The 57,671-nt window shown below is 67.0% G+C and carries 41 protein-coding genes, 1 tRNA gene and 3 pseudogenes (1 of these 45 only partly in view); 24 read left to right on the plus strand and 21 right to left on the minus strand.

Annotation, left to right across the window (positions count from 1 at the left end):
* Together KY49_RS25095 and KY49_RS39340 are read right to left on the minus strand one after the other, a co-directional pair.
* Nucleotides 1-272 carry the beginning of an isoprenylcysteine carboxylmethyltransferase family protein gene (locus KY49_RS25095; protein WP_042587167.1) on the minus strand. It extends 1,012 nt beyond the left edge of the window, so only the first 272 of its 1,284 coding nucleotides appear in the window; it begins with the start codon at nucleotides 270-272; its stop codon lies beyond the left edge, outside the window.
* Between the two features lie 103 nt (nucleotides 273-375).
* Nucleotides 376-1,551 (minus strand): collagen-like triple helix repeat-containing protein, encoded by a 1,176-nt coding sequence (locus KY49_RS39340; RefSeq protein WP_042588716.1) that lies wholly within the window; start codon nucleotides 1,549-1,551, stop codon nucleotides 376-378.
* A gap of 100 nt (nucleotides 1,552-1,651) precedes the next feature.
* Here KY49_RS39340 and KY49_RS39345 point away from each other — a divergent pair, with 100 nt between their 5' ends.
* Together KY49_RS39345 and KY49_RS25110 are read left to right on the plus strand one after the other, a co-directional pair.
* On the plus strand, nucleotides 1,652-2,419 hold the full coding sequence (locus KY49_RS39345) for a hypothetical protein (RefSeq protein ID WP_442854646.1): 768 nt from the start codon (nucleotides 1,652-1,654) through the stop codon (nucleotides 2,417-2,419).
* Nucleotides 2,420-2,628: 209 nt separating this feature from the next.
* Entirely contained in the window at nucleotides 2,629-3,027 is a 399-nt protein-coding gene (locus tag KY49_RS25110) for a carboxymuconolactone decarboxylase family protein (RefSeq protein WP_042587169.1), read from the plus strand.
* A gap of 36 nt (nucleotides 3,028-3,063) precedes the next feature.
* On the opposite strand, the gene KY49_RS25115 is transcribed toward KY49_RS25110, so the two are convergent.
* The 3 genes and pseudogenes from KY49_RS25115 to KY49_RS25125 form a co-directional block, all read right to left on the minus strand.
* Nucleotides 3,064-4,050: an alpha/beta fold hydrolase gene (locus KY49_RS25115; protein ID WP_042587170.1), complete on the minus strand. Its 987-nt coding sequence runs from the start codon at nucleotides 4,048-4,050 to the stop codon at nucleotides 3,064-3,066.
* 28 nt (nucleotides 4,051-4,078) lie between these two features.
* Nucleotides 4,079-5,677, minus strand: coding sequence for a flavin-containing monooxygenase (locus KY49_RS25120; RefSeq protein ID WP_042587171.1), 1,599 nt, complete (start codon nucleotides 5,675-5,677; stop codon nucleotides 4,079-4,081).
* A gap of 74 nt (nucleotides 5,678-5,751) precedes the next feature.
* Nucleotides 5,752-5,985 (minus strand): annotated as a pseudogene (locus KY49_RS25125) (SDR family NAD(P)-dependent oxidoreductase); the annotation flags it as partial.
* An 89-nt stretch (nucleotides 5,986-6,074) separates the two neighbouring features.
* Here KY49_RS25125 and KY49_RS25130 point away from each other — a divergent pair.
* The 3 genes from KY49_RS25130 (at nucleotide 6,075) to KY49_RS25140 (ending at nucleotide 7,449) form a co-directional block, all read left to right on the plus strand.
* Nucleotides 6,075-6,731 carry a TetR/AcrR family transcriptional regulator gene (locus KY49_RS25130; protein WP_042587173.1) on the plus strand — a complete coding sequence of 219 codons (657 nt, stop codon included), beginning with the start codon at nucleotides 6,075-6,077 and terminating at the stop codon, nucleotides 6,729-6,731.
* Nucleotides 6,732-6,850: 119 nt separating this feature from the next.
* A complete protein-coding gene (locus KY49_RS25135; RefSeq protein ID WP_010098346.1) occupies nucleotides 6,851-7,123 on the plus strand; it encodes a type II toxin-antitoxin system Phd/YefM family antitoxin in 273 nt (90 codons plus the stop codon).
* Nucleotides 7,120-7,449, plus strand: a complete 330-nt coding sequence (locus KY49_RS25140; RefSeq protein ID WP_042587174.1) for a type II toxin-antitoxin system RelE/ParE family toxin — start codon at nucleotides 7,120-7,122, stop codon at nucleotides 7,447-7,449. The genes KY49_RS25135 and KY49_RS25140 overlap by 4 nt, the downstream gene beginning before the upstream one ends.
* Nucleotides 7,450-7,472: 23 nt before the next feature.
* Here KY49_RS25140 and KY49_RS25145 read toward each other — a convergent pair whose 3' ends face one another.
* A complete protein-coding gene (locus KY49_RS25145) occupies nucleotides 7,473-8,429 on the minus strand; it encodes a LysR family transcriptional regulator (RefSeq protein WP_042587175.1) in 957 nt (318 codons plus the stop codon).
* 126 nt (nucleotides 8,430-8,555) lie between these two features.
* On the opposite strand from KY49_RS25145, the gene KY49_RS25150 reads away from it, so the two are divergent.
* The 7 genes and pseudogenes from KY49_RS25150 (at nucleotide 8,556) to KY49_RS25180 (ending at nucleotide 16,059) form a co-directional block, all read left to right on the plus strand.
* Complete coding sequence (locus KY49_RS25150; protein WP_042587176.1) at nucleotides 8,556-9,200, plus strand: glutathione S-transferase family protein; 645 nt, start codon at nucleotides 8,556-8,558, stop codon at nucleotides 9,198-9,200.
* Between the two features lie 33 nt (nucleotides 9,201-9,233).
* Nucleotides 9,234-10,199: pseudogene (locus KY49_RS25155) on the plus strand (pyridoxamine 5'-phosphate oxidase family protein); the annotation flags it as partial.
* A 134-nt stretch (nucleotides 10,200-10,333) separates the two neighbouring features.
* Nucleotides 10,334-10,537 (plus strand): DUF2970 domain-containing protein, encoded by a 204-nt coding sequence (locus KY49_RS25160; protein WP_029226088.1) that lies wholly within the window; start codon nucleotides 10,334-10,336, stop codon nucleotides 10,535-10,537.
* 408 nt (nucleotides 10,538-10,945) lie between these two features.
* The gene (locus tag KY49_RS25165) at nucleotides 10,946-13,198 is read left to right on the plus strand and encodes a TonB-dependent siderophore receptor (protein ID WP_042587178.1); all 2,253 of its coding nucleotides are present in this window, start codon (nucleotides 10,946-10,948) and stop codon (nucleotides 13,196-13,198) included.
* 33 nt (nucleotides 13,199-13,231) lie between these two features.
* Nucleotides 13,232-13,843: a nicotinamide riboside transporter PnuC gene (gene pnuC / locus KY49_RS25170; protein ID WP_042587179.1), complete on the plus strand. Its 612-nt coding sequence runs from the start codon at nucleotides 13,232-13,234 to the stop codon at nucleotides 13,841-13,843.
* A gap of 24 nt (nucleotides 13,844-13,867) precedes the next feature.
* Nucleotides 13,868-15,070 (plus strand): phosphotransferase enzyme family protein, encoded by a 1,203-nt coding sequence (locus KY49_RS25175; protein ID WP_042587180.1) that lies wholly within the window; start codon nucleotides 13,868-13,870, stop codon nucleotides 15,068-15,070.
* Nucleotides 15,071-15,390: 320 nt separating this feature from the next.
* On the plus strand, nucleotides 15,391-16,059 hold the full coding sequence (locus tag KY49_RS25180; protein WP_042587181.1) for an O-methyltransferase: 669 nt from the start codon (nucleotides 15,391-15,393) through the stop codon (nucleotides 16,057-16,059).
* A gap of 100 nt (nucleotides 16,060-16,159) precedes the next feature.
* Here KY49_RS25180 and KY49_RS25185 read toward each other — a convergent pair whose 3' ends face one another.
* The 3 genes from KY49_RS25185 to KY49_RS25195 all read right to left on the minus strand — a co-directional run bounded on the left by KY49_RS25185 (nucleotide 16,160) and on the right by KY49_RS25195 (nucleotide 18,918).
* On the minus strand, nucleotides 16,160-17,383 hold the full coding sequence (locus KY49_RS25185) for an RtcB family protein (protein WP_042587182.1): 1,224 nt from the start codon (nucleotides 17,381-17,383) through the stop codon (nucleotides 16,160-16,162).
* Between the two features lie 55 nt (nucleotides 17,384-17,438).
* Nucleotides 17,439-18,581, minus strand: coding sequence for a slipin family protein (locus KY49_RS25190; protein ID WP_042588717.1), 1,143 nt, complete (start codon nucleotides 18,579-18,581; stop codon nucleotides 17,439-17,441).
* 264 nt (nucleotides 18,582-18,845) lie between these two features.
* A tRNA-OTHER gene (locus tag KY49_RS25195) sits at nucleotides 18,846-18,918 on the minus strand.
* A 336-nt stretch (nucleotides 18,919-19,254) separates the two neighbouring features.
* Between KY49_RS25195 and rtcR the strand changes: the two genes are divergently transcribed.
* Complete coding sequence (gene rtcR / locus KY49_RS25200) at nucleotides 19,255-20,877, plus strand: RNA repair transcriptional activator RtcR (RefSeq protein ID WP_042587183.1); 1,623 nt, start codon at nucleotides 19,255-19,257, stop codon at nucleotides 20,875-20,877.
* 3 nt (nucleotides 20,878-20,880) lie between these two features.
* Here the strand turns inward: rtcR and KY49_RS36250 are convergent, their stop codons facing one another.
* From KY49_RS36250 to KY49_RS25220, 6 genes are all read right to left on the minus strand, one after another.
* On the minus strand, nucleotides 20,881-21,036 hold the full coding sequence (locus tag KY49_RS36250; protein WP_231636481.1) for a hypothetical protein: 156 nt from the start codon (nucleotides 21,034-21,036) through the stop codon (nucleotides 20,881-20,883).
* 33 nt (nucleotides 21,037-21,069) lie between these two features.
* Nucleotides 21,070-21,207 carry a hypothetical protein gene (locus KY49_RS37685; RefSeq protein ID WP_156162609.1) on the minus strand — a complete coding sequence of 46 codons (138 nt, stop codon included), beginning with the start codon at nucleotides 21,205-21,207 and terminating at the stop codon, nucleotides 21,070-21,072.
* 56 nt (nucleotides 21,208-21,263) lie between these two features.
* Nucleotides 21,264-22,667 (minus strand): hypothetical protein, encoded by a 1,404-nt coding sequence (locus KY49_RS25205; protein ID WP_042587184.1) that lies wholly within the window; start codon nucleotides 22,665-22,667, stop codon nucleotides 21,264-21,266.
* An 88-nt stretch (nucleotides 22,668-22,755) separates the two neighbouring features.
* Complete coding sequence (locus KY49_RS25210) at nucleotides 22,756-23,382, minus strand: LysE family translocator (RefSeq protein ID WP_042587185.1); 627 nt, start codon at nucleotides 23,380-23,382, stop codon at nucleotides 22,756-22,758.
* 422 nt (nucleotides 23,383-23,804) lie between these two features.
* Nucleotides 23,805-24,317, minus strand: coding sequence for a helix-turn-helix domain-containing protein (locus tag KY49_RS25215; protein ID WP_042587186.1), 513 nt, complete (start codon nucleotides 24,315-24,317; stop codon nucleotides 23,805-23,807).
* A 203-nt stretch (nucleotides 24,318-24,520) separates the two neighbouring features.
* On the minus strand, nucleotides 24,521-25,441 hold the full coding sequence (locus KY49_RS25220) for a LysR substrate-binding domain-containing protein (RefSeq protein ID WP_042587187.1): 921 nt from the start codon (nucleotides 25,439-25,441) through the stop codon (nucleotides 24,521-24,523).
* A gap of 108 nt (nucleotides 25,442-25,549) precedes the next feature.
* Between KY49_RS25220 and KY49_RS25225 the strand changes: the two genes are divergently transcribed.
* Together KY49_RS25225 and KY49_RS25230 are read left to right on the plus strand one after the other, a co-directional pair.
* Nucleotides 25,550-26,632, plus strand: a complete 1,083-nt coding sequence (locus tag KY49_RS25225; RefSeq protein WP_042587188.1) for a tartrate dehydrogenase — start codon at nucleotides 25,550-25,552, stop codon at nucleotides 26,630-26,632.
* A 157-nt stretch (nucleotides 26,633-26,789) separates the two neighbouring features.
* Nucleotides 26,790-28,100, plus strand: a complete 1,311-nt coding sequence (locus tag KY49_RS25230; RefSeq protein WP_042587189.1) for an MFS transporter — start codon at nucleotides 26,790-26,792, stop codon at nucleotides 28,098-28,100.
* Nucleotides 28,101-28,247: 147 nt separating this feature from the next.
* Here KY49_RS25230 and KY49_RS25235 read toward each other — a convergent pair whose 3' ends face one another.
* Complete coding sequence (locus KY49_RS25235) at nucleotides 28,248-30,074, minus strand: alkaline phosphatase D family protein (protein WP_042587190.1); 1,827 nt, start codon at nucleotides 30,072-30,074, stop codon at nucleotides 28,248-28,250.
* 69 nt (nucleotides 30,075-30,143) lie between these two features.
* Complete coding sequence (locus KY49_RS25240) at nucleotides 30,144-30,668, minus strand: shikimate kinase (RefSeq protein ID WP_042587191.1); 525 nt, start codon at nucleotides 30,666-30,668, stop codon at nucleotides 30,144-30,146.
* A 207-nt stretch (nucleotides 30,669-30,875) separates the two neighbouring features.
* Here KY49_RS25240 and KY49_RS25245 point away from each other — a divergent pair, with 207 nt between their 5' ends.
* From KY49_RS25245 to KY49_RS36265, 6 genes and pseudogenes are all read left to right on the plus strand, one after another.
* Nucleotides 30,876-33,032: a filamentous hemagglutinin N-terminal domain-containing protein gene (locus tag KY49_RS25245; protein WP_042587192.1), complete on the plus strand. Its 2,157-nt coding sequence runs from the start codon at nucleotides 30,876-30,878 to the stop codon at nucleotides 33,030-33,032.
* Nucleotides 33,033-33,070: 38 nt separating this feature from the next.
* Complete coding sequence (locus KY49_RS25250; RefSeq protein WP_042588718.1) at nucleotides 33,071-34,858, plus strand: ShlB/FhaC/HecB family hemolysin secretion/activation protein; 1,788 nt, start codon at nucleotides 33,071-33,073, stop codon at nucleotides 34,856-34,858.
* Nucleotides 34,859-34,868: 10 nt separating this feature from the next.
* Nucleotides 34,869-35,801, plus strand: coding sequence for a peptidylprolyl isomerase (locus KY49_RS25255; RefSeq protein WP_177315582.1), 933 nt, complete (start codon nucleotides 34,869-34,871; stop codon nucleotides 35,799-35,801).
* A gap of 137 nt (nucleotides 35,802-35,938) precedes the next feature.
* The gene (locus KY49_RS25260) at nucleotides 35,939-47,566 is read left to right on the plus strand and encodes a two-partner secretion domain-containing protein (protein ID WP_082062440.1); all 11,628 of its coding nucleotides are present in this window, start codon (nucleotides 35,939-35,941) and stop codon (nucleotides 47,564-47,566) included.
* A gap of 5 nt (nucleotides 47,567-47,571) precedes the next feature.
* The gene (locus tag KY49_RS25265) at nucleotides 47,572-47,784 is read left to right on the plus strand and encodes a hypothetical protein (protein WP_231636482.1); all 213 of its coding nucleotides are present in this window, start codon (nucleotides 47,572-47,574) and stop codon (nucleotides 47,782-47,784) included.
* 104 nt (nucleotides 47,785-47,888) lie between these two features.
* A pseudogene (locus KY49_RS36265) lies at nucleotides 47,889-48,041 on the plus strand (transposase); the annotation flags it as partial.
* A 19-nt stretch (nucleotides 48,042-48,060) separates the two neighbouring features.
* Here the strand turns inward: KY49_RS36265 and KY49_RS25270 are convergent.
* A complete protein-coding gene (locus KY49_RS25270; RefSeq protein ID WP_082062441.1) occupies nucleotides 48,061-48,432 on the minus strand; it encodes an SH3 domain-containing protein in 372 nt (123 codons plus the stop codon).
* Nucleotides 48,433-49,197: 765 nt separating this feature from the next.
* On the opposite strand from KY49_RS25270, the gene KY49_RS25275 reads away from it, so the two are divergent.
* Nucleotides 49,198-50,130, plus strand: coding sequence for a hypothetical protein (locus KY49_RS25275; RefSeq protein WP_231636483.1), 933 nt, complete (start codon nucleotides 49,198-49,200; stop codon nucleotides 50,128-50,130).
* Nucleotides 50,131-50,258: 128 nt separating this feature from the next.
* Nucleotides 50,259-51,014, plus strand: a complete 756-nt coding sequence (locus tag KY49_RS25280) for a hypothetical protein (RefSeq protein WP_042587195.1) — start codon at nucleotides 50,259-50,261, stop codon at nucleotides 51,012-51,014.
* A 122-nt stretch (nucleotides 51,015-51,136) separates the two neighbouring features.
* Here the strand turns inward: KY49_RS25280 and argG are convergent, their stop codons facing one another.
* The 3 genes from argG to KY49_RS25295 form a co-directional block, all read right to left on the minus strand.
* Nucleotides 51,137-52,471 (minus strand): argininosuccinate synthase, encoded by a 1,335-nt coding sequence (gene argG / locus KY49_RS25285; RefSeq protein WP_042587196.1) that lies wholly within the window; start codon nucleotides 52,469-52,471, stop codon nucleotides 51,137-51,139.
* A 284-nt stretch (nucleotides 52,472-52,755) separates the two neighbouring features.
* The gene (locus KY49_RS25290) at nucleotides 52,756-53,826 is read right to left on the minus strand and encodes an FUSC family protein (protein ID WP_042587197.1); all 1,071 of its coding nucleotides are present in this window, start codon (nucleotides 53,824-53,826) and stop codon (nucleotides 52,756-52,758) included.
* A gap of 131 nt (nucleotides 53,827-53,957) precedes the next feature.
* Nucleotides 53,958-55,493 (minus strand): sensor domain-containing diguanylate cyclase, encoded by a 1,536-nt coding sequence (locus KY49_RS25295; protein ID WP_042587198.1) that lies wholly within the window; start codon nucleotides 55,491-55,493, stop codon nucleotides 53,958-53,960.
* 513 nt (nucleotides 55,494-56,006) lie between these two features.
* Between KY49_RS25295 and KY49_RS25300 the strand changes: the two genes are divergently transcribed.
* Nucleotides 56,007-57,548 (plus strand): amino acid permease, encoded by a 1,542-nt coding sequence (locus KY49_RS25300; protein ID WP_042587199.1) that lies wholly within the window; start codon nucleotides 56,007-56,009, stop codon nucleotides 57,546-57,548.
* Nucleotides 57,549-57,671 lie beyond the last annotated feature (123 nt).

The following is a 57,671-nucleotide window of genomic DNA, read 5'->3' on the forward strand; positions in this document are numbered from 1 at the left end:
GCGACGCCGAGCGGTCGCACGGCCTGCCGCGACAGGCCGGCGCTCGGCCGCAGATAGACGCGCGAGATGAAGAGTTCGTGCAGCGCGATCGTGCCGATGATCGCGAGACTGGCGATGACCGCGCGCGTGGCGCCGTCGAGGGCGGGCTGGTCGCGCGTGATCCACAGCGCGAAGAGGCCGGCCGTGATGCCGAGCAGGCCGGCGCGCAACGGGGTGGCGGAGCGGGGCGGCCGGTCTTGGACGGCGGAGATGCCTTCGAGCGTCGAGTTCATGTGATCCTCGTATGGATGAGGCCGACGCCGCAACGTGGGCGGCGCCGGCGGGCGGCCGGGGTTTGGAATGTTGTGTGCCCGGCCGCCTGGCGCTGCGGGTCGATTACTTCGGCAAGGCGCCGCCGAGCAGGCCGCCGACCAGGTTCGTCACCGGCGCGAGCAGGCTGGTCGCCCCGGCCGTGCCGCCGCTCGAGCTGCCGCTCAGGCCGCCCGCCGCGGTGCTGGTGGCGCTGACGCCCGGCGTCGTCATCGTCGTGATCACGCCGCCCGGACTCGCCGCGACGCCGGCGCCGGTGGTGCCGGCGGGCGACGTCAGCGAACCGGCGAGCGTGCCGACCGGGCCATTCGTCAGCGCGCCGGTCAGGTTGCCTGTCAACCCGCCGCCAGGCGTGGTGACCGTGCCGGTGAGGCTCGCGCCGAGCGGCGTCAGCGAATTGACGAGGGTCGTGACGGGCGCCAGCAGGTCGCCGGTGCCGCTCGTGCCGCCGGCGCTGCCGGGCGAACCGAGCAGGTTCGTCACGGGTGCGAGCGGGCCGCTGCCGCCGGTTCCGCTCGAACCAGTCGCGCCGCCGCTGCCGCCCAGCGACCCGAGCAGGCCCGTGATCGGCGCGAGGGGGCTGCCGCTGGTCCCGCTCGTGCCGCCCGAACCGCTGCTGGAGCTGCCCGTATTGCCGCCGAGCAGGCCGCCGACGCTCGTGACCGTATTGCCGAGTTGCGTCACGACGTTGCCGAGATCGGTGCCGGCCGGGTTGGTCGTCGCGCCGCCGATCTGCGCGCCGGCCGTGCCGAGGCCGGTGCCGACCGTGGTCAGCAGGTTGCCGACCGGCGTGCCGAGGCCGGTCGTGGCGCCGACGTTCTGCGTGGTGCCGGGCGTCTGGACGCCGCCGGTCAGCGTGTTCGTGATCGGGTTGATGAGGCTGCCGACCTGTGTCTCGAGCTGCTGGATCGGCGTGGTGTTCAGCGTGGTGTTGAGGCCGGACGCGGTGGTGCTGATGACGCTGCCGACCGTGCTGACGAGGCCGCCGACGGTCGACGTGACCGGTGCGAGCGGCGACAGCGGGCCGGCGCCGAGGCTCGTCACCGCATTGCCGACATTGTTGACGGCAGCGCTGGCGCCGCTCAGCAGGCCGGTCGTCGACGTGAGCGTCGGTCCGAGCGGATTCTGCGACACGCCGATCGAGCCGAGGCCGGCCGCGACACCGTTGCCGAGCGACTGGACGCCGTTGCCGAGGCTAGTGACCGCATTGCCGACGCTGGTGGCAGCCGGGTTGTTCGACACGCTGCCCACCTGGGTACCGCCGTTGGCGACGGTCGTGCCGAGCGACGTGACGAGGTTGCCGGTCTGCTGAAAGATGCTGCCGAGCGGAGCGGAGCCTGAGGTGCCCGAGGACGTGCCTGAGGACGTGCCTGAGGACGTGCCTGAGGACGTACCGGAAGACGTACCCGAGGACGTGCCGGAAGATGTGCCGGAAGATGTGCCGGAAGATGTGCCGGAGGATGTACCGGAAGACGTACCCGAAGACGTACCGGAAGACGTACCAGAAGACGTACCAGAAGACGTACCAGAAGACGTACCAGAAGACGTACCCGAGGACGTGCCGGAAGATGTGCCGGAGGATGTACCGGAAGACGTACCCGAGGATGTGCCGGAGGACGTACCTGAAGACGTACCTGAAGACGTACCCGAGGACGTACCCGAGGACGTACCCGAAGACCCCGAACTCCCGCCCGACGTCCCTGAGCTTCCCGAACTGCCGGAGGTGCCAGACGTCCCAGACGTCCCGGACGTCCCGGACGTCCCGGACGTGCCCGATGTTCCCGACGTGCTCGGCTTCAGCGAGGTAGCCGTGGTCGGTCCGTCGATCGATCCGCATCCATGCAGCGCGAGCAGCGACGAGATGGCGAGCGAGAGCGTCGTTCTTGAGAAGTATTTCTGCATGTTGGCCTCAACAATTGGTGTTTGTCCCGGCCAGAACTGCAATTTCCGCGCCACCGTGGTTTGCGCGGTGTGCGTTGAATTTTTCTTGTGGAATGTCCGACGTTTGAGGCTTTTTGTTCTGAGTAATGGCGATTTCGCGAAGCGGTGGCGCAATGGACCGCGCGATGTTCCCGCAAGGCGTCGTAACGTGCGTGGGAACGTTACGTAGCGTCGGCGTCCGGCGACGCGCGCGCGTTGACACACTTACTGTGGCGCAGCGGTTTACCCGACCGACGCCCGCGCCTTTGACGAAATGCCCGCGCCTCGCGAACATGAGAGGAGGATCGCGCCGTCCGGCGGGCCAACCCGCACACACCGGCAATCGACGGCGCAACCGAAGCACCCCCGAAACGGAAGCCGGACGAACAGGACAGAGCGATGAGCGAACAGGACAAGGAGCAGGGCAAGGCGCGCCGCATCGACGTGATGGGCGAGGCATTCGTCGAGCGGGCGATGCGCGATCTCGACGGATTTTCTCGGCCGCTGCAGGACTGGCTGAACGAGCACGCGTGGGGCAGCACGTGGCAGCGCGGCGGCATCGATCTCAAGACGCGCAGCCTCTGCACGTGCGCGATGCTGGCTGCGCTCGGCCGCGGCACCGAGCTGAAGGGCCACGTGCGCGGCGCGCTCAACAACGGCGCGAGCCTCGTCGAGATTCGCGAGGTGCTGCTGCACAGCGCGCTGTACGCGGGCGCGCCGGCGGCGGTCGAGGCATTCCGCAACGCGCGCGAGGTGATCTCGGAACTCGGCCTGACGCTGCCCGACAGCGAGGACTGAACGCGTCGCCGCGCGCCGATGCGCGGCGCCGGGGCTTCAGCGCCCGGCCTGCGCGACCGGCGCGTGCGCTTCGAGCGGCGCCGCGGCCACTTCGGCCAGCCACTCGGCCGTCGCGTCCGGAATCGTGACGGGCAGCATGTGGCCGCCCTCGACCACCCGCAGCCGCACGCGCGGCGACTTCTGCGCGAGGGCCTCGCCGTGGCTGCGCCAGTTCAGGATGCGGTCGTCGCGGCCGTACAGCACGTCGACCGGCAGCGCGAGCTCCGCATAGCGGCGCTCCATCGCGGGCAGGTCGCCGGGCACCGCGATCAGGTCCGACGCCGTCGCATAGAAGCTGCGCGGCCGCAGCCCGAGCAGCCCGCCGCCCTTGACAGGGAAATCGTTCGGCACCGCTTCCGGCGCGAACACCGCACGGACCGCCTTGCGGCCGGTCAGGATCGTCAGCGGAATCGCGAAGGTCCACGACACGAAGCGGCGCACGAGCTTCGACGGAATCAGCAGCGGGCGGAACGGCCCCGGCGGCTCGGCTTCCAGATGCGAGAGCGGCGCGATCAGCGCGAGGCGGCTCACATGCTCCGGATGGTTGAGGCCGACCGCGAGCGAAATCGCGCCGCCGAGCGAATGCCCGACGAGCACCGGCTTGTCGAGCTGCAGCGCGTCGATGAAGGCGGCGATCGTGCGCGCCTGCGCAAAGATGTTTGCCTGCGAGCGCGCGCCGCGCAGCGAATGCCCGGCGCCCGGCCGGTCGATCAGGATCACGCGATGGCGTTCCGCGAGCTGTTGCAGCGGCAGGTACGCGAAATTGCGCAGTTGCCCCGCAAGCCCGTGGACGAACACGATCGGCGGGCCGCTGCCGTACTCGACGTAATGGATGCGGTCGCCGCCGATGTCGACAAACCGGCCTTCGGGCCGGAACGCGCGCGTCACGCGGTGCGCGATGTACCACGTGAACGCCGCGAGCGCCGCGCACACGGCCGCGACGGCGATCAGCGCCTGCTGGATCAGATGGATCGTATGGCTCATGTCGGCCTCGTCAGGTTTGACCGCGGGTTCAAGCGCGGGTGTCGAGCGCGGGTTGCGGGCCGGATGCGGCGCCCGCGTCGGGCTTCGCGCGGCGTTCGAACCGCATCGCCGAATCGGCGAGCGTGCTGAACTTCAGCGACGCGAGATCGAGCACGTAGTTCTGGTGGAATTTCCACGGCTTCTTCTCCCCCTGTTTCGGCAGGATGCCGGCCGCGCGCTGGATGTAGCCCGAACTGAGGTTCACCGCCGGCACGTTGCCGAGATCGCCCGGCGCGAGGCGCGGCACGCAGGTGTCGTAGCCGTGCGCGCGCATGTGGTTGAGCAGGCGGCACACGTAGCGCGCGATCAGCTCGGCTTTCAGGGTCCATGACGCGTTCGTGTAGCCGAACGACGACGCGAGGTTCGGCACGTCGCTGTACATCATCCCCTTGTACGACACCGTCTGCGACAGGTCAACCGCGCGGCCGTCGACCGTGACCTGCGCGCCGCCGAGCATCTTCACCTTCAGCCCGGTGGCGGTGACGATCACGTCCGCGTCGAGCCGCTGGCCGCTCTTCAGCCTGAGGCCGGTCGGCGTGAAGCGCTCGATCTCGTCGGTGACGATCGACGCGCGGCCCGCGCGGATCGCCTTGAACAGGTCGCCGTTCGGCACGAGGCACACACGCTGGTCCCACGGCTTGTAGCGCGGCGTCAGGTGCGTCGCGACGTCGAAGTCCGGGCCGAGCTGCTTGCCGGCCGCGCGGATGATGAGCTTCTTCGTCGCCTCCGGCTTGCGGCGCGCGAGATTGTAGAGATACATCGTCAGCAGCACGTTCTTGACGCGCACGAGCCGGTGCGCGAGCCGCGCCGGCAGCATGCGGCGCAGCGCGTTGGCGATCCTGTCGCGCGCGGGCAGCGACACGATGTAGGTCGGCGAGCGCTGCAGCATCGTCACGTGCCGTGCCTCGGCCGCCATCGACGGCACGAGCGTCACCGCGGTCGCGCCGCTGCCGATCACGATCACGCGGCGGTCCGCATACGACAGGTTCTTCGGCCAGTGCTGCGGATGCACGAGATCGCCGCCGAACGTGTCCTTGCCGGGCCAGTCGGGCAGGTAGCCCGCGTCGTAGTCGTAATAGCCGCTGCACATGTACAGGAAGCGGCAGGTCAGCACGAGCGTCTCGGCCGGAGCGTCGCTGCCGCCGCCGCGTTCGACGCGCACCGTCCAGCGCGCGCGGTTCGAATCCCAGTCCGCGCCGACGACCTTGTGGCGGTAGCGGATCGTCTTGTCGATCCCGTAGGTGCGCGCGGTGTCGCGGATGTAATCGAGGATCGTCTGGCCGTCCGAGATCGCCTTGTCGCCGTGCCACGGCCGGAAGCTGTAGCCGAGCGTAAACATGTCGGAATCCGAACGGACGCCCGGATAGCGGAACAGATCCCAGGTGCCGCCGATCGCGTCGCGCGCCTCGAGGATCGCGACGCGTGCGAACGGGCAGCGCTGCTGCAGGTGATAGGCCGCGCCGATGCCGGACAGGCCGGCGCCGACGATCAGCACGTCGAGATCGGCGCCGTCGCGGCGCGTGCCGCCGGCGCTCGCGTGGCGGTCGAAGGCGGGCGGCGCGGTGCGCCGGTCGGTCGTCGAAGTCATGCGGGGTCCTTGGTCGGCGGGGTCGGGCGCGCGCCGGGTGCATGCGCGCGCTGGAGGTTGCGTGCGCGGGCGCGGCGCACGAAGTCGGCCCACGCGAACACCGCGCCGCGGTCGGCGACATCGAGCCGCTGCGGCGTCACGCGCACGCCGTGCCGCGAGCAGGCGGCCGCCGTGCCCGCGAGCCCGACGTCGTTGACGTCCGCGAGCGCGACCTCGCAGCCGCGCCGCGCGAGCTCGACCGCGAGACTGCGGCCCATGCCCGAACCGGCGCCGGTGATCGCGGCGACCTTCCCGGAAAACCCCTTCATCCGTCGTTCCTCCCGTGTCCGCTTGCGCTGTGCCGGCGGCGCGCTTATTGTGGTGTTGCGTGTCACCAATTTAGTTTTCGGGTGTCCTGATGTCAAATAGCGGAATGGAGAAAGTACTCAAAACGCAGAAACGGGGCCGCGCGTACGGCGGCGTGGCGCCCGAGGTGCGCGCGGCGGAGCGGCGCGACGCATTGATCCGTGCGGCGACGCGCGTGTTCGGCACGGTCGGTTTCAGGAAGGCGACCGTGCGGTCGATCTGTCGGGAAGCGAAGCTGAACGACCGCTATTTCTATGCGGCGTTCGACAGCACCGAGGATTTGCTGCGCTGCACTTACCTGCATCACGCGGAGCAGTTGCGCGACGCGGTCGCGCAGGCGGTCGCCGCGCACGGCGGCGATCTGGACGCGCGCGTCGACGCGGGGCTCGCGGCGTTCTTCGGGTTCCTGCGCGATCCGTGCGCGGCGCGCGTGCTGTTGCTCGAGGTGATGGGCGTGAGCCTGGACACCGACGCGACGTATCAGCGCGTGCTCGTCGAGTTCGGCAAGCTGATCATGGCGATCGGCGGGCGGGGCGAGGCGGTTGCGGGGCCGGAGCGCACCGAGCAGTGGCTGATCGGGCTCGCGCTGGTCGGCGCGATGACGAACGTCGGCACGGCGTGGCTGCTGACCGAGTACCGAGATCCGGAAGCGCAGATGATCGCGAGCTGCAGGAAGGTGCTGCTCGGGACGTTGGCGGCGGCGGGGTAGGGGAGCCGACTTGGTATATGCCGGTTCGGTAAATCTTCGGGGCCAGGTGGTCGGCGTATAATAGGACTAAATTCGGTCTATAATCGGTCCAGTTGCTGCCAAAAGGACAAGGTGTCGTGATGAAATTTTCCACGCAAGTCAAGCCGATCAGCTACCTGAAGAGTCATGCCGCGGAGATCGTCAAAGACATTTCCGAAAGCCGGGAGCCGATGCTCATCACCCAGAACGGCGAAGCGAAACTTGTCGTCATGGACGTCAAGTCCTATGAGGAGCATGAAGAAACGCTGGCGCTCCTGAAGCTCCTTGCCCTCGGCAATCGCGAGATCGAGCAAGGCCACTTTCGTCCTGTCGAGGATGTATTCACGGAACTCGACAAGGAAGACGAGCAATGACGCTTCGTGTCGTGATTCTGCGTTCTGCAGAAACGGATTTGAAGGAATTGAAGCGCTACCTCCAGTCAAATTTCGGAACGGAGACCTGGCGAGCCAGCTACGGCAAAATCAAGGACGCCATTGCTGTGATCCGGTCCTTTCCGAACCGAGGCCGGATTCCGGACGAACTGATCAACTTCAATTTGATGCAGTACCGTCAGGTCATCGCCGGAATGAACCGCATCGTCTACGAGGTTCGCGGCGATATCGCCTATATCCATGTCGTGTGCGATACCCGCAAGGATCTGAAGTCCATTCTCTTGAGAAGGCTGCTGCGTAGCGATTGAATGCCGCACGCGCGCGGCACGATTCATCCGGAAGCACGCTTCGACTTCGTCGACCGCCCACGTGTCGCCCGCGCCGGCGCCGCGCCAATTTTCTCCCGCATCGCCTCGATGAACGCCCGCACCTTCGGCGACGGCAGCCGTGTCGACGGAAAGATCGCGTGAATCCCGGCCGGCGGCGAGCGCCAGCCGGGCAGCAGGCGCACGAGCCGGCCCGCGGCGACGTCGTCGGCGATCGAGAAATCGGTCAGCAGCCCGAAGCCGCCGCCCGCGAGCGCGATTGCGCGGCAGGCGGTCGCGGTGTTCGACACGACGTGCGCGGTGCAGCGCACCGACGCCTTGCCGCCGCGCGCGCTCTCGAGCTCGAACGTCTGCGGGCGCGGCAGCGTCGACAGCATTACGAACGGCAGCGCCGCGAGCGCCGCCGGATCGCGCGGCAACCCCCAGCGCGCGACGAACGCCGGGCTCGCGACCGGCCACTTCTCGTATTCGCCGAGCTGCACCGCGCGATAGTTCGAATCCGCGAGACGGCCGATGCGGATCGCGACGTCGATGTTGTCGGCGACGAGGTCGACGAGGCGGTCGTTCGCGATCAGCTCGACGTCGAGCGCCGGATGCGCGTCGCGCAGCGCGACGATCGCAGGCGCGACGACCTGCGCGCCATAGTCGATCGGCGCGCTCACGCGCAGCGTGCCGCGCAGCGGCCCCGTCTCCGACGACACCGCGTCGAGCGCGCTTTCGGTCGCGCGCATGATGTCGCGGCATGCGTCGTAGAACGCGCGCCCCGCGTCGGTCACGGCGAGCCGCCGCGTGGTGCGCACCAGCAGGTTCGCGCCCACTTCGGATTCCAGCCGCTGCATGTGCGTGCTGACCACCGTCTTCGCGAGCCCGAGCCGCTCGGCCGCCGCCGTCAGCGAGCCCGCTTCGACCACCGCCACGAAAACCGCGAGCCGGTTCAGGTTCACGTCGCGCAAATCCGCCATCGCCGATTGTCCTGTCAAAGAGGATGATGTTTCCGCGATTATCCCTCTTCTGAAGACAGGGGGCGCGCGTTACGCTGGGGCCGTTCGTTGCCGGTTCGCGGCGACGCCCTTTGCCGGAGTGTTCCCATGCCTGTTGCCGAGAAGCCGTCTGTTCCGATCCGCGTCTACTCGTTTCCGCTGTCCGGCCACGCGCATCGCGTGCGCCTGTTCCTGTCGCTGCTCGGCGTGCCGTTCGAGGTCGTCGACGTGGACCTCGCCGCGGGCGAGCAGCGCCGGCCGGCCTTCCTTGCGCTGAACCCGTTCGGGCAAGTGCCCGTGATCGACGACGGCGGCGTCGTGCTGTCCGACTCGAACGCGATCCTCGTCTATCTCGCGAAGCGCTACGGCGACGCGCACTGGCTGCCCGACGATCCGGCCGGCGCGGCGGCCGTGCAGCGCTGGCTGTCGCTCGCGGCGGGACCGATCGCGGCGGGCCCGGCCGCGGCGCGGCTCGTCACCGTGTTCGGCGCGCCGCTCGATCACGAGCAGGCGAAGCGCGTCGCCGTCCGGTTGTTCGACGTGATCGACGCGGAGTTCGCGAAGCAGCCGTTCGCGGCCGGCGCGCAGCCGACCATCGCCGACATCGCCGCCTATACGTACATCGCGCACGCGCCGGAAGGCGGCGTGTCGCTCGATCCGTATCCGCATGTGCGCACGTGGCTCGCGCGCGTCGAGGCGTTGCCCGGGTTCGTCGGCATGCCGCCGACCCGCGCGGGCCTGCTCGCGGCATAACGCGCCGGGACGATTCCTTCAGGATATCAAACGATGACTGCGCCGACCGTCGCGCCGCCGGGCTGGGAACTGGATGTGTCGCCGTTTCATGCGGGCGAACTTGTCGTGCAGCAGCGCGCGGGCGTGGCTGACGCCGCGAGCGCCGTCGGGCTGCGCGGCATCCGGCGTTTCATGCCCGATCAACATCGGGCGTTCTTCGCGCAATTGCCGTTCTTCGTGCTCGGCGGCGTCGACGCGGAGGGCCAACCGTGGGCGACGCTGCGTGTCGGCGCGCCGGGCTTCGCGACGTCGCCCGACGCGCACACGCTGCGGATCGCGGGCGACACATTGCCGGGCGATCCGCTGGCCGATGCGTGGCGGCCGGGCGCGCCGCTCGGCGGGCTCGGCATCCAGTTCGACACGCGGCGGCGCAATCGCGTCAACGGCGTCGTGCAGGCCGTCGACGGCAGCAACGTGCTGACGGTCGCCGTCGAGCAGAGCTTCGGCAACTGCGCGAAATACATCCAGAGCCGCACGCCGGTGTTCGACCCGCGCGGCGATGCGGCGCCGCCACGGCTCGAACGTTCGGCCCGACTGAGCGATGCCGATCGCGCGCTGCTGGCGCAGGCGGATACGTTCTTCGTCGCGAGCGCGAACCTGTCGGCGGAGGCGGGCGCGGCGCGCGGCGTGGACGTCTCACATCGCGGCGGGATGCCGGGCTTCGTGCGCGTCGACGACGACGCCACGCTGACGACGCCCGATTTCAGCGGCAACCGGCTGTTCAACACGCTCGGCAACCTGCTGCTCGATCCGCGCGCGGGCCTGCTGTTCGTCGATTTCGAGCGCGGCGATCTGGTGCACGTCGCCGCGCGCGCGGAGATCGTCTGGGACGGGCCGCTCGTCGCGTCGTTCGACGGTGCGCAGCGGGTGGTGCGGTATCGCGTGCAGGAAGTGCGGCGCGGCGTCGCGGTGATGCCGTTCCGCTGGTCGCCGGTCGAATGGGCGCCGCAGTTCAGGGCTCGCCCCGCGTGACGGATTGGTGGGCCGCACGCCATGTGCTGCCCGAAAAGCGTTCGCAACTGCTTCTGTTTTCATCGGCGGATCGGATCGACCATAACGGCAACCGATACGATGAAAGTGAAAGGAGCAAGGCCATGAAACTGCTTGGCATGATCCGTCTGGTCCTGTGGAGCTTCTTCGGCGTGCGCAACAGCAAGGCGCACGCCGCGGATCTGGAGAACGTCAACTTCACGCTGCTGCCGTTCGTGGCGATCATTCTCGCCGCGCTCGTCGGGGCGGTCATCTACGGCGTCGTGCACCTGGTGGCCGATCCGACGTCGACGATGCAGGGCTTCTGAGCACGATTGCCTCGACAACCCGATGCCGGCGCGACGATGCGCCGGCATCGGGCGCCCCGCACGAGCCGCCGTCGTGATCGCCTGAACGGCCGCTGCCCGCCCGCCTGCAAGCGACGATTCCGTCGTTGCGATACGCGCCATCGATCGATGGCGCTTCCTGTTCCGCTTTTCTCCCTTCCTGCCCGAATCCGCCGCCGGTCCGCCGCCCCGGGGTAAAATGCGCGCCGCAATGCGTGGCGCGCCCGGGCGTCACGCCCGGGCCCACCGCGGACCGGCTTCCGATACGCGATGCGCCGCATCGTTGACGACGACATCCGGGGCCATCGCGCGCAGCCGCACGAGCCCGCGCCCATCTTGCATGATCGAGCGCGTGCGACAGGTTGAGCGGCGAGTTTCAAATCCAGAAAGATGACTGTGAACAGAAGAAGAAGGTCGCCGGCACTGCGGCGGCGCGCGCGTGTCGGCGTCGGTATCGGTATCGGCGTCGGTCTCGGCATCACGCTTTTCGCCGCGCAGGCAGGCGCGGCTTCCGTCGATGCATCGGCGCGCGCTTCGGACGCCGATGCGGCCTCCGGCGGCGGCACGCTGCCGGCCATCAGCGTAAGCGGCGCGCGCGGCAATGCGTTGCGCGCGCGCACCGCGTCGGTCGACGGCCATGACGACGCGCCGCTGCGCGATACGCCCGCGTCGGTCAGCGTCGTCACCCGCGCGCTGCTGGACGACCAGCAGGCGAAGCGATTGAGCGACGTCGTCCGCAACGACGCATCGGTCAGCAACGCGTACGCGCCGGTCGGCTATTTCGAAGGCTTTTCGATTCGCGGCTTTCCGGTCGATCTCGCGAGCGCGATCCGCATCGACGGCCTGACGGTGTCGGGCGAGCAGAACGTGCCGCTCGAGAACAAGGAGCGCGTCGAGATCCTGAAAGGGCTCGCGGGCATCGACAGCGGCGTCGTCGCGCCGGGCGGCGTGATCAACTTCGTGACCAAGCGGTCCGCGAACGTCGCAAGCGTGACGACGGGCGTCGACAGCCGGGGATCGACGTCGGCAGCCGTGGATCTCGGCCGGCGGTTCGGCCCCGACAACCAGTTCGGGATCCGGATCAATGCGGCGAAGGAGAACATGCATTCGTACATCGACGGCACGAACGGGCGCCGCACGTTCGGATCGATCGCCGCCGACTGGGACATCAGCCCGCGCGCAAGCCTGCAGCTCAATGCGGAATTCCAGCAGTGGATCCAGCGTTCCGCACCGGGGTATCAGCTGCTCGGCGGCACGGTGGCGCCGTCCGTCAAGTCGACTTCGAAGGCGCTCGGCACGCAGCCGTGGGCGAAACCGGTGACGACCGACGCGCTGAACCTCAACGCGCGCTTCGACTACCAGTTCAACGACGACTGGAAGGCGTACGTCGCCGCGGGCCGCAGCCGCACGATGATCGACGACAACAGCGCGTTCGCGTATGGCTGTTCGTATGCGGCGAGCTGCGCGGCCGGCGCGACGTCGCCGTTCTTCTTCGGCCGGAACGGGGATTTCGACGTGTACGACTTCCGCAGCCCGGGCGAGTATCGCCGCAACGACGACGTGCGCGCGGTGACTACGGGCAAGTTCGCGACCGGCCCGGTGCGCCACGAGCTGACGGTCGGCACGAGCGTGCAGCGGCGCGTCGTGCACATGGCGGACGCCGTCTACGACTACGTGGGCAGCGAGAACATCCACGGCCCGGACGTCACGTTCGCGCCGTCGCCGAACGTGCCCGGGCCGTCGTATCCGCGGCTCGACGCGTGGCAGTACGCGGTGTTCGGCGCCGACCGGATCAGCTTCGGCGACCACTGGCAGGTGCTCGCGGGCGGCAAGGAGGTGCTGCTGCGGCAGCGGAGCTGGAGCAGCCTCGACGGCCCGCAGGCCCGCACCGACCGCTCGGTGTTCCTGCCGCAGGTCGCGCTGGTCTACAAGCCGGTGAACGCGCTGTCGCTCTACGCGTCGTACAGCAAGGCGCTGTCGCTCGGCGACCAGGCGCCGGTGCGCGCGACCAACGCGTATGCGTTCCTGCCGCCCGTCGAATCGCATCAGATCGAGGTCGGCGCGAAATACGACTGGCTCGACCGGCTGAGCCTCACGGCCGCGGTATTCTCGATCAGCAAGCCGTTCCAGTTCGCGCAGCCCGACGCGTCGAACGGCAGCTACACGTTCGTGCAGCGCGGCACGCAGCGGCACCAGGGGATCGAGCTCGGCGCGGCCGGGCAGGTCACGCAGCGGCTGTCGCTGACCGCGACCGTGGCGGCGATTCGCGCGCGCGCTTACGATTCGGGTTCGCCGGCCTACGAAGGGCATCAGGTGATCAACGTCCCGGCGCTGCGCGCGTCGCTGTATGCGGACTATGCGGTGCCCGGCGTCGCCGGTCTCGCGCTGCTCGGCGGCGTCGATTACAGCGCGAGCCGCAATGCGAACGAGGAGGGCACGGCGCGCGTGCCGGCGTGGTTCGTGTTCAATCTCGGCGCGCGGTATGCGACGAAGATCGGCGGACACCGCGCGGTGCTGCGCGTGTCGGTCGACAACCTGTTCAACAAGTTCTACTGGCGGGATGCGGGCGAGCAGCAGGGCGACGCGTACTTGTTCCCTGGCGCGCCGCGCACCGCGCGCGTGTCGCTGACTTACGATTTCTGATCGCGGTTCGACCTACACTGGAGAGTACGAACGATGTCCACCCTTGAAATCGCCGGCGTGATCGTCAGTGCGCTCGCGATCTGGCTGACCGCGAAGCGGCGCATGCTGTGCTGGCCCGTGGGGCTCGCGTCGGTCGCGCTGTACGGCTGGATCTTCTTCGACGCGAAGCTCTATTCGGACATGCTGCTGCAGGGCGCGTTCGCGGTGCTGCAGGTGTACGGCTGGCGGCGCTGGCTCGCGCAGCGCGTGGATCGCGCGGACGGCACGGCCGACGGCGCCGCGTCGCACGGCGCCGTCGTGCCGGTCAGCGGCGTCACGCCCGCGAAGGTGCTGCCCGACCTGATCGCGGCGGTCGTCGGCAGCGCGCTGCTCGGCGGGATCATGGCGCGCTGGACCGATGCCGCGCTGCCGTTCGTCGACGCGTCGCTGACCGCGTTCAGCCTCGTCGCGCAATACTGGACCGCGCGGCGCTACATCGCGTCGTGGGGCCTGTGGATCGTGGTCAACGTGGTGTATGTCGGGATGTTCGTCGTCAAGGAGCTGTACCTGACCGCGGGGCTCTATGCGTTGTTCATCGGGCTCGCGGTGATCGGCTGGCGCGACTGGCGCAACACGGCCGCTGCGGTGCGCGCGGCGGCGAGCTGATTCATTTCCGGAGGCCTGTCGCCGATGTCCAATCCGACCGAGTCGACCGCGCTCGCGGCCCACGCGGACGCTGATGCGATCGCGCCGCCGCAGTTCGGCGTAGACGGCGAGCAGGCCGAACGCGACTGGCCGCTGATCACGCGCGACGAGGTGGCCGCGATCCTCGCGCGGATCGACGACGCGGGGCCGCCGGCGCAGCTCGCGTGGCACAGCCCGCGGCCGTTCTCGGCGGCCGTGCTGGTTCATGCCGCGCGCGGCCGCGCGCTGTTCGTCAAGCGTCATCACGTGAGCATCCGCGACGTCGCGGGGCTCGAGGAAGAACATCGCTTCATCGCGCATCTGCGCGAGCGCGGCATTCCCGTTCCCGACATCCTGGCGGACCGCGACGGCGCGACCGCCGTGACGCTCGGCGACTGGACCTACGAGGTGCACGCGGCGGCGCCCGGATGCGATGCGTATCGCGGCGTGATGTCGTGGAAGCCGTTCATGCATCCGTCGCACGCTTACGCGGCCGGGCAAGCGCTTGCGCGCCTGCATCGTGCGGCGGCCGGCTTCGATGCGCCGGCCCGGCCGGTGCGGCTGCTGCTGTCGAGCTTCAGGGTGCTGTCGTCGGCTGATCTGCCCGGCGCGCTCGAGCGCTGGGTCGCCGCGCAGCCGCTGCTCGTGCGCGCGCTGGCCGCGCGCAACTGGCGTGACGATATCGCGGACGCGATCGGCCCGTATCACGCGCGTTTTGCGCCGCTGCTGCCGGCATTGCAGCCGCTGTGGACCCACGGCGACTGGCACGCGTCGAACCTGTTGTGGAGCGATGGCGAACCCGGCGCGCAGGTGCGCACGGTGCTCGATTTCGGGCTGTCGGATCGCACCTGCGCGGTGTATGACGTTGCCCTCGCGATCGAGCGCAACGCGATCGACTGGATGGCGCCGGCCGACGCGCGCAAGGTCGAATACGCGCAGATCGACGCGCTGCTCGACGGGTACGAGTCGCTCGCGCCGCTCGACGACGACGCGTATGCGGCGCTGGTCGCGCTGCTGCCGATCGTGCATACGGAGTTCGCGCTGTCCGAGGTTGCGTATTTCGACGGCATCGTCGGTTCGCCCGAGACGGTCGATGTCGCGTACGACGGCTATCTGATCGGGCATGCGCGATGGTTCGGCGAACGCGACGGAAGGCAGTTGCTCGATTGGCTCGAACACCGCAGGCGCACACGCAATCGAATCGCCTGAAAGACACGTCGCATGCGGCGGCCGCTTCGGCTCATGCCCAGCCTTCCCTGATTCAAGCGCCACCCGGCGACGCGGCCTCCGCCGCCTCTTCCCCACCATTGACGCTCGCCGACGCGCTCGCCGGGACGAAAGCCGCCGTGGACGGCGATGGTTTCGAGACGCCAGCGGGAAGAGGCCTGCTCGGTCGTGGGTGCTCCGACTGTTGTTCTGATGGTCCGGCGATTATAGAAGCGGCATTCTCCAAGGTTTAAAACGATTGGTTCGTTGCTTATTGACGCGTGCGGCATAGAATGCCTTTTTCCAGTGACGAAGGGGCCGCAATGGATCAGGATCAGTGGACGCAGGTGGATGCGTATTTCTCCGCGACGCTCGTGCCGTCGGACGATGCGCTCGATGCCGCGCTGGCGGCGAGCGATGCGGCCGGGTTGCCGGCGATCAACGTCGCGCCGAACCAGGGCAAGCTGCTGCAGCTGCTCGCGACGATCCGCGGCGCACGGCGCATTCTCGAAGTCGGCACGCTCGGCGGCTACAGCACGATCTGGCTCGCGCGCGCGTTGCCGCCGGGCGGCAGGCTCGTGACGCTCGAGCTGAATCCCGAGCATGCGAAGGTCGCGACGCGGAACATCGCGCGGGCCGGGTTCGCGGACGTCGTGTCGGTCGTCGTCGGCAGCGCGAAGGACAGCCTCGCGCAGCTCGTCGAAGCGGGCGCGGAGCCGTTCGACTTCATCTTCATCGACGCGGACAAGGAGAGCAACGCGGTCTATCTGGAGGCGGCGCTGAAGCTGTCGCGGCCGGGCACGGTGATCGTCGTCGACAACGTCGTGCGGCGAGGCAGGGTAGCGGATCCGGATAATCAGGATCCCGATGTGGTTGGCGTGCGCGACGGGTTCCGCTTCATCGCGGCGGAACCGCGCCTCACGACGACGGCCGTGCAGACCGTCGGGCTGAAGGGGTGGGACGGGTTCGCGATTTCGATCGTGGGGGAGTGACGCGGGGCGGCGCTGATGCCGGCCGCCGCCAGAAAAAAAACGGCGTGACGCCGATTCGCGTCACGCCGTCCATTCGTCATCCGCGTTCGATCACATCGCACTAACCCTTCACGCACACCACCTGACGCAGCGTGTGCACCACTTCGACAAGGCTGCGCTGGGCCGCCATCACCGCGTCGATGTCCTTGTAGGCCATCGGGATCTCGTCGACGACGCCCGCGTCCTTCCGGCATTCGACGCCCTGCGTCGCCTTCACCTGGTCCTCGACCGTGAAGCGGCGCTTCGCCTCGGTCCGGCTCATCGAGCGGCCCGCGCCGTGGCTGCACGAACAGAAGCTCTCCGGATTGCCGAGCCCGCGCACGATGAAGCTCTTCGCGCCCATCGAGCCCGGAATGATCCCGAGCTGCCCCTTCTGCGCGGACACCGCGCCCTTGCGGGTCACGAGCACGTCCTCGCCGAAGTGGCGCTCCTTCTGCACGTAGTTGTGGTGGCAGTTCACCGCGTGCTCGTCGACGGCGAACGGCTTGCCGATCACGCTGCGCGCCGCGTCGATCACCGCGTCCATCATCGCCTGCCGGTTGTGCCGCGCGTAGTCCTGCGCCCAGCCGACCGCCTCGACGTAGTCGTCGAAATGCCGGCTGCCCTCGTTGAAGTACGCGAGGTTGCGATCCGGCAGGTTCGCGATGTGCTGCCGCATGTCGGCCTGCGCGAGCTCGATGAACAGGCTGCCGATCGCGTTGCCGACGCCGCGCGAGCCGCTGTGCAGCATGAACCACACGCTGTCGTTCTCGTCGACGCACACCTCGATGAAGTGGTTGCCGGTGCCGAGCGTGCCGAGGTGCACGTAGTTGTTGGTCTTCTCCAGCTTCGGATACTTGTCGACGATCCGCTGGAACCCGGGCAGCAGCTCCTTCCACATCTCGTCGACCCGTTGCGGCGCGCGATTGCCCCATGCGCCCGGATCGCGCCGGCCCGGCGCGCGGCCGTGCGGCACCGCGCGTTCGATCGCGCCGCGCAGGCCCGCGAGCGAGTCCGGCAGGTCCGCCGCGGTCAGCGTCGTGCGCGCGGCCATCATCCCGCAGCCGATGTCGACGCCGACCGCGGCCGGAATGATCGCGCCCTTCGTCGGAATCACGCTGCCGATCGTCGAGCCCTTGCCGAGGTGCACGTCCGGCATCACCGCGACGTGCTTGAAGATGAACGGCATCCGCGCGGTATTGCGCAGCTGTTCGCGCGCGTCCTCTTCGACGGCGACGCCGGTCGTCCACATCTTCACCGGCTTGCCGTGCGCCAGTTCCATCACTTGATAATCCAGTTCACTCATTGCTTCACCTGCTCAGTTATGTATCGCGCGGCGCCCGTGCGCCGCGCCGCCGCGTTCATTGCGCGGCCTTGATGCTGACGAGCCCGTTCAGCACCTGGTCCAGACCGCCGAACACCGAGATGCGGTCGATCCGTTCCGCGATCCGCTCGAGCGTTTCCAGCTCCTTGAGCCGCAGCGCGGTCGGATTCTCTTCCATCACCTTCGCGGTGTTCAGCAGCGAACGGGTCGCCGCGGTTTCCTCGCGGCGGCGGATCACGTTCGCCTGTGCGGCCTTCTCGGCCTCGACGACCTGCGCGAGGATCGTCTTCATGTCGCCCGGCAGCACGATATCCTTCACGCCGACGCTGCGCACGTCGACCCCCGAATCGGCGAGCCGCGGGCGCACCTGCGCAATCACGACCTCGTCGATCGCCTGCTTGTCCTCGAGCAGCTCGTCCAGCGTGCGCGTGCCGACGGCGGCGCGCAGCGCGAACTGCAGCTCGCGGTACAGGTGCTCGACCGGCTTCTGCAACTGTCCGTATGCGCGCAGCACGTCCGCGTAGCGCCAGGTCGCCGACAGGTTCAGCCGCAGCGCGACCTTGTCGCGCGTCAGGATTTCCTGCCCGCCGACTTCGAGCGCCTGCAGTCGCAGGTCGACGAGCTCGACCGCCACGTCGCGATTGAAGCGCCAGAATGCGGACAGGCCGGCATCCAGCAGGCGCTCGATCTTGCCGTCGATCTTCAGCACGCCGACATGGTAGGCCGGCACCTGGGCCAGCAGCACGCCCGCGAGCCCCGCGACGCCGCGCGCGCGCAGCGCCGGCTGCGTCAGGCGCTTCGCCAGTTCGGCCGGCAGCGTGCCGCCCTGCGCGAGATCGACGCGTTCGAGGCGATGCTCGATCTGGCCGCGCCAGTAAAGCCGGCGCGTGCCCGGCGGCAGGATCTCGACGAGCACGTCGTTCTCGTAGCGCAGTCCTGCCTCGTCGTCCGCAAGATCCATCGCAATGAAATAGCGCGCGAGCACATCCTGCGCGTCATGGCGCAGGTAATCGGCGAGCGCCTCGTCCGCGAGCGGCGCGTCGAGACGCGCGGTCTGCACCGTCAGACGATTGAACGGATCGAAAGCCTTGAACACACCCGGTTCGAGCACCTTCACGAAATCGCCCTCGCTCATCAGCAGCGCGCGCTCGTTCTTTTTCACCACATGACGCTTCCACATATTCATTCTTGTCCTTTTCTTCATGGTCCGCCGGCGGACGCGCATCGCACGGATCGGGGTGCGGCGCGAGCGGGCGGGCGGGGCTTCGGGCGCCGCACCGGTGCGCGCGGCGACGCGTGCTGCATGGCGTCGTCGTGCGCGTTCGCGCGGGCCGTCGGGCCGCCCGGCCGTTCGCGCGGAACCGCGACCGGTCCGACGCGCGGCGGGCCTTGCGGCCCGCGCCGGCGGGTACTGCTTCATCTACGATGTCTGTCCTCGCGGACAGCGTTCGAGCGGGATTCGAACCCGCTACACATCGGTTTTCACCGACTGCTCTACCCGAATGAGCTATCGAACAGGTGGGCGCCCCGGGAATCGAACCCGGGCTTACGCATCCAGCGCGCCCATTTGCCTTCGTCTGTCCATGGCGGCATGCGCGACCGCGACGAACGAGGTTCGGCGACGGCGCACCAGCAGGGCTCGTGAACCCTGGCTCGCGGGCCAGCGGGACATCCGGCCCGAAATACATAGCGAGGAGCGTGCCAGCGCGCGTGCCAGCGGCCGAAAAAATTCGCAATGCGTTGAATGGAAAGGGGAAATTTCTATTTGGCGTGGAGGTGCCTACGTTCTCCATCGACAGCAATATCCAGAAATTCTGATACGATCCGATCGTGTCTTATAAATTTGGATAAACATGCGCAAGACCGTAGCGATCGGCTTTCTCGGCACCGTGCTCGACCAGGGCGGCCGCGCGCACCGCCGCTGGCGCAAGTGGCGGCCGACGATTTCGCTGTGCGAGCAGCCGGACCTGCCGATCGACCGGCTCGAGCTGCTGCATCCGCCGAGCTACGAGCGCCTCGCGAAACGCGTGCAGGAGGATCTCGCGCAAATGTCGCCGCACACCGACGTGCGGCTCACGCCGATGGCGATCCACGATCCGTGGGATTTCGAGGAGGTCTACGCGGCGCTGCACGACTTCGCGCGCGCGTATCCGTTCGATCTCGACCGCGAGGATTACCTGGTCCACATCACGACCGGCACGCACGTCGCGCAGATTTGCTGGTTCCTGCTCGCGGAGGCGCGCTACCTGCCCGCGCGCCTCGTGCAGACCGGGCCGCCGCAGCAGACCGACGAGGGGCCGAGCGGGCCCGGCACGGTGTCGGTGATCGATCTCGATCTATCGCGCTACAACCGGATCGCGCAGCGCTTCACGCGCGAGCGCGACGAGACGGTGTCGTTCCTGAAGGCGGGCATCGCGACGCGCAACGCGCGCTTCAACGCGCTGATCGAACAGCTCGAACGCGTCGCGGTGCGCTCGCGTGCGCCGATGCTGCTCGTCGGGCCGACCGGCGCGGGCAAGTCGTTCCTTGCAAAGCGCGTGTATGAACTGAAGCGCGGCCGGCATCGGCTCGCGGGGCCGTTCATCGAGATCAACTGCGCGACGCTGCGCGGCGACGCCGCGATGTCCACGCTGTTCGGGCACGTGAAGGGCGCGTTCACCGGCGCGCAGAATGCGCGCGCGGGCCTGTTGCGCGCGGCGGACGGCGGCTTGCTGTTCCTCGACGAGATCGGCGAGCTCGGCCTCGACGAGCAGGCGATGCTGCTGAAGGCGATCGAGGAGAAGCGCTTCCTGCCGGTCGGCGCGGATGCCGAGGCGACCAGCGATTTCGAGCTGATCGCGGGCACGCACCGCGACCTGCGGCAGATGGTGGCGGCCGGCACGTTCCGCGAGGACCTGTACGCGCGGATCAACCTGTGGACCTACGAATTGCCCGGTCTCGCCGAACGTCGCGAGGACATCGAGCCGAACCTCGATTTCGAGCTCGACCGCTTCGGCCGCGAGCAGGGGGAGCAGGTGCGCTTCAACGTCGAGGCGAAGCGGCGCTATCTCGCGTTTGCCGCGTCGCCGCGCGCCGCGTGGGCGGGCAATTTCCGCGAGCTGTCGGCGTCGGTCACGCGGATGGCGACGCTCGCGGATGCGGGGCGCATCACCGAGACGATCGCCGAGCAGGAGGTCGAACGGCTCGCGCGCACGTGGTCGGCGGCGGATGACGCAGGCGATCTCGTCGGCACGGTGCTCGGCGAGCGCGCAGCGGCGCTCGACCTGTTCGACCGCGTGCAGCTCGAGCGGGTGCTCGATGTGTGCCGTTTGGCGGCGAGCTTGTCGGAGGCGGGGCGCGCGCTGTTCGCGGTGTCGCGGCAAAGCAAGAAGCAGCCGAATGACGCGGACCGGCTGCGCAAGTATCTCGCGCGGTTCGGGCTGGATTGGGATGGGGTGCGGCGCGCGCTCGACGGGGTGCGTTCCGTCGACCGGTAGACGTCAGCGACGCAGCATCGCAAGCGCCTGTTGTGCGAGCCGGGCGAAGTCTGCCGCCTGGTTGCGCGCACCGGCATGCTGGCCGCCGATCAGGCACAGGTGGGCGACGCGGCCGACGAGGTCCGCATCGGCCGGGCCGTCGATCCGCGTGCGGCACACCGAGATAAAGTGCGGCTTCGTTGATGTTTCCCGTTATCCCTGGATTCGCTCGGCGCACGGCCTGCCGGTCAATCCGCACGGCACGCTGGCCGACGCGAACGACGCCGATGTCGTGCTGTTCGCGAGCGGCAGGGAGGGCGTGCCGGCAGCGATCGTGGACAGCGCGTTCATCGGCGCATTCCGGCTCGACCCGGATCGTCAACTGACCGGTTCGATCTGTGTGTACGTCAATGCGCATCGTCCGGCTTCAATGCGCTGCGCAGTTGAAGGTACGCGCGCGCGTCCGCCTGCAGCGCATCGTACGGCTTCGCCATCGCACCCTGCAACTCGCCGAGCGCTTTGCGGCTGGCGGCCAGCACGTCATGACTGATCGCCTCCGCTTCCGGGTTGCCCGTCACTTCGGTGTCGCAGAACACGTCGTCGCAGGGCCGGGTCGTCGTCTGCGTCCACACGGTCCGGCCGTCGCGGAAGTATTGCTTCCACTGCATGCGGAACAGGACCGAGCGGTCTGCCGTGTCGATGTAGTAATCGATGTCGGCGCCGTAGCCGACGAGCGCGTCGTCGAAGAAGGTCCACGTCTCGGTCCGGATCGGCAGCGTCCGCTTCACCGGATACGCGTTGTCGAAGCGCGTGCGCAGTTCCAGTCGCCGGTACGGGCCGAATTCGATCAGGGACGCGTCGATGCCAGCCTCGTTGCGCCGATACCAGCGCGTCATGGCCGGCGTCGGCCGGATCGAACCATACAGGCGCGTGACGCCGTGCGTGCCGTCCAGATCCAGCTTGACCTGCGCGGCGGCGATCCGGCCCGGCGGCAGCCGGCCGGGCGCGGCGCCGGTCCTGACGCCGGCCGTCGTGTGGAAGTCGCTGCCGATATCGGACAGCGGGCAGCGCACGTTCCTGACCGACAGCGACATGCGCGGCGAGCTGGTCGTGAGCGCCGTCACGATCGGGATGGCGATTTCGGGCACGTTGACCGGCAGCAGCGCGTCGAGGCAATCCTGCGCGTAGCGCGGCGCCGCGCCGAGGTCATGGTCCTCGAAGCTGACGCCGTATTCGAGGCTGGGCGCGATCGGATCGAGCTGCTTGTAGTCGGGCGTGTCGGTCTTCGTGACGAGCGTGCGGTAGCCGGGCTGGCGCGTCAGCGCGTCGAGCGACAGGTCGACCAGGAACCACGCGATCGAATAGCCGCCGTCGAGCCGGTGCGGCAAGTCGAAGCTGATGGTGCGCGCCGCGTCGGCGCCGGCGCGCGGCGTGACCTTCGCGGGAAGGCGCAGGATCTCATCATCGACTTGCTGATGCCACTGCGGCTCCGGCAGGCAGCCCAGGCCCGGGCTGCACGAGAACAGGCGGTATCGGGTGGTGGCGCGCACGTAATGCGCGACGACTTCGACGTGGTCCGGCAGCCGGTTGCGCAGGTCGGCATTTTCCGCCGGCGTGAGGAACGGCATGTACAGATCGGTGAGCGCGATCGTGATGTGCGACGTGCCGGGCGGCGCCTGCACGTCGCGCGGCTTCGGGTCGCGGGGCGACAGCACGCGCCACGAGAGGAGCGCCAGCGCGGCCACGACGGCGATCGTCACGACGCGGCGGCGGGTGAGCCGTTCGCGGCGCGCATCGGGGGAGGAGGACATGTCGTCGATTGTCGTTGTCGTGCGTCCCGCTTCGTACGCGGGATCATTTGAATTCGGCGGGCGGCCGGATCGGCCGCCGCGTCCGCCGTCATCGCTGCTGCGCGGCGACCTTCAGCCCGAGCGAAATGAAGATCATGCCGACGATCTTGCCTTGCCAGCGCGTGAGCCACGACAGCCGCTTCACGAGACGGCCGAGCGGGCGGACCGACAGCGCGATCAGTGTCGTATAGAGCGAGCTGAGCGCGACGAAGATCAGCCCGAGCACCGCGAACTGCACGAACGTCGAGCCGCGCTCCGGATGCACGAATTGCGGCATGAATGCGAGGAAGAACAGCGCGGTCTTCGGGTTCAGCACTTCGGCTGGAATCGCCTGCAGATACGCATTGAGCGGCGTGACGGACGGCATCTTCGGCAGCGACGGATCGGACGGCTTCTCTAGCAGCGCGCGCACGCCGAGGTAGATCAGGTAGGCCGCGCCGACCAGCTTGACGACGTTGAATGCGAGCGCCGACGTCATCAGCAGCGCGGACAGCCCGACGGCCGCGAACAGCGTGTGGACGAAATCGCCGCTCGCGACGCCGAGGCCGGTCAGGATGCCGGTCTTGCGGCCGCCCTGCGCGGTGCGGCTCAGCACGAGCAGCACGGCGGGGCCGGGGATCAGGAACAGGCCCAGCACGACGGCGATGAAGGTGGTCAGCGTGGTCAGGTCGAACACGGGGGGGCTCCGGCAGATTGGCGCAGCGGCGGGGGATCGGTGCATTGTATTCGGTTCGGCGCGCGGGTGTGGTGTCCGGCATCGTCCATCGCCTGCGGTCTCATGCAAAACCTTCCACGCGTCGCTGAAAATGGATATGAGCGATCGGGAAGCGAGTCAGGTAGCGATGGCCTGATCGTGGCGCGCCAAATGAAGGGCGCTCAATCGTCTGCGAGGCGGAATGCGTCGGCCATCCGTTCCTGTTCCCGGGCAGGAAGCGCGAGTCGTGTCGCAAGCGTTCTCCATTGGCGGACGATGCCGCGGAAGTCGCCGATGATTTCGTCGGCATCTCGCAAATTCACTCGGAAGTATGCGCATACCTCGCGAGCCGAGCCGTCGCGGTTCGGGCAAGCCGTCCCAATCTGCGTAGACACCGATTGTCGTCATTTTCCGCGATGCTCCCCATGCCGTTTCTTCACCGGCTTCAGCAGCGCAGCCAGGTCGGCCGCCGTCGTGCCGCGGTCATGGCCGGGTGTGGTGACGTCGGATGCCGTCGCGTCTGCTCCTGCTGTTTGCGGGGCAGGGTGGGCAGTTGCGCGATCGCGCCGATCGGATGTGCGCGCGGTTGCGGCGGAGACGGAAGATGAGGTTCGTTTCGCGGGCCGTGGCTTGACGAGACGGGCATCCTGAAGCTGGTGACCGAACGCGTCCGCAGCGGCCAGCTTTCCCAGATCGTCCTGGAGACCGAGCACCTGCATGACGGAAAGATACGCGCCCATTGTGACGCCCGAACCGCCGGCCTCCAGCGAGCGAAGCGTCATCGGCGACATGCCCGCGCGTTCCGCGACCTGCTTGGCTGTCAGTTTTCGGCGCAAGCGCGCGAGCTTCAGCCGCTCGCCAAATTCGACGAGCAGCTGGCTGGATTTCGGCAGGAGCGGGGCTGTCTTCTTTGCCATGAGGCTAATATTTCGATGTTTTTGGGCCGATAACAATAAAATAATAGCACTTTTGATGCTGTAAGAGGGTATTCTGGCGTATCGGGGAATGCTTGAGTGTCAATATTCTGGCGATTTTATGGGCGATTCGCCAAAATATTGGCTTCGGATTGTATTGTCGGCGTGGGGCGCACGCTATGGCAGTGACCCGCGCGTGTCGCTCCCTACACTGTCTTCAACCTCCCCAACTCCCCCGCCAGAAAATCGACGAACGCACGAATTCGCGCGGACATCTGATGGCGCTGCGCATAGACCGCATAGATGTCCGCGCCCGGTGTCTCGTAGTCGGGCAGCACGACGACGAGGCGGCCGTCGGCGAGATAGTCGTTGATGTCCCATTCCGCGCGCATCAGGACCCCGTGCCCGTCGAGCGCCCATTTGACGGCGATCTCCCCGTCGTTCGTGGTCAGGTTGCCGTTGATGCGCACCGCTTCGGTCTTGCGCGCCGCGCCCCGGCCGCTCGTCAGCCGCCACACGCCATACCCTTCGTCGCCCTGCCGGATGCCGATGCAGTTGTGTCGCGTCAGGTCGTGCGGCGTGGCCGGGGTCCCGTGCTTCGCGAGGTACGCGGGCGCCGCGCACAGCAGCCGCCGGTTCGGCGCGAGCCGCCGTGCGACGACCCGCGTATCGGGCGGCTCGCCGAAGCGAATGCAGACGTCGAACGCGTCGTCGGTGAGCGGCGGCGGCATCACCGACAGCTGCAGCTGCACCGCGACTTCCGGGTAGCGTGCGACGAAGCGCGAGATCGCCGGCCCGACGTGGCTGCGTCCGAAGCCGAGCGTCGCGTTCACGCGCAGCAGCCCCTTCGGCGTCTTCTTCGCATTGCCGAGCAGTTCGCCGAGCTCGTCCATCTGGTCGAGGATCCGGCGCGCGTATTCCAGGTAGACCTCGCCTTCGGGCGTCAGCATCATCCGCCGCGTCGTGCGGTTCACGAGCGTCACGCCCGCGCGCTGCTCCATCAGCGTGAGCCGCTTGCTGACCGCCGCCGCGGTGAGCCCGAGCTCGCGCGCGGCGGCGCTCAGGCTGCCCGACGCGGCAAGCGTGGAAAAGAAGCCGAGATCGGCCGGCTGGACCGCATCCGCCATCGCTTCACTTGTGAATGCAGGTTAAAGATGCTTTGAGTCTAGCACCGGTTACTGCGCTTCAGGTTGAGTACAGTGCGTTCACGATCACGATCATTCGAGGATGGAGACATGAAGACGTACCGTATCGCGACGATTCCCGGCGACGGCATCGGCAAGGAGGTCGTGCCGGCCGGCAAGCAGGTGCTGGAGGCGCTCGCGCAGGGCAGCCGGCGCTTTGCGTTCGAGTTCGAGAACTTCGACTGGGGCGCCGACTACTACCGCCGGCACGGCGTGATGATGCCCGACGACGGGCTGGATGCGCTGCGCGGCAAGGACGCGATCCTGTTCGGCTCGGCCGGCGACCCGGACGTGCCCGACCATGTGACGCTGTGGGGCCTGCGCCTGAAGATCTGCCAGGGGCTCGACCAGTACGCGAACGTGCGTCCGACGCGCATCCTGCCGGGCATCGACGCGCCGCTGAAGCGCTGCGGGCCCGACGACCTGAACTGGGTGATCGTCCGCGAGAACTCGGAAGGCGAGTATTCGGGCGTCGGCGGCCGCGTGCACCAGGGTCATCCGCTCGAGGCCGCGACCGACGTGTCGATCCTCACGCGCGCGGGCGTCGAACGCATCATGCGCTTCGCGTTCCGGCTCGCGCAATCGCGGCCGCGCAAGCGGCTGACGGTCATCACGAAAAGCAACGCGCAGCGTCACGCGATGGTGATGTGGGACGAGATCGCCAAGCAGGTCGCGCAGTCATTCCCCGACGTGACGTGGGACAAGGAGCTCGTCGATGCGGCCACCGCGCGCATGGTGAACCGGCCGGCGTCGCTCGACACGATCGTCGCGACCAACCTGCACGCGGACATCCTCAGCGACCTCGCCGCCGCGCTCGCCGGCAGCCTCGGCATCGCGCCGACCGGCAACATCGATCCCGAGCGTCGTTTTCCGTCGATGTTCGAGCCGATCCACGGCTCTGCGTTCGACATCATGGGCAAGGGCCTCGCGAATCCGATCGGCACGTTCTGGTCGGTCGTGATGCTGCTCGAACATCTCGGCGAAACGGACGCCGCCGCGCGCGTGATGCACGCGATCGAAGCCGTGACCGCGGACCCGTCGCTGCACACGCGCGATCTCGGCGGCAGCGCAACCACCGCGCAGGTGACCGCGGCGGTTTGCGAGCACGTCGGGAAAGTCGCGGTCGCGGCGTAAGCGGCGGCGTTTCACCACTCGCACCGCGCGCGGACCTTCCGCCCGCGACTCGCGCATGCGACGCGAGCCGGGCAACGACGCACCTGCAACCGGCAGGCGTCGGGTTTCGACAGACGGAGAGTCCGAGCCCGGGCTCGACCCTCGAAGGAGGAGACACATGCAAGCCAACCTGGAATCCCGCGTCGCGCGGAAACTGATGTGGCGCATCATTCCGTTCGTGATGCTGCTGTATTTCGTCAGCTTCCTCGACCGGGTCAACGTCGGCTTCGCCGCGATGACGATGAACAAGGCGATCGGCCTGTCGCCGACCGCGTTCGGGCTCGGCGGCGGACTGTTCTTCATCGGCTACTTCATGTTCGAGGTGCCGTCCAACCTGATTCTCCATCGCGTCGGCGCGCGGATCTGGATCGCGCGCGTGATGATCACGTGGGGCATCGTGTCGGCCGTGTCCGCGTTCGCGGCCGGCCCGGCCAGCTTCTACGTGCTGCGCTTCCTGCTCGGCGTCGCCGAGGCGGGGTTCTTTCCCGGCATCATCCTGTACCTGAGCCTGTGGTTTCCCGCGAAGCAGCGCGCGGCTGCCGCCGCGTGGTTCATGGCCGCCGCGCCGATCTCGACGGCGATCGGCTCGCCGCTGTCGGGCGCGATCATGCAACTGCCGCCGATGTTCGGGCTTGCCGACTGGCAACTGCTGTACGTGATCGAAGCATTGCCGGCCGTGCTGCTCGGTTTCGTCGTGCTGAGGTTCCTGACCGATTCGCCGTCAAAGGCCGAGTGGCTGCAGCCCGACGAGCGCGACTGGCTGATCGCAAAGCTGAAGTCGGAAGCGCACGCGCGTCACGCGCATGCGGGCCACACGGCCGGCGCGTGGCAGGCGCTGCGCGATCCGCGCGTGCTGGCGCTCGCGCTGATCTACTTCGGCACGTCGGCCGGGTTGTATACGCTCGGGCTGTGGGCGCCGCTGATGGTCAGGCAGTTCGGCTTCAGCGCGCTGCAGACGGGCCTGCTCACCGGCATTCCGAGCATCGCGGCGGTCGTCGCGATGATCCTCTGGGCGCGTCACTCGGATCGCACCGAGGAGCGCACCTGGCACGTCGTGATTCCGTGCGTGCTGGCGTGCGTCGGCTTCATCTTCGCCGGGCAGGCGGGCACCGCGCTGCTGACCGTGCTCGCGCTCGTCGTCGTCAACATCGGCATCAGCGCCGCGAAGGCGCCGCTGTGGGCGATGCCGAGCATGTTCCTGTCGGGCGCGGGCGCGGCCGCGGGGATCGCGATGATCAATTCGATCGGCAACCTCGGCGGGTTCGTCGGGCCGTTCGCGATCGGCTGGCTGAAGAACGTGACGGGCGGGTACGCGGCCGGGTTGTACGTGGTTGCGGGGACGCTCGCGGTGTCAGCGGTCGTCACGCTGCTGCTGAGCCGGAAGGGCGCGCAGCGGGAGGTCGTGTCAAGGGTGCGGCACAATCATTGAAGGGCGTGCGAGTGCCATGCGACGAGCAGTCAGGCAGTGGGGGAAAGGAAGCAGCCACGCTGATTCGATCGATCATGCGCGTATGCGGGAGGAAGTCCACAGCTGATTTTCAAGCATTCGAGTGCCCGCCGCACTCGCACTGCATGTTCAAGGATATGCAAGCAACCCCTGCACATGCTCGACGCGTACCTCGACCGAGTCTCTCGGCACGGTCAACCGGATGCGATCGAGCAACGCATCCGCGGGTGCGGTGCCGTCCGGGTTCAACGGCTTCACCTTGTTGAACACCACGGAAAAGCGCTCCGGTGTGACGGTGGCCGATGCATAGCCCTGAGCGTCGTGGTCGGCGTGGCGCAGGTCGGGGTTGTTCGCCATCAGGAAGGCGTCGAGCTTGGCCGGAGTGGCCGCCAGCAATGTGAACGGCGTACCGCGCCATGCGGCTTTGATGTAGGAATAGAACGACGTGCTGCTGATGCCGGCGCACACGAAATCGACGATCACGGGCGTGCCCTTGGCGGGATCGGGATCGTCCCGCACGACGCCGCATTGAAACGCATGCAGGTCTCCGCTGATCGCGACGACGTTATGGATTCCCTGCTCCTTCAGGTACGAGAGCAGTTCGTGCTTGTGCGCGGGATAGCCGTCCCATGAATCGCAATCGATCACGAGGCGTGCGGCCGCATCCTTCGGCGCGCCCGGCATCACGGCCCACAGGCGATTCAACATCACTTCGTTGCCCCACACCTTCCAGGTCGCCGGCGAGCCCTTCATCGCGGCCTTCCACCATTGCGTCTGCACCGGGCCGAGCATCGACGGCGCGCGGCCAAGCTGCGCGGTATCGCGCGCCTCGAAACGCTGCAGCACGTCCTGCTTGACGAAGTAGCGCGAGCCGGCCGCGTCGTCGCCATGCACCGGATCGTGCCCGCGCGCACGCGCGATGGCCGCCTCGCTGACGACATGGTCGTCGCGGTACAGCCGCTCGTCCGTCATCACGAGATGCATCAGCATGCCGAAACGAAATTCGCGGTAGATGCGAATGTTCGTGTACGACGGATTGTCCGGCTCGAAACGCACGTCGCTCCAGTCGACCGGCATGTATTCCGCCCATGCGCGGCTGGCGCTGCGGCGGCGCTGCGTTTCCTGCCGTTCCTCGTTGGTGTAGACCTGATGATCCTGCCAGCAGTCGTCGGAGAATTCGTGGTCGTCCCATATCGCGATCATCGGCAGGCGCTGGTGCAGCGTCTGCAGGCGCGGGTCGGTGCGATAGGTGCGATACAGCGTCCGATAGTCGTCGAGCGTATCGGCGTACGCGCGGCCGTCCGCGAGCGGCTTGCCGTCAGGCAGCCGCAGCGGAGGATGCGCCGCCTCGACGGCGCCGGGCTTCGCGGCCTCGACCGTTTCATAGATGTAGTCGCCCACGTGCACGACGAAATCGAGATCGCTTTCGGCGGCCAGCAGCGTCATTGCTTGCCAGTGGTTGACGCTCCAGTCCTGACAGGTAAGCCATGCGAAGCGAATCCGGTCGTTGGCCTCGTTTGCATCCGGAGCCGTGCGCGCGACGCCCGTCACGCTTGCGTCGTCGCCGGCGACGAACCGGTAGTGGTACGTGGTCTTCGGCGAGAGTGCCGTTACCTTTGCACGCACGGTGAAGTCATAGGTGGCCAGCGCCCTTAGCGGTACGCGGGCGACGAGTGCGGAGAAATCCGGCTGCGTCGAGACTTCGAGCCGCAGCGGTATCGCGCGTGCAACCCCTTTCGCGCGGCGGCGCGGTGTGTTTCCGGGAACCGGCACACACCGCGTCCAGAACACGATGGAGCGATCGCGCGGATCGCCGCTGGCGACGCCCTGCGGGAACTGGTAGCGGCCCTTGCGTTCGGCGTGGGCAGACGGGGCCGCACGCGGCGTATCGAGCGCGCCGACGGCAGTCGCAACGGTGAAAAAGGCCGACGACTTGAGGAAATGGCGGCGATCCATCGTTCCTCCCGCACGGCAGTCCTGGCTCCCGCCACCGATCACACGTGAGGGAGCAGTCGATAGACGAGGCTACTGCGAAGACCCTGGCCTGAAAAGTCGTGACAACCCCGCTTCGACACGCCGCGCGATATCCGCCGCACACGCGTCTGCCGACAACCGCGCCGTATCGACGAGACAATCGCTGAACGGCCGCGACGCATAACCCTCGCGATACATCTGCGCGATTCTTTCCCGCTCCCAATCCGTCAGCACGCGCTCGCCGCGGTCCGACAGCGCGATCGCTTCCGGCGGCGCTAGCGTCGCGACGAACAGGCGCGCCGAGCGTGCGTCGCATGCGGCGCGCAGCCGCTCGAATTCCATGTCGCCGATCGGGTATGCGACGACCAGAAAACGTTTGCGCTCTTCCGCGATGCAGCGAACGATGCGCTCCAGCGCGATCGCCCATTGCACGTCGAATGGGGCGTCGTCGGGGGCATCGTGATCGTCGCCGTCGATGAAGCGGGCGTCCGGCAGCATGCGCGCGAGCGCGACGCCGATCGTGGATTTGCCGCTGTTGATCGGGCCGTTCAGGTGGATGACGATCAGGGGTGGCATCGAAGACATCACATCGGAATGAAAGCAAAAAGTAAGTATAAGTGTATGAATTCAGAAAGAAAAATAATCGGTAAACATCCCTAAAGAATTATCGGGCGGCGCCGTTAGTGTTCAGCAGAAGTTTAAAAAGCATCAAGGCAACAACAAACCACACGACCAAACAACCGAGGAGCGCGCGGCCGACGCAGCTGCGCGCATGACCAGACGATGGCACGCCGCAACTCGATTCGGCGCGCAGGCGCCGGGGGCCTGCGCGTGATGTTCTTTTGCCTGGCCGCGGCCGGCACGCTCCCGCGCTGTGCGCTCGCCGCCGGCATCGTGCCGGATGGCGGCACCGCGACGAGCGTTTCCTTGGCGCCCGATGGCCGGCAACTCGTCAATCTCGCGCCGGCCGTCGCCGGCGTGTCGAGCAACACCTATTCGTCGTTCAACGTGACGGCGGCCGGCGCGACGCTGAACAACACCGGCATCAACGCGCGGACGATCGTCAATCAGGTGACGAGCACGAACCCGAGCCTGATCCAAGGCCAGATCGACGTCGCGGGGCCGCGGGCGAACGTCGTGCTGGCCAACCCGAACGGCATTACCGTCAACGGCGGGTCGTTCGTCAACACCGGACACGTCGCGCTGTCCACCGGCAACGTGAGCTTCAACGACGTGCAGATCGCGCCCGGCGTGATCCAGCGCAACGTGGTGCTCGACACGGCGACGGGCACGATCGTCGTCGGCCCCGGCGGCCTCGCGAGCGCGCTGATCGGCCTCGACCTGATCGCCAAGACCATCCGGATCGACGGGCCCGTGAACAACACGTTCACGTCGCCGACGGCCGGCGTGCGGCTGCTGGCAGGCAGCAGCCGGGTCATGCTGGACACCGGGCTGTCGCCGACCGACGACAAGCACGACTGGCTCACGCGCAGCGCGACGATGAACCCCGACACGGCGTCGTCGTATGCGATCGACATCACTGCCGCCGGCAGCCTGACGAGCGGGCGCGTGCAACTGATCGTGACGGACCGCGGTCCCGGCGTGCGCAGCGCCGGCCCGCTGAACGCGTCGCTCGGCGATTTTCTGCTGACGTCGAACGGCAACGTCGAGCTGTCGAACACGAAGATCGACGTCGCGCAGGATTTCAGCATGATCGCGCAGGGCAGCATCGCGTTGACGGACACGCAGGTCAAGGTCAACGCCGGCAAGGCGAACCTCGCGACCGACGGCGCGCTCACGTTCGCCGGCAGCAGCCTGCTCGCGTCCGGCAGCGTGAAGCTGAGCGGCGCGGGGATCGCGCTGAACCCTGACGACGCGATGGCCGGCTCGACCGTTGCGTCGTCGCAAAGCGGCGTGGTGTTGAAGAGCACCGCGGACATCGTGAACGTCGGCTCGCTCGTGCAGGGGCAGGCCGCGATCGATGCGGATGCCGATTCCGCCGGCGCGGTCACGCTGAACGCGGCCGGCCGCATCCTGAACCAGTCGCTGCCGCAATCGCGGCTCGGCATCCTGTTCGGCGTGCAGGGCGACGTGTCGCTGACGGCGGGCGGGGACGTCGTCAACCGCAATGCGCGGATCCTGTCGAACCGCAACGTCTCCGTCGTCGCCGGCGGCGACCTGAACAACGTCGTCGATCACGACTCCGGCGTGCAGAACGGCGCGGTGGTCGGTTTCTCTGAGCGCGGCGGCCGCTTCCTGATCTTCCGCCACCGCAGCGACGGCTTCACCGTCGACTACGGCTCGCTGGCCGACGCGTCGAAGCTCGCGTACATCACGGCCGACGCGGGCAACGTGACGGTCCGCGCCGCGAACGTGACCAACATCGGCGGCTCGATCCTGTCGAACGGCGGCGCGATCGACATTGCCGCGCGAGACAACCTGCTGACGCAGGCCGTCTTTACCGGGCAGGCATCGTTTCGCCGCTCCTGCTTCGTGTTCTGCAGCTCGAGCGCGTCGTCGAACGTGCAGGCGTTCGGCGGCGTCATCGAGGCCAACACCGACATCACGCTGAAGGCCGGCAAGCAGATCACCAACACGGGCGGGACGGTGCTCGCGCTCGGCAACCTGACGCTCGATGCACCGAAGACGCTCGCGCAGGGCGTGCCCGGCTACACCGCGATCAACCGCGACCACGACCTCAAGGCGTGGTTCGGCAATCGCTGGGCGGCGATCTACGCGGCCGATACCGGCGGCATCTTCACCGGCGGTTCCGGCAAGGTGCGCCTGACCGGCGAAGCCGACATCGAAGGCGGCGCGTTCAACGCGCCCGGCGGCATCGCGGCGGACGGCGGCGTGGTGACGATTCGTGCGCCGCGCCGCGAGCCGCTGACGATCGGCAACGGCAATCATCTGGGGCTCGTGTCGTGGTTCGGCCTGTGACGTTTCGCGCGCCGGCCGTGATCGCCGGGGCGTTCCTGCTGGCGGCAGGCACGGCGTCGCCGCACGCGCATGCGCAACTGGCGGGCGGGCTGCCGCCCGGCGCGGCGGCGGGGCTCGGCGGCCTTCCGCCGGGCCTTGCCGCGCCGCGGGTCGAGCAGGACCCGGCGCAGCGGCTGCTTCAGGAGCAGCGCGACCGCCAGCGCCGCGACGAGATCGCGCAGCCGCCCGCGCAGATCGCGCTGCCGGAACAGCCGGCGATGCCGAACCTGCCGGCGGATGCCGACATCGAGACGCTGCCGGACGTCGCACCGACGTTCCGGATCGATCATGTCGAGTTCACTGGCGATGTGATCCTCGGCCAGCGGGAACTCGACCGGATCGCCGCACCGTTCGTCGGCAAGCAGCTCGGGCGCAACCGGATCAATCTGCTGCTGCGCCGGCTGACGGAAGCCTTCATCGCGCGCGGCTACATCACGACGCGCGCGTATCTCGGGCCGCAGAACCTCGCGTCCGGCACGCTGAAGATCAACGTCGTCCCCGGGCGCGTGGCCGCGCTGACGCTGAACGGCAAGCCGCTGCGGCCGCGCGATCCGGACGAGAAGTGGTACCAGGTGCGCGGCGTCGGACTCGTCACCGAAGCCGGCACCGCATGGGCGTTCGCGAGCGGTCCGGGCGACCTGCTGCGCCTGCCCGATCTCGAGCAGGGCGTGGACCAGATCAACCGGCTGCGCCGCAACCAGGCCGAGATCCAGATCCTGCCGGGCGAGACGCCGGGCGATTCGGTCGTCGCGATCTCGAACCGCAGCGGCGACCGTCTGCACTACGACCTCGGCATCGACAACTACGGCAGCTCGCAGACGGGCACGATGCGCTACCGCGCCGGCGTCGAAGCCGACAACGTGATCGGCCTGCAGGAATCGCTGTCGCTCAATTACGTCGGCACGACCGATACGAACGCGATCGTGCTCTCGGCGGCGGTGCCGTACGGATACCAGACTTTCAGCTACACGGTGTCGATGTCCGAGTATCAGCAGGCGATCGGCGATCTCGCGCTGCTCCAGGGCCGCACGTTCAGCCAGATGCTCGGCTGGAACGACGTGCTCGTGCGCTCGCCGCGCGGGCGCCTGAGCGTCGACGTGACGCTCAACAAGCTGCGCACGGAACGCGACGTGAACGGCATTGCGCTGTCGCCGCAGAACCTCACGGTGCTGCGCGTCGGGCTGAACGGGCTGGCCCGGTTCGTCGCGCGCGGCCAGGGCGCGGCGGCGACCTGGGACGTCGGCGTGTCGCAGGGGCTGCCGTGGCTCGCGGCGAATCACGATACGTCCGACATCGGCGTCGACGACGCGCACAGCCAGTTCACGAAGCTCGACGCGACCGCGACGCTGCAGATGTCGCTCGGCACGCTCGCGGGGTCCGCATGGGCCTATCGCGGCACGCTGCGCGGCCAGTACAGCCGCGTCGCGATGTTCGGCAACGAGCAGATCTTCCTCGGCGGGATGAGCTCGGTGCGCGGCTTCACCGAAGGCGGGATCGCCGGCGACAGCGGCGTGTTCGCGCGCAACGAGGCCGCGTGGCAGAACGTGCCCGCATGGCGCGACGCGCGCATCGAACCGTATGTGTTTCTCGACGGCGGCAAGGCGCACCTGAATGCCCAGGGCGGCTGGCCGACGCTCATCGGCGCGGGCCTCGGCGCGCGTGCGCAGTGGCGCCGGAAGAGCGGCACGGTATCGGCCGAGGTGCTGGTCGGACAGGCGCTTGCGCAGCCGGCCGCGCTCGGCAGGAAAGCCACCGTGCTGCTCGCAACACTCAACTGGTCAGATTGAAGGAGAACTCATGAAGCGCATGTCGAATGGAACTGCCGTCGCGATGAAGCCGAGCCTGCCCGCGCTGGCGCGCCGCCTGTGCGCCGGGCTCGCCGCGGCGACGCTGTGCGGCGTGACGGCGCTGGATGCGCAGGCAGCCACCCGTTCCGCGAAGAAGCCCGCTGACGCGCCGCTCGCCGCTTCCGCTGCGTTGCCGGCCGGCGCGGTCGCGAGCGTGAACGGCGTGCCGATCATGCAGGCGCAGATCGACGAGGCCGTGCGCGCCGGGAAGGCGCCCGACACGCCCGCGCTGCGCGCGGCGCTGAAGAACCAGTTGATCGCACGCGAGCTGTTCCGCCAGGCGGCGCAGAAGCAGCACTACGACACGAAGCCGCAGGTCGTCGCCGCGGTCGAGCAGGCGAAGGCGCTCGCGATGACGCAGGCGTACCTGCGCGACCAGGTCAAGCCTGCGCCCGTGACCGATGCGGACGTGAAGGCGCGCTACGACGCGATCGTCGCGACGCTCGGCGAGAACGAATACAAGCCGAGCGTGATCGCGGTGAACGACGCGGACACCGCGAAGCAGCTCATCGCGCGGCTCAGGAAGGGCGAGGACTTCGCGAAGCTCGCGCAGGACAACAGCAAGGGGCCGGCTGCCGCGCAGGGCGGCGCGCTGAACTGGATTTCGTTCAAGACGCCGATCACGGCCGGCAACACGCAGAACTGGCCGCAGCCGCTGGCGGAAGCGCTCGTGAAGCTGCCGCAGGGCGGGCTGACGCGCGATCCGGTGCAGGTCGGCGACGCGTACTGGATTCTGCGGGTCGATGACAAGCGCCCGACGCAGGTGCCGGCGTTCGACCAGGCGAAGGACACGCTGCGGCAGCAGCTCGAGCAGGTCGCGATGGAGAAGGCTACCGCGCAGGTGGTCGCGGATTTGATCCGCAGCGCGCGCATTCAGCAGTAAGCGGTTACGCCGGGCATGTGCCTGGCAATCCGGACGCGATGCCGGGCGGGGAAACCCGGCATCGCGTCCCGCCACGGCCGGGCCGGCCGCTGGCATGCCACGCACGGCACAAGCCCCAAAAACCAATCGAACAAGAAATGAACACGTCCAAGCGTAAGGTCTTGCAGCAACTGGCTGCCGCGGCAGCGGCGCGTGTCGGCGCGCGCGAGCGTTCGGAAACGTCGATGTCGCGTTTCCGTAGCCACGCCCATGTGCCGCGCGAGTACCGCTGGTGGCAGCGCGTGATGTGCGCGCTCGTGGCGACGACGATGTTCATCGGCCCGATCACCGTGACGGTCGAGCAGAGCCGCGACGCGGCCGGCGTGCTTGGCGCAGGCAACCGGCGCCTCGACGACGATACGTGGCAGCAACTGATCGACATGGCATCGGTAAGTGTGCGCCTGTCGATGCAGCTCGCCGCCGCCGCACCGATTACCGACCCGACGGCCCCCATCACCTTCCAGCCCGCGATCACGCAATCGACCGGCGCCGGCGGCGGCGTGCCGGTGGTCAACATCACCGCGCCGAACGCGGCGGGGATTTCGCTGAACCAGTATCAGCGCTTCAACATCGACCCGGTCGGCCTGATCCTGAACAACAGCCTGATGTCGGGCACGTCGCTGACGGGCGGGGACGTGCAGGCGAACCCGAACCTGAACGGGCGGGCCGCGAGCGTGATCGTGAACCAGGTCACGTCGACGGGCGGCGGGTACGCGAGCTTGCTGAACGGTCCGCTCGAAGTGTTCGGCGCGCCGGCGACGGTGATCATCGCGAACCCGAACGGGATCACGACGCGCGGCACGGGCTTCACGAACACGATCGGCGTCACGTTGTCGACGGGCGCGCCGCAGTTCCTGAACGGCGTCGGCGGCGCACCGACCGATTACGCGAACGCGAAGGCGATCGGCTACAACGTGACGGGCGGCCATCTGCAGATCGAAGGCAATGCGGGCGTGAACGGCCCCGGCGCGGGGATCGAAGGCACGGTCGGCACGATCGACCTGATTGGCGAGACGATCGGGATCAACGCGCCGCTGTACGCGGGGATGCGGATCAATGCGATCGCGGGTCGGCAGTTCGTGACGCCGTCGGCGGCGGATGCGACCGGCACGACCTACGGCACCACGTCGAACGGCGCAATCAATTCGGCCGCGGCGATCAACGCGGCGAACGGCGGCGCGAATCGTTCACTCGCGATCGACGCGACCGCGTTCGGCGCGATGACGGCCGGCCAGATCCAGGTGATCAGCACGGCGGCCGGGATGGGCGTGCGAAGCGACGCGCAACTGGCCGCGAACGCGGGCGACCTGCTGCTGTCGGCGAACGGCGACGTATCCATTGCGGGCTCGGCCGCGCAGCATCAGGCGACGTTGCAGAGCGCGGGCAACCTGTCGATGACGGGCACGCATGTCGGCGTAGGCGGCTACACGATCAACGCGAACGGCGACGTGACGTCGACCGGAACGATCCAGTCGGGCGGCAAGCTGGCGATATCGGCGGGCGGGAACGTGAACGTCGCGAACGCGCAGGCGAACAGCGACGTCGCGATCGCGGGCGGCGCAAACGTCACGCTGGGCGACTTGCAGGGCGGCGGCGCGCTGTCGGTGACGGCACGCGGCGCGGACGGCGCGGGCGACGTGAACCTGAACGGCACGACGGTCGTGACCGGCGCGACTACCTTGCAGGCGGCGCGCGACGTCAACGTGAACGGGCAGACCAACAGCGGCACGCTGCAGGCGAGTGCGCAGCGCAACGTGACGGTCAACGCCGCGCTGCAGACCTCCGGCGATCTCGCGCTCACGGCGACGCAGGGCAATGTCGCGACGAACGCAAGCGTAAAGAGCGGCGGCAACCTCACGTTGGCATCCGGACAGGACACGGCGATCGCGGCGCAAGCGACCGCGCAGAACGCGGTGACCGTGCGAACCGGACGCGACCTGAGCGTGAGCGGGTCGCTCGCGAGCGGCACGACGCTCGCGGCCGACATCGCGCGCGATGCGTCGGTAGGCGGATCGCTGATGGTCGGCACCGACGCGCGGGTCAATGCGGGCCGCAACGTCGACGTGTCCGGCGTCGCGATCGTTCAGCACGACGGCACGCTGAGCGCGGGGAACGACATTACCGGCAGCGGCTCGATCGCATTCGGCCAGCGCGGCGCGCTGAGCGCCGCGCATGACGTCGCGCTGACCGGCAAGCTGCTCGCCAACGACCTGCAGGTGGACGCGGGCAACAGCGCGAGTCTCGCGGCGGTCCAGGCGGGCGGCGCGTTCAAGGCGACGGCCAACGGTCTGGCCGGCGGCGGCGACCTGACGTTCAACGGCAACACGGCGATGCTCGGCGCGGTCGACGTGCATGCGGTGCGCGACGTCGTCGTAAACGGCACGCTGGCCGGCGGTTCGCAAGTCTCGCTCGCGGCTGCGCGCAACGTGACGGTGAACAGCGGCGGGACCGTGCAGGCCGTGGGCGACCTCGCGCTGACGGCCGCGACCGGCGGCGTCACGTCGGCCGGCACGCTGAACGGCGCGGGCGTGCTGACGGTGCAGGGCGCGCAGGATGTCGCGCTGACCGGTGCGACGACGGTTACCGGCGACGTCACGGCAACGGCGGGGCGCGACCTGACGATCGGCGGCTCCTTCGCCGGACAGGGCGCGGCGACGCTCGCGGCCGGGCGCGACATCGCCGCCGGCGGCACCAGCGGTTTCGTTCGCGACGCGACGCTGAACGCGGGCCGCGACATCAACGTGACGGGCGCGTTCCAGGGCCGTGCGGTGTCGATGACCGCGACGGATTCCATCGCGTTGAATGACGTGCAGGCCAACGCGGCGCTGCAGCTCGCGACCCACGGCGGAGACGTCACGATCGGCGGCAACGTGAACTCGCTGACGAGCGGGGCGATCGACGCCGCGCGCGACGTCGTCGTGAACGGCACGCTGCGCACGGCGAGCAAGCTTGCCGTCAACGGCGGCCGCAACACGTCCATCGGCGGAACCGTGCAGTCGAACGGCGACGTCACGCTGACGAACTCCACCGGGGCGTTGACGAGCACCGGCACGATCCAGTCGGGCGGCGACTTGTCGATGACGGCTGCGCAGTCGATCGACCTCGGTGCGCAATCCACGTCGTCGCTTGGCAATCTCACGGTCAACGCCGGGCAGAACCTGACGATGAACGGCTCCGTCGTCGCGCAGGGGAACGGCACGCTGACTGCGGGCGGCGCGATCGGCGGCGCTGCCGCGGTGGCGTTCGGGCTTGCCGCGAACGTGAAGTCGGGCGGCGACACGAACCTGAGTGGTTCGCTGCGCGGCGGCAACGTGCAGACGACGGCCGGCGGATCGGCCACGCTGCATGACGTGCAGGCGGCGTCCGCACTCGCGCTCGGCGCATCGAACGACCTGAGCCTGACCGGCGCGGTGAACGGCGGCGCAGATGTGACGCTGAACGCGGGACGCAATGTCGACATCAGCGGGTCGCTGCAATCGGCTGGCAATACGTCGCTGCTGGCGACGGGCGGCAGCATCGGCGCGACCGGCACGATCGCGAGCAACGGCGCGTTCGGTGCAAAGGCGGGCACGGACATCCAGCTCGGCGGCAATACGACCGTTGCACGGGACACGAACTTGTCGGCCGGGCGCGACGTCAACGTGAGCGGCACGCTGGCCGGGCAAGGGCAGGGCGTCGTCGATGCGGCGCGCGACATCGTCGGCGCAGGTTCGCTGACGTTCGCGCACCAGGCGACGCTCACGGCCGGGCGCGATATCGCGCAACAAGGGTTGATTCAGGGGCAGGCCGTCAGCGTGACGGCAGCCGGCAATGCGCGTGTGCACAACGTCGAGTCGGCCAGTGCGATCGCGCTGCGCGCGAACGGCACAAACACCGCGACGGGTGCGGGCGACCTCGCCATCGACGGCACGGCCGCGGCGGCGGGCGCGGTGACGGCGGTCGCGCAGAACGACGTGTCGGTCGCGGGCAAGATCGCCAGCGGCACGACGGTCGGCGTGACCGCGCAGCGCAACGTCGCGGTGGCGGGCGCGATCGAGGCGGTCGGCGACGCGACGCTCGTCGCGCAGCAAGGCAGCCTGAACGCGACCGGCGGCATCAACAGCGGCGGCAAGCTGGGCATCACGACCGGGCTCGACCTGTCGCTCGGCGCCGCCACCAGCGCGGTCGGAGACGCGACGCTTGCGGCGGGCCGCGACGCGACGCTGAACGGGATGTTCGTCGGGCACGCGAACGGCAGCGTGACGGCCGTGCGCGACATCAACGGCGGAGGCAAGCAGGCATTCGACGGGACTGCGAACTACACCGCGCAGCATGACGTCGCGCTGACGGGCAGCGTGCAGGCGAACAAGGTGATCGTGGTCGGCGGGAACAATGCGTCGCTGCACGATGCGACGTCCGCGACGACGTTGACCGTGACCGCGAACGGCAAGGCCGGCGAAGGCGACGCGGGGATCACCGGCACGGCGTCGGCGACGGGTGCAGTGAATGTCGTGGGCGCGCGCGACGTGTCCGTGAGCGGCACGCTCGGCAGCGGCGACGCGCTGACGCTGACCGGTCAACGCAACGTATCCGTCAGCGGCGGCGTGGAGTCGAAGGGCGACCTGACGACGACCGCGACGAACGGCAATGTCGCATTGACGGGTTCGGCGACGACCGCGGGCGCGTTCAACAGCGTGTCCGGACTCGACACGCAACTGGGCGGCAAGATCTCGGTGACGAAGCAGGTCAGCGTGCAGGCCGGGCGCGACATCGCGTTGACCGGCGCGCTCGCGGGCCAGATGAACGGCGCGCTGAATGCGGCGCGCGACATCAATGGCGCGGGCTCGGCGGCGTTCGCGCAGGCGGCGACGGTCGATGCGACGCGCGACATTGCGCTGACGGGTTCGCTGCAAGGCGCGAGCGTCAACGTGACGGGCGGGAACAACGCGGGGCTCGGCACGGTGCAGGCCGTCAGCGGCAATCTTGGCGTGACCGCGAAGGGTGGTGCGGGCGGCGGCGACGTGACGTTCGCCGGCGCGGCGACGGCGTTCGGCACGATGGCGCTGCAAGCCGCGCGCGACGCCAATGTCGCGGGCGCGATCAACACCGGCGGCACGACGACGATCAACGCTGCGCGCAGCGTGGCGCTTGCGTCGGTCAATTCGGCGGGCGATCTCGGCGTGACCGCGTCGGGCGGCAGTGCGAGCGCGAAGGACGTGACGACGCAGGGCAACCTGAACGTCAGCGGCGCGCAGGGGATTTCGTTTACCGGACCGGCTGTCGCGGGAGGCAGTGCGTCGCTGAACGCGGGTGGCGACATGACGCTCGCGGGAGGCGTCAGCGCGCAGCAAAGCGGCACGTTGACGGCGGTCGGCTCGGTGACGGCCGGTTCGATCGAGTTCGCGCAACAGGCCACGGTCAAGGCGGGCGGCAGCATCGCTGTTGCGGGCAAGGTCGCGACCAATGGTGATCTCGCGATGACGGCCGGCAACGATCTGTCGGCCGGATCGGCGCAGGCGGGCGGCGCGATCGCGCTGCAGGCGCAAGGGCACAACGGCGCGGGCGACGTGACGGTCACGGGTGACGTGAAGTCGGGCAAGGCGACGACGATCACGGCCGCGCGCGACGCGGGTGTCGGCGGCGCGATGTCGAGCGGCGACAAGCTGAACGCGACCGCGGGGCGCGACCTGAACGTCGCGGGGGCGATCGAAGCGAGCGCCGACGTCGCGCTGGCCGCGACGACGGGCAAGCTCGGTGTTGGCGGGGCGGTGGTGACGGCCGGGAGTCTGGGCGCGAACGCCGGCGGCGCGTTGGCGCTGCGCGGCGGCGGACTCGTGAACGGCGATACGACGTTGACGTCCGGCGGCGCGATGACGCTGGCCGGCGGGTTGTTCGGCCTGGGGCTCGCGAGTATTCATGCGGGCGGCGCAATCGACGGCGGCGGTGCGCTGACTTACGCCAAGGACATCGACGTCAATGCAGGCGGTGGCATCGCCCTTGGTGCGGTTCAGGGCGCGGGCAAGTTCACGGCGGTGTCCGGCGGCGATATGTCGTTCGGCGCTACGACGGCGGTCGGCGAGGTGTCGGCGACGTCGAAAGCGGGCAGCGTGACGTTCGGCGGGCTGTTGCAGTCGGGCGGGAATGTCCGGGTTCAGGCGGCGAATGATGCCGCGCTGACGGGCGGCGTCGCGTCGATGGGGACGGTGAACGTCGAGGGGACGCACGGCAACGTGACGGTCGCGGGTGTGTCGGCGAATGGCGATGCGACACTGCATGGCGGACAGAACGTCACGCTGAGCGGCAACAGCGTGGTGGCCGGGCAGCTTGGTGTGTCTGGCGGGAACGTGACGCTGAGCGGGTCCGCGGTCGGGTCGAAGAATGTGACCGTTTCCGCGCAGGGGACGGTGGATGCGGGTAATGCTTCGGTCGTTGCGTCGCAGAACCTGCAGGTGAACGGCTCGAACGTCACGCTCGGCAATGCGACGGTGGGCGGATCGCTGACCGCGCAGGCGTCGAATCAGCTCACGCTGGCCGCCGGGCGCGCGGTGAACGTGGTCGGCAATGCGACGCTGACTTCGCAGAACGGGTTGTATAACGCGGCCCATGTGCTGGCCGGGTCGCTCAATGTGTCCGCGCCGAATCTGACGAACGCGGCGGGGGCGTCGCTTGCGTCGATCGGTGCGACGACGATCAACGCGTCGAACTTCACGAACGCCGGGCTGGTGAATGGGACGACGACCAACGTTACTGTCGGTGGCGGGCTGACGAACGTCGGCGGATCGCTGATGGGAGTGAATGCGCTCAACATCAATACGGGCTCGCTGAACAACCAGAACGGGATCATCTTTGCCGGGAATCCGAGTGTTGGCACTGGGGCGACCGGCGATGTGTCGCTGACGATCAATGGCGGGAACGGCGCGTTCTATAACGTCGGCGGGCAGTTGCTCGCGCAACGGAACATGGGCGTCAGCGCGGTCAATGCCGCGTTCGATCCGTCGCAGGGGACGATCAGTCAGGGTGGGTTCTTCACGTTGACGGCCGGGTCGATCGATGTCGGCGGGACGTGGAATTTTGGTGGGCAAGGTGCGTCGGTGACCGGGATCAACGGGATCACCAATCACGGCACGATCACGGGGACGGCACTGCTGACGCTGGCGACGAATGGCACGTTTACCAATGCCGGGCAGTTGACCGGGCAGGATGTGACGTTCAACGGAACGCTGAATAACGTCGCCGGGGCGGTGGTGCATGCAAATAACGCGCTGACGCTGAATGGCGAGACGACGAACCGGGGGACCGTTGAAGCGGGGAACGTGCTGACGGTGTCGGGCGGGAATTACGACAACCAGGGGGCGACGACGCAGTCGAAGGGGGATGCGAATTTCAACCTGGGCGGCACGCTGCTGAACACTGGCGGGTCGATATTTGCCGGACGGAACATCGGTATCACTGCCGCGCAGGTGATCAACGACCAGACTGCCCCTCAGGGAGCGGTCACGACGACTATGCAGGTTAGTGATCCGGCGCTCCTGATGTCGGGGTCGGTCGGAACGGTGACGGAGGGCTACGAAAGTATTTCCGGTCACGAGCAAACGGTGAGTGCCGGTTACGTGACGTCGCCTGCTACGCTCGGCGCGCTTCTGGCGCCGACTGGCACGAACAAGAAGGGTGGCTCGATGCCGGCTTCCGATCCGGTTGCGACATCCGGGACGGTCACGTTCAACCAGTATCAGACCCAAACCGGCACAAATGATCATGGCGTTTCGCGAAGTGTGAATCTTTGGTATGTCGGAACTGCTCCAGATCCCGGCGCGCTCAAATCCGCGACATTCACGTTGCCGACCGTCTACCAGACGGCGACAAACCAGCAAGCAGGAACGTCGGGCGTCATTTCCGCTGGCGGATCGATCACGTTGGCAGCCGGCACGCTGTCGAATCGAGGCGGGCAGATCGCTGCACAAGGCAACATCTCACTGAACGTCCAGTCGTTGGGCAATGGTGCGGTCGCGCCGACCACCACGGTCACCAGCACGACATACGTCGACCAGACGCAATACACCGCTTTTCTGACGCAACTTGCATCGCTCGGGGTGATCGGCGTCAAGGGTACGGGGAATGCAACCGGTGCATTCAATTGTTCCGGGGGAGGCTGTCAAGTGGGGGAACCCTACGCGCCAACCTCGTTTCAAATCAACAAGAGTGCGGCCGCACCTACTGCATCCGGTTCAGTCTCGTTCACAACGCCGACGGGCATGATTGCGGCGGGTAGCAACCTGACGGTCGGTGGCGGCAATTTGGTCAACGAGGGACTGCTGTACGCCGGCAACAACGTTGCCATCGCGTCCGGTACGCTCAGCAACCAGGGCGGCAATCAGCAAAACTATTCGAGTCAGGTGGGTTGCGCGTCCGGCGTGCCGAACTCGGCATGCGGCGGCAATGCAGGTCAGCCGCGGGGCAACAATCCGACCACGACGACGTTCGGCTATTCGCAGAACAACGCAACGATCTATGCGGGCCACGACCTCGTCATCGCGGCCGGCCAGATCAACAACACGTATGGCAACCTGCTCGCGGGTCACGACATCGTCATCGGCGGCGTCGGCTCGACCGCGAGTTCGACCACACCTGCACAGAGCCTGAACAACACGTCGGGCAATATCGTCGCGGGCAACAACATCACGCTGAACGTATCGGGGGCGATCACCAACAACTTGCCGCCGCCGGTTCCTGTGCATGAAAACTACGGCACGAAGGAGAAGTACTCGGGCTGCATGACCGCAGGCGGCTACAAGGAAAGCTACTGCGAAGGCTACGTCGACCAGCAGTCGGGCAGTTCTTCGGTGATCAGCGCCGGCAACAACCTGCAGATCAACGCAGGCAGCCTGACGAACATCGGCAGCCTGATCGCCGCTGGCAACAATGCGACCATCGCAGTCGCTGGCCCGGTCGTTAACGAGGCACAGGTGCTGAACGCCTACTGGCACTCGCATTGGGTGCAGGAAACGGGCATGTTCAGCAGCGACAAGCGTCACGACATCTGGGCGTGCGGTACGCCTGAGCAGTGCAAGGCGCTGTACGGCAGCGCGTATACGAGCACGGGCGGCGTGATTGACCCGCCGACGCCGGTCGGCAACATCGCGGCGACGATCCAGGCGCCGAACCTGTCGATCTCGTCGAACGGCCAGATCCAGAACGTCGGCAACGTGCTCGGCACGTCGGTGTCGCTGAGCGGCCAGAAGCTGATCAACGGCATCACGACGGCGAATACCTATACGCCGCGCGTTAACGCGCCGTCGCAGGTCATTTCGCTGAGCCCCGTTGATTTGCCGGGGCTGAACCTGTCGATTCCGCGTGCGGTTGGCACGGGTTCGTTGCCGACGCCAGTCGCCGGCAAGGCGTCTTATGTCGATGCGTCCCTTGGCGGATCGGCACTCGGCTCGCTCGGGCCGCAGGAACTGCTCAACAATCTGCCGTCGAGCCTTCAGCCGTCGTCGACGCTGTTCTACTACAACCCGCAGGAAGAAGACCTGTTGTTGCAGCAGGCGGCGTTGAAGCAAACCGGCAAGTCGAGCTTCGTCGATGGGCTGACGTACGACAGCAAGAACAACGTGTCGGTGACGACGCAGGAGAAGGAGTACCTCTACCAGAACGCGCTCGATTACTCGAAGACGCACGGCTTGCAGCTCGGCGCCGGCCTCACGCAGACGCAAATCAACGAGCTCGACAAACCGATGCTGTGGTACGTCGAGCAGACGGTGCCGGACCCGACGTGTCACGCGACGGGGGTGGCGACGTGCCCGACGATCACCGCGCTGATGCCGCAGGTTTATCTGCCGCAGGACACTCACGCCATGTCGGCCGGCGGAAACATTTCCGGCCGCGACGTCACGCTGAAGTTCAATCAGGACGGTAACGGCAGCATCCTCAACACGGGGAGCATCACGGCGTCGGGGACGCTGAGCGTCGACACGCATACGCTGACGAACCAGGCGAATCAGGTTGACGTTGGCGAGATCTGGCAGAAGGTCGATGGCGGCTATCTGAAGACGACCGGGACGGTCGTACAGCCGGGCGGGTTCATGACTGCGGCGAACATGGACCTGAACGTGCAGACGCTCAACCAGATTGGTGGAGTGCTGGCGAAGCTCAATGCGGATGGCACGGTCGATCAGGTGGGTACGCAGCACATACTCGAAAACCTGCAGCAGCAACTCGGCGTGAACTTCACCCAGACGGCGGTTAGCGACCATCTCCATTCGGATTTCGTGAAAGAAGGTGGCGGGTTGCCGACGTTTGCCGTCGCGGCCATCGCGATTGCTGCGTCGATCGTGACGGCGGGTGCGGCAGCAGCAGCAGCGGGCGTTGTGATGACGCAGCTGTCAGTTGGTTCGGTAATGATCGGCGCACTTGGCGGCATGGTTGGAAGCATCACCAGTCAAGTGTTTTCGGGGGGCGGGCTGAACTTCGGGCAGATCCTGCAGGCGGGCGCTCTTGGCGCATTGACTGCCGGCGTCATGGCGGGGACAGGTCTTGGCAACCTTCAGCAGCTTCAGGCAGTGGGCCGGGCGATCGGGAACGGGACCGCGGTTTCGCTTGGACAGCTCGGCTCGGCATTGGAGACCATTGTTGAGCGCGGTGTCGTGATGGCCACCATCAATACGGCCGTATCCGGCGGTAGCTTCGGCAGTGCGCTTGCGAACAGCATGATCAGCGACCTTGGTATGGTCGGTGCGGGTGCGATTGGCGTTGCTTCGACAGACAACACCTCAATGCTGGCAGAGGGGAGTCCTGGATACGTATTGGCCCATGCCGGGTTGGGATGTGCATTGTCGGCGGCGAAAGGAACAGGGTGTGCAAGCGGTGCGATTGGTGGGGCAGTCAGTGCGGCGTTCTCGCCAGACGTTGTGAAGGCAATCGATCCGACTGGCGCACCGCTTGATCCGGGTCAGCAGGCGGCACTCGCGGCGTTCGCAACGCTTGCTGGTGGCGGCCTTGCTGGCCTCGCCGGTCAGAATGCGATGGCTGGGGCGACGGCGGCGCAGAACGAGGCGCTGAACAACACCGGGGATCATGCGGCCGACGCGGCGAAAAAAGGCGGCTTGCTGAATGCGTTCGGCACCTGGCTGCAGAACACCTATGGCGATCCGATTGGTTCCTTCAAGAACTGGGGCAATCAGTTCTTGGGGCTGATGCAGGCCAACAACGGACAGACGCCGCCGTCCGATCCGAATCCGCTGGTGCAGGCGAACAACGGCAATCCGCCGAACACCGGAGCTTCGCCGGTGACGCCAGCGGTGCCCGTATGCGATCCGCCGGTTTGCACGATGGTGCCGGGATCACCGGGCACGCCGAGTCATGCGATTCTGTCGAGCGGTAGTAGCGACAGCGGTTCAGGCGGCACGAACGGTCAGGGTTCCACTAACAACGTCGGATTCGATACGTCAAATCTTGAAAGCAAGTTGAACGGTTACTTATTGGACCCGACACATCCACAGAATCAAACTAAGGCGAACTGGTTCAGTCAGGCGCTGGGCTTCGACCAGAGCAACTGGCAGGATTTAGCTAAACAGTTGTACTTTGATACGGCCACGGCAGTGCCGACGAAGACGACCCAATACGGACAAACTTACGAACAGGTCATCCCGATCAAAGGAACTAACGGAAAGACTATCGACACGACGTTTGTCTTCATGAAGGACAATTCCGGAACGGTTCGACTCGTGACAGGTATCCCTGCGAAAAAATGAATGCGATGAAAGAGAACGACACGTTTGTGTTGTCGAAGTCTGTTGAGGCAACAGTCATTGGGGAGCACCGAAATGTGGTGCTGCCACCCGGAACCGTTGTGACCGTGGTGTTGGTGTTTGGTGACCCTCGTTCGCCCGCAGGCTACGAAGTGGAAGCCTTCTTGCCGAAGGACGATGCCTATGCGCTGGCAACTGTTGAGGCTCGTGACGTTGGGTAACTTGTTGCCACAAACAGTGCCGTGGTCGGTGCGGATACGGTGCGATTGGTGGGGCAGTCAGTGCGGCGTTCTCGCCGGACGTTGTGAAGGCACTCGATCCGACTGGCCAGGGAGTGACCGTGGTGGCCCGCGAGTTGGGCGTTTCAGAACAGACGCTTCGCAACTGGGCCAAAGCTGAACAGGAAGGCAAGGTCGGTGGAACTGGCGCGAAACTGGTAGGTCCGGAGCAGATGGAGTTGTCGAGACTTCGTGCGGAAGTGGCGAACAGTGGCCCTTTCACTCCCCATCAGCCTCCAGATTCCGCAACGGAACCCACCCCGCATCGTCGCGCGACACGCGTTCGCACCAGACCCATCCATTCAATGTCCTTGATCCGATCAGCATTTCGCCGGCATCCACATCCAGCTCCCGAGCCGTATAGTCTTCCAGCGCACGGCCCGTGCCGTCGTCAAGCCGTTCGATGACTTGCAGCGGAACCCAGCCTCCCGCCTGACCGGGCGTGGTGCAGAAAAACCAGTCATCCCAGCCCTCGGGGCCTTGATACTTTTCGCCAATGACGAGCGGATCGCCTTTGTTGAGAGTGATGGGATTCGGATACTCGCTTCGATGCGGTTTGGTCACGACATAGTTCATAGCGATCTTTTGCATTCGTTTGTAATTGGGATTGACCGGAGATCGGACTCGCCGAACAGACTAGCATTAGCCGTTCTCCTGGAAAATCCGCGAACTACGCCATGATGTCAATCTCGGCCATCGCCTCCCTGTTTGCCGGAGGAACGGGTTACCTGCCAGGCTCCGCAGGCTCTGAATGAATACGAGCAACGAGCGGCCATGCGTTGGCTCTTCGATCTGAAATGAATCGGTAATCATATAAATGTTTTCTGAAAGAAAATTCATCGAAATGTCACCCTAAAGAACTCGGAGACGGTGCCGTTACTTCGGAGCAGAAACTAAAAAAGACAATACCGAAGCAACCACACGACCAACAACCGAGGACCTCGCGTGCTGACCAGCCGCGTGGATGACAATCAAATGGCCCGTCGTTTTCCGATCTGGCGCGCAGACATTGGCCGACTGCGCGTCGTCTGCATGTGCTTGCCGTCGCAAGCCTCCCGCCGCGCGATGCCGGCGATCCCAGCGTGCCGGGCGGTCGGCGAATCGTCAAGATCGCGCCTGCTGTGGCGCGCATGTCGAGCAATACCTATTCGTCGTTCAACGTTTCGTCGGCCGACATTACGCCTGACGCATCCTTGATGCGACCACACGCAAATCCTCAGTTGCACTGAAGTTTTCAATCGGAAGGTTTTTTGGGGGGGCGTAAAAAGGCAGAGCATGATGCGGTGTTTTTGATGTGTGCAATAAAGGCAATTGAAATTCTAATTACTAAAGATGCATCGTAAATCGGGGGTTGAATTGAAGAAGAGTTCTCTTTGTTTGTTGGTGGCTGGTGCGGTCTCGATGTTCGTTGTCGCGGGATGTGGCGGCGGCGATGGTTCTTCGAGCGCGAGCAGCGGAACGCCGGCAAACACCGGCGGTACGGCGGCTGCGGCCAGCGCACCCGTCGTCGCGTCCACGCCTGTCGCGGCTCAACCTGCCAGCGCTCCGGTCGCTTCTTCGCAGCCGGTGACGGTTGGCGAAGCATTGCCCAGCCTGACGACCCCGCAGCCCGGATCGACCGCCGCGACGGCGACCACCCCGACCGGAATCTGGACAGCGTCCGGCACCCTCGGCTACACGACCATTGCCCTTGTCGATCCACATAACAACTTGACCACGCTGAATGCGTTGGGAATGTTCGTGATGTCCGACGATTTCACGAATCTGACGGTGAATGGCACGACGTGGTCCCTGAGTTCGGGAATCAACTTCAACGCCAGGACCGGATTCACCACGAGAATCGACTCCGGATCCGGGTCGTACATCGCGAAGCAAACCTTGTCCGGAACCATGAGCCAAGGCGGGACTGCGTCGAACTTCACGTGGACCTACAACGCGGCAAACGCCCTGAGCGTCACGCAGGATAGCGTCGCGGGCACGTGGGCCACGACGAACGCGTCGTTCACGATCGGATCGGGTGGCACGGTGAGCGGCACGCTGGCCGGCTGCAACATGAGCGGCACGTTGTTGCTCTCCACGCCCGGCTCGAATCAGAACATGTACGACATGACCTTGGCGGCATCGGCGTCGACGGGCTGCAAGGTGCCGGCAGGCGTTCCGCTGTCGGGGAGCGCCGCCATCATGTTCGTTCCGATCAGTGGGACCAATGGTTTCAAACGATCCATCCTGTACGTGCTGCGCGCTGCCGATTACAGCTTCGTCGCATACGGTCAGGTCATCAAGCAATAAACGTCAGATCGAATCGCACGCGGCGCTTTTACAGGCCGCGTGCCTCGCAAGGGACTCGGTTTTTACGCGAAGTCCTGGAGCAGCCGCTTCGAAACCTCTTGCCAACACCAGGAAATTTTTTTCGGTCAATGAAGAACTCGTCCAAAGCCACACTACTCGGTTGCGGCCTGCTGGTTACGCTGCTGTCCGGATGCGTCAACCTGCCGCAAACGAACCTGAATGCCGACAACCGCCAGAAGCTGCACTCGATCGCCGTCCTTGAAGTCAACGAACCGAAAGCCGTCGGCGTCGTCAACATCGGTGGGGCGGCGGGCGCATTCGGCCTGATCGGCGGACTGGCGCAAGCCGCCGTCAACGCGAGCCACACGAGTACCTACACCAAACGCGTGGCGAGCGACAAGATCGTCTTCGCGCCGGTCGTTGCCGACAGCGTGATCGGTCACCTCACCGAGAACGGCTATCGGGTCGTCAAGCTGGACGGCCAGAAAGTGAAGCTCGCGGATGACGGCAAGTCGGATGACTACTCCGGCATCCAGACCGACGCGGACGCCATCATGAACGTTTGGTTCACGTCTTTCGGCTATATCTCGCCGCCTGACAAGACCGATTTCATTCCGTCGGTGGTCGTTCGCGCCCGCATGCTCGACGCAAAGACGAAGCAGGACATCTACTTCAAGACGTTCGCGTGCGGCTACGACATCCGGTCGAACAGCGTCCACGTCGACAGTGATGTGGCTTACAGCTACGGCAGCTTTGGCGATCTCGAGAAGAACTTCGACAAGTCGGTGGAGGGCATCAAGTCCTGCGAGAAATCCATCGCGGCGATGATCGGCCAGGATCTGGTGCGAGCGCCAATGACCCCGGCGACGATCTCGACACAATGACACCCGGTCGAGCGCAGGAATGACGCGGTACTACCGGGAACCGGCAGTATCTGAAGGAAACGGGAAGGATAGTTCGACATGCGGCCGAACGGTTTTCCCGTCCGGCCACAAGAAAAGAAGACTTACTTGCTTTCGTTCTTGATCTGCGGCAGCGCCGACGCTTCACCCGGCGTCAGCAGCCCGACCTGCGTATAAACACGCAGCTTGTCGCGCGTATCGGTGATGTCGAGGTTACGCATCGTCAACTGCCCGATCCGATCTTTCGGCGAGAACGTCGACGCGACCTTCTCCATCGACAGCCGTTCCGGGTGATACGTGAGGTTCGGCGACTTCGTGCTGAGGATCGAATAATCGTTGCCGCGACGCAGCTCGATCTTCACTTCGCCGGTGACCGCGCGCGCGACCCAGCGCTGCGCCGTTTCACGCAGCATGATCGCTTGCGGATCGAACCAGCGGCCTTGGTAAAGCAGGCGGCCGAGACGACGCCCATTCTCGCGATACTGCTCGATCGTATCCTCGTTATGGATACCCGTAACGAGACGCTCATAAGCGATATAAAGCAGCGCCAGCCCCGGAGCCTCATAAATCCCGCGGCTCTTTGCCTCGATGATCCGGTTCTCGATCTGATCGCTCATGCCCAGGCCATGCCGCCCGCCGATGCGGTTCGCCTCGAGCAGCAGCTCGACCTGATCCTTGAACTCGACGCCGTTCAGCGCAACCGGCAGGCCGGCCTCGAACCGCACCGTCACTTCTTCCGCGGCGATCTTCACGTCATCGCGCCAGAACGCGACGCCCATGATCGGGTTCACGATCTTGATGCCGCTTTCGAGGCTTTCCAGGTCCTTCGCCTCGTGCGTCGCGCCGAGCAGGTTCGAGTCGGTCGAATACGCCTTCTCGGCCGACATCTTGTACGCGAAGCCCGCCTGGTTCATGAATTCGGACATTTCCGCGCGGCCGCCGAGCTCGTCGATGAACGTCTGGTCGAGCCACGGCTTGTAGATCTTCAGGTCCGGGTTCACGAGCAGGCCGTAGCGGTAGAAGCGCTCGATGTCGTTGCCCTTGTACGTGCTGCCGTCGCCCCAGATGTTGACGCCGTCTTCCTTCATCGCGGCGACCAGCATCGTGCCCGTGACGGCGCGGCCGATCGGCGTCGTGTTGAAGTACGTGACGCCGGCCGTCGTGATGTGGAATGCGCCGCTCTGCAGCGCCGCGATGCCCTCGGCCACGAGCTGCGCCCGGCAGTCGATCAGTCGCGCGCCCGCCGCACCGTATTCGATCGCGCGCTTCGGGATCGAATCGTAGTCGTCTTCGTCGGGCTGGCCGAGGTTCGCCGTGTACGCGTACGGGACGGCGCCCTTGAGTTTCATCCAGTGCAGCGCGGCGCTGGTGTCCAGGCCGCCGGAGAAGGCGATACCAACCTTCTGGCCGGTCGGGAGGCTTTCGAGAATCGTGCTCATAGGAATTACCGTGGATTGAAGTCCGGGAGGGGTTGTATTTCGCGGAATATGCGAGTATCGGCTGTCCGGGAACTTGGGGCAAGGGTTGATTTCGGGCCGACAGCCGCGTCCGGCCTGCCGCGGCGGCCTTGTGTGCAGCCGGCGGGCCTCGGAGCGGGTATGGTTCGACGCCAGTTCAGGGGCCGGATCGGTGGCGGACGGCCGGTGCGGCGGCGCATGCAGGCGCAAATGCACCAAACGGGTGCGCAACGCCAACGTCAACGCTCAAAAGCCGCCGCCCGGAGTCAAATATTCCACGACCGCGCCGTATCCAGCAGCCGCTCCCTTAGCTGATCCACTTCCCCAGCCAGCTTCGCCGAAATCGACACATACCCGGACAGTTGCGGCGGCGGCGCATCGTGCGGCACGTCCGGGCGTCGCCGCGCGCCGCCGAGCCGGCTCGGCGTGCCGAACTTCAGCGCGCGGCTCGCGCCGACCAGCCGGTCGCGGATGTTCAGGTCGGTCGCCTTCATCGCGACACGCAGGTAGTCGCGGGCGGCCGTATCGTCGCCGGCCGGCCGCACGCTCGCGAGGATCTCGAGGTAGCTGATGCAGAGCCGCAGGTTGCGCTGGATCGCCTCGAGCTGCTGCATCGAGATCTCGCACTCCTTCGACACGGACGGCATCAGCGAGCGCAACTGCACGAGCAGCGCGCTGAGCGCGGCCATCTCCTTCAGGTGCGCTTCGTCGCTGACCTGCCGGTCGCCCGCGATCCGCGCATGCACGGCGGCGCACGCGCGCAGCGCGTCGGCGAGCTTGTAGCGCCACGAGTAGGTCGCGTAGAGCGGCAGCGCGAACGAGAACGACAGCGCGATCGCGATGCCGACCAGCACGTTCACCGCGCGCCACAGTCCGTCGACGATCTCGTTGTCGCCGTGCCCGGCGACGATCACCATCGTGATCGCCGACAGCAGCGCGATATAGCCGGCCTTGCCGATCGCGTGATACGCGCAGACGCCGCAGGCGATCGCCATCACCGCGTAGATCGCGAGCGGCGCGTGGACGGCCGAGTGCAGCAGGATCAGCAGCAGCCCGGCGAGCGCGCCGATCGACGTGCCGAGCGCGCGCTCGGCGGCCTTCTTGCGGATGTTGCCATGATGCTGGAGGCCGCCGACGACGATCAGCACGGTGATCGTCGACCATTCGCCGTGCGGAATCCGCAGGCCGGTCGACAGGCCGATCGACACGAGAATCGCGAGCGCGACGCGCGCGGCGTGGATCAGTTTCGCGTGCCGGTAACGGCGATAGGGGTCCAGCAGCGGGCGCAGCGCGTGACGGATGAGGGGCGGCAGCCGGGTGTGGGGCAGGGTGGTCATGACGGAAAGCGGGGTGACGAACTGGCGCGCCGGCGCAAACCCGGCCGGCATCGGCGGCTGCGACCGGAGACGTAACGCTAGCCCAACGCGCACCGGCTGTCCACGGCGGGATGCGGGCGGCGGGCCGGCCGTCACGCCGCGGCCCGGCTGCGCGCGGTGTCCCACACGCGGTTGCGGCCGCTGGATTTCGCCTCGTACAGCGCTTCGTCGGCAAGCTTCAGCAGCATCGCGGCGCTCAGCGCGCGGTCGCGCGTGGTGGTCGCCGTGCCGATGCTGACGGTCACGAGCCCGTACGGGCTCATCACGTGCTCGACGTCGAGCCCGGCGATCGCGCGCCGGATCGCTTCCGCGACGGTGGCCGCGCCGCGCGCGTCGGTGTCGGGCAGCGTGACCACGAATTCCTCGCCGCCGTAGCGCGCGACGTGATCGCTCGGGCGCCGCAGGCAGCGCAGCGCGCACTGCGCGACCTGGCGCAGCACGTTGTCGCCCGCCTGATGGCCGTAGTAGTCGTTGAACGACTTGAAGTGGTCGACGTCGATGAACAGCACGGACAGCGGCCGGCCGCTGCGGGTGGCGCGCTGGGCCTCCTGCGCGAGCACGGCGTCGAACCGGCCGCGGTTGTCGAGGCCGGTCAGCGCGTCGGTATGCGCGAGGCGGTACAGCTTCGATTCGGCGACCTGCCGGCGCTTCAGCTCGCGCGACAGCAACAGCGAGCCCGCCGCGATGATCGCGGTGAAGGCGGCCATCAGCACCCCGATCCAGATCGCGCGCTCGCGCCACGTCGCATAGATGTCGTCCTCGGCGGGCGCGACGTTGACGATCAGCGGCAGGCCGCTCAGGTGCCGGTAGACGAAGTAGCGCCGCACGCCGTCGATGGCCGCCGTGCCGTTCAGCACGCCTTCGCGATGTGCCGTCGCCTGGATGAACAGCGGCCCTTTGTGCAGGTCGAGGCCGACGAGGGCCGGGTCGTACGGCAGGCGGCACACGAGCGCGCCGTTGTCCTCGATGATCGCCGCGGTGCCCCGCTTGCCGACCGCGATGCCGTCGAGCAGCGCGCGGAAGTAGTCGATGCTCAGCGTGCCGACGACGATGCCGCCGAACGAGCCGTCGGGGCGGTCGATCCGGCGGCTGAGCGCGATCGTCAGCGCGCCGTTGCGCAGCCGGGACGCGTAAGGCTTGCTGATGTACAGGCCGTGGGCCAGCCTGTCGCGGTGCGCGGTGAAATAGTCGCGGTCGGCGAAGTTGCCGCGCCGCGCGTGCGTCGAGCGCGAATCGATCACGATGTTGCCTTGCGGGTCCATCACGAAAATCGAACCGAGGTAGTTGCCGGTCGCCGCGCGGTCGAACAGCACGCGATCGCGCAGTGCAGGCGGCAGCGCCATCACGGCCGGATCGGCGACGCCGTCGACGACGTTCTGCAGCGACAGGTCATACAGCTCGATATTCCGGGCAATGTCGCGCTCGATGAGCAGCATCAGGCTGCGGGCGTTTTCGATCGCGTGGTGGTAGGCGTCGCGGCGCGTGTCGATCAGGAACGACGCACACAAGCTCCAGCTGAACAACAGCAGCGCGACGCCCAGGACGATGACGCCGGCGGGCGACAGAATCCGTGCGACCGTCGACGAGACGTGGCGGCGCAACGCGGGCAGCAGCGGGAATTGCATCATCCTGGCGGGCGTAAGACGGCGGAAGATGCATGGTTTCGACGATTCCGCACGATTATTTCAAGATAATCCATATTATCTCGCGAATTTTGACGGTTCTGCCATCTCGTTAAAGCCGTTCATGCTTTAAATGACATCCGACCCGGCTACCTGTCATGACGTTGGCAGGGCACGTGGTGGGAATCTGATTTGAATCCGCCTCTCGCAAGCCGCCATTTTGTCTGATTATTCGAAGCCTGTTCGTATTATTTTCTGATTAATCGGCATTCCGGCGGTTTGGGACCGGACGGCAGTCGGCCGTGCCGGCGGGGGCCGGCCCGCCATGCGTCGCGCACCGCTCGCCGCATGCGCGGTCCCCGCCGACGAATCAGGTAGAATCCGCGCTTCGCCGCAGGCGCCCGGTGGGCGACGCGCTCCGGGGCTGCATCGCATGCAGGCCAGGGGGCGCATCGCGCCTCGATTTCGCGCGGGCGTCGGCCACGCATGCCGCCGGCCCGCTCAACGTTCGTCCGTTTTATGTCCGCACTTCCGAATCCCGACCAACCCGGTTCGTCCGCGAACCCACCCAAGCTTCACCGCGCGCTGAAGGCGCGCCACCTGACGATGATCGCGATCGGCGGCTCGATCGGCACCGGCCTGTTCGTCGCGTCCGGCGCGTCGATCTCGCAGGCCGGCCCCGGCGGCGCGATGGTCGCGTACATGCTGATCGGCCTGATGGTCTATTTCCTGATGACGAGCCTCGGCGAGATGGCGGCGTTCATGCCGGTGTCGGGCTCGTTCGCGACCTACGGCGCGAAGTACGTCGACGAAGGCTTCGGCTTCGCGCTCGGCTGGAACTACTGGTACAACTGGGCGGTGACGATCGCGGTCGAGCTGGTGGCCGCGCAGCTCGTGATGCACTACTGGTTCCCGGACGTGCCCGGGGTCTGGTGGAGCGCCGCGTTCCTCGGCGTGATGTTCCTGCTCAACGCGCTCACCGTGCGCGGCTTCGGCGAGGCCGAATACTGGTTCGCGCTGATCAAGGTCGTCACCGTGCTCGCGTTCATCGGCGTCGGCCTGCTGATGATCTTCGGCATTCTGAAGGGCGCGCCGCACAACGGCTGGAACAACCTGACGATCGGCGACGCGCCGTTCGCGGGCGGCCTGCCGGCGATGATGGGCGTCGCGATGATCGCGGGCTTCTCGTTCCAGGGCACCGAGCTGATCGGCGTCGCGGCCGGCGAATCGGAGAACCCGCGCACGACGATCCCGCGCGCGGTGCGTCAGGTGTTCTGGCGAATCCTGCTGTTCTACGTGCTGGCGATCTTCGTGATCGGCGTGCTGATTCCGTACACCGACCCGAACCTGCTGAAGAGCGACGTGACCGACATCGGCGTGAGCCCGTTCACGCTGGTGTTCCGCCATGCGGGCCTCGCGTTCGCGGCCGGCGTGATGAACGCGGTGATCCTGACCGCGGTGCTGTCGGCCGGCAACTCGGGCATGTATGCGTCGACGCGGATGCTGTACAACCTCGCGACCGAAGGCCGTGCGCCGAAGCTGTTCGCGAAGCTGTCGCCGGGCGGCGTGCCGCGCAATGCGCTGTACGCGACGACGGCGGTCGGCGCGCTGTGCTTCCTGACCTCGCTGTACGGCGACAAGACCGTCTACATGTGGCTGCTGAACACGTCGGGGATGACGGGCTTCATCGCGTGGCTCGGCATCGCGGTCAGCCACTACCGGTTCCGCAAGGGCTACGTCGCGCAGGGCTATTCGCTCGACCAGATGCCGTACGAGTCGAAGTGGTTCCCGTTCGGCCCGCTGTTCGCGTTCGCGCTGTGCATCGTGATCGCGCTCGGCCAGGACTACCAGGCGTTCCTCGCGAACCGGATCGACTGGATGAGCGTCGTCGCGACCTACGTCGGCATCCCGCTGTTCCTCGCGGTGTGGGGCGGCTACCGGCTCGTCAACAAGAGCCGCTTCGTCCGCTACGAGGACATGGAGATCGCGCCGTGGGTGGACGCGAACCGGGACGGGCAGCGGAGCATGCAGCCGGTGCCGGCGCGGGAAACGGCGGCGTAACGGATTCCGACGGGCGCATGACGGGCGCGGCGCGATGGCGCCGCAACCGCGCGACGAAACGGGAAGCCTCGCGCTTCCCGTTTTTTTTCGCGGGTATCTTTCGGTCCGGGGTCAAAGCCGGTT

This window comes from Burkholderia sp. MSHR3999, assembly GCF_000833595.1.
Lineage (GTDB): Bacteria > Pseudomonadota > Gammaproteobacteria > Burkholderiales > Burkholderiaceae > Burkholderia > Burkholderia ubonensis.

Coding starts and splice junctions, on each gene's coding strand:
- KY49_RS25120 (WP_042587171.1), bottom strand. CDS start 5,677: ATGACTTCGACGACCGACCGGCGCACCGCGCCGCCCGCCTTCGACCGC.
- KY49_RS25150 (WP_042587176.1), top strand. CDS start 8,556: ATGCCTGTTGCCGAGAAGCCGTCTGTTCCGATCCGCGTCTACTCGTTT.
- KY49_RS25140 (WP_042587174.1), top strand. CDS start 7,120: ATGACGCTTCGTGTCGTGATTCTGCGTTCTGCAGAAACGGATTTGAAG.
- KY49_RS25130 (WP_042587173.1), top strand. CDS start 6,075: ATGTCAAATAGCGGAATGGAGAAAGTACTCAAAACGCAGAAACGGGGC.
- KY49_RS25290 (WP_042587197.1), bottom strand. CDS start 53,826: ATGACCACCCTGCCCCACACCCGGCTGCCGCCCCTCATCCGTCACGCG.
- argG (WP_042587196.1), bottom strand. CDS start 52,471: ATGAGCACGATTCTCGAAAGCCTCCCGACCGGCCAGAAGGTTGGTATC.
- KY49_RS25245 (WP_042587192.1), top strand. CDS start 30,876: ATGGCACGCCGCAACTCGATTCGGCGCGCAGGCGCCGGGGGCCTGCGC.
- KY49_RS25230 (WP_042587189.1), top strand. CDS start 26,790: ATGCAAGCCAACCTGGAATCCCGCGTCGCGCGGAAACTGATGTGGCGC.
- KY49_RS25265 (WP_231636482.1), top strand. CDS start 47,572: ATGAAAGAGAACGACACGTTTGTGTTGTCGAAGTCTGTTGAGGCAACA.
- KY49_RS25145 (WP_042587175.1), bottom strand. CDS start 8,429: ATGGCGGATTTGCGCGACGTGAACCTGAACCGGCTCGCGGTTTTCGTG.
- KY49_RS25215 (WP_042587186.1), bottom strand. CDS start 24,317: ATGGCAAAGAAGACAGCCCCGCTCCTGCCGAAATCCAGCCAGCTGCTC.
- KY49_RS25180 (WP_042587181.1), top strand. CDS start 15,391: ATGGATCAGGATCAGTGGACGCAGGTGGATGCGTATTTCTCCGCGACG.
- KY49_RS25300 (WP_042587199.1), top strand. CDS start 56,007: ATGTCCGCACTTCCGAATCCCGACCAACCCGGTTCGTCCGCGAACCCA.
- KY49_RS25175 (WP_042587180.1), top strand. CDS start 13,868: ATGTCCAATCCGACCGAGTCGACCGCGCTCGCGGCCCACGCGGACGCT.
- KY49_RS25110 (WP_042587169.1), top strand. CDS start 2,629: ATGAGCGAACAGGACAAGGAGCAGGGCAAGGCGCGCCGCATCGACGTG.
- KY49_RS25135 (WP_010098346.1), top strand. CDS start 6,851: ATGAAATTTTCCACGCAAGTCAAGCCGATCAGCTACCTGAAGAGTCAT.
- rtcR (WP_042587183.1), top strand. CDS start 19,255: ATGCGCAAGACCGTAGCGATCGGCTTTCTCGGCACCGTGCTCGACCAG.
- KY49_RS25185 (WP_042587182.1), bottom strand. CDS start 17,383: ATGAGTGAACTGGATTATCAAGTGATGGAACTGGCGCACGGCAAGCCG.
- KY49_RS25235 (WP_042587190.1), bottom strand. CDS start 30,074: ATGGATCGCCGCCATTTCCTCAAGTCGTCGGCCTTTTTCACCGTTGCG.
- KY49_RS25190 (WP_042588717.1), bottom strand. CDS start 18,581: ATGTGGAAGCGTCATGTGGTGAAAAAGAACGAGCGCGCGCTGCTGATG.
- KY49_RS25225 (WP_042587188.1), top strand. CDS start 25,550: ATGAAGACGTACCGTATCGCGACGATTCCCGGCGACGGCATCGGCAAG.
- KY49_RS25115 (WP_042587170.1), bottom strand. CDS start 4,050: ATGAGCCATACGATCCATCTGATCCAGCAGGCGCTGATCGCCGTCGCG.
- KY49_RS25240 (WP_042587191.1), bottom strand. CDS start 30,668: ATGCCACCCCTGATCGTCATCCACCTGAACGGCCCGATCAACAGCGGC.
- KY49_RS37685 (WP_156162609.1), bottom strand. CDS start 21,207: ATGAACGCGCTGTCCACGATCGCTGCCGGCACGCCCTCCCTGCCGCTC.
- KY49_RS25255 (WP_177315582.1), top strand. CDS start 34,869: ATGAAGCGCATGTCGAATGGAACTGCCGTCGCGATGAAGCCGAGCCTG.
- KY49_RS25160 (WP_029226088.1), top strand. CDS start 10,334: ATGAAACTGCTTGGCATGATCCGTCTGGTCCTGTGGAGCTTCTTCGGC.
- pnuC (WP_042587179.1), top strand. CDS start 13,232: ATGTCCACCCTTGAAATCGCCGGCGTGATCGTCAGTGCGCTCGCGATC.
- KY49_RS25270 (WP_082062441.1), bottom strand. CDS start 48,432: ATGCAAAAGATCGCTATGAACTATGTCGTGACCAAACCGCATCGAAGC.
- KY49_RS25260 (WP_082062440.1), top strand. CDS start 35,939: ATGAACACGTCCAAGCGTAAGGTCTTGCAGCAACTGGCTGCCGCGGCA.
- KY49_RS25295 (WP_042587198.1), bottom strand. CDS start 55,493: ATGATGCAATTCCCGCTGCTGCCCGCGTTGCGCCGCCACGTCTCGTCG.
- KY49_RS25205 (WP_042587184.1), bottom strand. CDS start 22,667: ATGTCCTCCTCCCCCGATGCGCGCCGCGAACGGCTCACCCGCCGCCGC.
- KY49_RS25280 (WP_042587195.1), top strand. CDS start 50,259: ATGAAGAACTCGTCCAAAGCCACACTACTCGGTTGCGGCCTGCTGGTT.
- KY49_RS25165 (WP_042587178.1), top strand. CDS start 10,946: ATGACTGTGAACAGAAGAAGAAGGTCGCCGGCACTGCGGCGGCGCGCG.
- KY49_RS25220 (WP_042587187.1), bottom strand. CDS start 25,441: ATGGCGGATGCGGTCCAGCCGGCCGATCTCGGCTTCTTTTCCACGCTT.